This window comes from Aliiroseovarius crassostreae, assembly GCF_025137635.1.
In the GTDB taxonomy this organism is placed as follows: domain Bacteria; phylum Pseudomonadota; class Alphaproteobacteria; order Rhodobacterales; family Rhodobacteraceae; genus Aliiroseovarius; species Aliiroseovarius crassostreae.
This window is the reverse complement of record NZ_CP080772.1, coordinates 1,823,361-1,879,425: the sequence shown is the minus strand read 5'-3', so window position 1 is coordinate 1,879,425 and position 56,065 is coordinate 1,823,361. Positions and strand designations below refer to the sequence as shown.

Annotated in this window: 54 protein-coding genes (1 of these 54 running past the window's edge); 27 read left to right on the top strand and 27 right to left on the bottom strand. The window is 60.0% G+C overall.

The window, feature by feature from the left end; all coding sequences use genetic code 11:
• The first annotated feature begins 33 nt into the window (after positions 1–33).
• The 5 genes from rpiA (at position 34) to K3J57_RS08905 (ending at position 4,955) form a co-directional block, all read left to right on the top strand.
• Entirely contained in the window at positions 34–816 is a 783-nt protein-coding gene (rpiA, locus tag K3J57_RS08925; protein ID WP_173486568.1) for a ribose-5-phosphate isomerase RpiA, read from the top strand.
• A 244-nt stretch (positions 817–1,060) separates the two neighbouring features.
• Positions 1,061–2,437 (top strand): glutathione-disulfide reductase, encoded by a 1,377-nt coding sequence (gor, locus tag K3J57_RS08920; protein WP_259790858.1) that lies wholly within the window; start codon positions 1,061–1,063, stop codon positions 2,435–2,437.
• A gap of 330 nt (positions 2,438–2,767) precedes the next feature.
• Positions 2,768–3,898 carry an FtsH protease activity modulator HflK gene (hflK, locus tag K3J57_RS08915; RefSeq protein WP_259795453.1) on the top strand — a complete coding sequence of 377 codons (1,131 nt, stop codon included), beginning with the start codon at positions 2,768–2,770 and terminating at the stop codon, positions 3,896–3,898.
• Positions 3,899–3,912: 14 nt separating this feature from the next.
• Positions 3,913–4,770 (top strand): protease modulator HflC, encoded by an 858-nt coding sequence (hflC, locus tag K3J57_RS08910; RefSeq protein ID WP_375542838.1) that lies wholly within the window; start codon positions 3,913–3,915, stop codon positions 4,768–4,770.
• On the top strand, positions 4,767–4,955 hold the full coding sequence (locus K3J57_RS08905; protein WP_055189436.1) for a DUF2065 domain-containing protein: 189 nt from the start codon (positions 4,767–4,769) through the stop codon (positions 4,953–4,955). Before hflC ends, K3J57_RS08905 begins: the two co-directional genes overlap by 4 nt.
• A gap of 216 nt (positions 4,956–5,171) precedes the next feature.
• Here K3J57_RS08905 and K3J57_RS08900 read toward each other — a convergent pair whose 3' ends face one another.
• The gene (locus K3J57_RS08900) at positions 5,172–6,167 is read right to left on the bottom strand and encodes a hypothetical protein (protein ID WP_259795451.1); all 996 of its coding nucleotides are present in this window, start codon (positions 6,165–6,167) and stop codon (positions 5,172–5,174) included.
• A 382-nt stretch (positions 6,168–6,549) separates the two neighbouring features.
• Between K3J57_RS08900 and K3J57_RS08895 the strand changes: the two genes are divergently transcribed.
• Complete coding sequence (locus K3J57_RS08895) at positions 6,550–7,992, top strand: Do family serine endopeptidase (protein WP_259797756.1); 1,443 nt, start codon at positions 6,550–6,552, stop codon at positions 7,990–7,992.
• Between the two features lie 91 nt (positions 7,993–8,083).
• Here the strand turns inward: K3J57_RS08895 and K3J57_RS08890 are convergent, their stop codons facing one another.
• The 3 genes from K3J57_RS08890 to K3J57_RS08880 all read right to left on the bottom strand — a co-directional run bounded on the left by K3J57_RS08890 (position 8,084) and on the right by K3J57_RS08880 (position 10,810).
• Positions 8,084–8,719 (bottom strand): methyltransferase family protein, encoded by a 636-nt coding sequence (locus tag K3J57_RS08890; protein ID WP_259795450.1) that lies wholly within the window; start codon positions 8,717–8,719, stop codon positions 8,084–8,086.
• 285 nt (positions 8,720–9,004) lie between these two features.
• Positions 9,005–9,202 carry a DUF1127 domain-containing protein gene (locus tag K3J57_RS08885; protein WP_173486561.1) on the bottom strand — a complete coding sequence of 66 codons (198 nt, stop codon included), beginning with the start codon at positions 9,200–9,202 and terminating at the stop codon, positions 9,005–9,007.
• A 288-nt stretch (positions 9,203–9,490) separates the two neighbouring features.
• Positions 9,491–10,810 (bottom strand): FAD-dependent oxidoreductase, encoded by a 1,320-nt coding sequence (locus K3J57_RS08880; protein WP_259795449.1) that lies wholly within the window; start codon positions 10,808–10,810, stop codon positions 9,491–9,493.
• 271 nt (positions 10,811–11,081) lie between these two features.
• Between K3J57_RS08880 and ruvC the strand changes: the two genes are divergently transcribed.
• The 15 genes from ruvC (at position 11,082) to K3J57_RS08805 (ending at position 24,679) form a co-directional block, all read left to right on the top strand.
• Entirely contained in the window at positions 11,082–11,588 is a 507-nt protein-coding gene (ruvC, locus tag K3J57_RS08875) for a crossover junction endodeoxyribonuclease RuvC (RefSeq protein ID WP_259775472.1), read from the top strand.
• Positions 11,585–12,268, top strand: coding sequence for a Holliday junction branch migration protein RuvA (gene ruvA, locus K3J57_RS08870; protein ID WP_259783721.1), 684 nt, complete (start codon positions 11,585–11,587; stop codon positions 12,266–12,268). The genes ruvC and ruvA overlap by 4 nt, the downstream gene beginning before the upstream one ends.
• Before the next feature lie 17 nt (positions 12,269–12,285).
• Complete coding sequence (gene ruvB / locus K3J57_RS08865; RefSeq protein ID WP_259775470.1) at positions 12,286–13,332, top strand: Holliday junction branch migration DNA helicase RuvB; 1,047 nt, start codon at positions 12,286–12,288, stop codon at positions 13,330–13,332.
• 125 nt (positions 13,333–13,457) lie between these two features.
• Complete coding sequence (locus tag K3J57_RS08860; RefSeq protein WP_259775469.1) at positions 13,458–14,123, top strand: type 2 periplasmic-binding domain-containing protein; 666 nt, start codon at positions 13,458–13,460, stop codon at positions 14,121–14,123.
• Positions 14,123–14,659 (top strand): RNA 2',3'-cyclic phosphodiesterase, encoded by a 537-nt coding sequence (gene thpR, locus K3J57_RS08855; protein WP_259790844.1) that lies wholly within the window; start codon positions 14,123–14,125, stop codon positions 14,657–14,659. The genes K3J57_RS08860 and thpR overlap by 1 nt, the downstream gene beginning before the upstream one ends.
• 29 nt (positions 14,660–14,688) lie before the next feature.
• Complete coding sequence (gene ybgC / locus K3J57_RS08850) at positions 14,689–15,069, top strand: tol-pal system-associated acyl-CoA thioesterase (protein ID WP_259790841.1); 381 nt, start codon at positions 14,689–14,691, stop codon at positions 15,067–15,069.
• A gap of 111 nt (positions 15,070–15,180) precedes the next feature.
• Entirely contained in the window at positions 15,181–15,876 is a 696-nt protein-coding gene (tolQ, locus tag K3J57_RS08845) for a protein TolQ (RefSeq protein WP_173486553.1), read from the top strand.
• A gap of 1 nt (position 15,877) precedes the next feature.
• Entirely contained in the window at positions 15,878–16,357 is a 480-nt protein-coding gene (gene tolR / locus K3J57_RS08840; RefSeq protein ID WP_055189415.1) for a protein TolR, read from the top strand.
• A 6-nt stretch (positions 16,358–16,363) separates the two neighbouring features.
• A complete protein-coding gene (gene tolA / locus K3J57_RS08835) occupies positions 16,364–17,443 on the top strand; it encodes a cell envelope integrity protein TolA (protein WP_259790838.1) in 1,080 nt (359 codons plus the stop codon).
• 26 nt (positions 17,444–17,469) lie between these two features.
• Positions 17,470–18,789, top strand: coding sequence for a Tol-Pal system beta propeller repeat protein TolB (gene tolB, locus K3J57_RS08830; protein WP_375542837.1), 1,320 nt, complete (start codon positions 17,470–17,472; stop codon positions 18,787–18,789).
• A 142-nt stretch (positions 18,790–18,931) separates the two neighbouring features.
• Positions 18,932–19,435, top strand: a complete 504-nt coding sequence (gene pal / locus K3J57_RS08825; protein WP_259790833.1) for a peptidoglycan-associated lipoprotein Pal — start codon at positions 18,932–18,934, stop codon at positions 19,433–19,435.
• 192 nt (positions 19,436–19,627) lie between these two features.
• Positions 19,628–20,452: a tol-pal system protein YbgF gene (ybgF, locus tag K3J57_RS08820; protein WP_259790830.1), complete on the top strand. Its 825-nt coding sequence runs from the start codon at positions 19,628–19,630 to the stop codon at positions 20,450–20,452.
• Between the two features lie 15 nt (positions 20,453–20,467).
• Positions 20,468–21,790, top strand: a complete 1,323-nt coding sequence (tilS, locus tag K3J57_RS08815) for a tRNA lysidine(34) synthetase TilS (protein WP_259795447.1) — start codon at positions 20,468–20,470, stop codon at positions 21,788–21,790.
• A gap of 76 nt (positions 21,791–21,866) precedes the next feature.
• Positions 21,867–23,783, top strand: a complete 1,917-nt coding sequence (gene ftsH, locus K3J57_RS08810; RefSeq protein ID WP_259795445.1) for an ATP-dependent zinc metalloprotease FtsH — start codon at positions 21,867–21,869, stop codon at positions 23,781–23,783.
• A 200-nt stretch (positions 23,784–23,983) separates the two neighbouring features.
• Positions 23,984–24,679 (top strand): hypothetical protein, encoded by a 696-nt coding sequence (locus tag K3J57_RS08805; RefSeq protein ID WP_259790821.1) that lies wholly within the window; start codon positions 23,984–23,986, stop codon positions 24,677–24,679.
• Between the two features lie 132 nt (positions 24,680–24,811).
• Here K3J57_RS08805 and K3J57_RS08800 read toward each other — a convergent pair whose 3' ends face one another.
• Positions 24,812–25,870 carry a fatty acid desaturase gene (locus K3J57_RS08800; RefSeq protein ID WP_259790819.1) on the bottom strand — a complete coding sequence of 353 codons (1,059 nt, stop codon included), beginning with the start codon at positions 25,868–25,870 and terminating at the stop codon, positions 24,812–24,814.
• A 405-nt stretch (positions 25,871–26,275) separates the two neighbouring features.
• On the opposite strand from K3J57_RS08800, the gene K3J57_RS08795 reads away from it, so the two are divergent.
• From K3J57_RS08795 to folD, 3 genes are all read left to right on the top strand, one after another.
• Positions 26,276–27,952, top strand: coding sequence for a formate--tetrahydrofolate ligase (locus K3J57_RS08795; protein ID WP_259783675.1), 1,677 nt, complete (start codon positions 26,276–26,278; stop codon positions 27,950–27,952).
• A gap of 92 nt (positions 27,953–28,044) precedes the next feature.
• Positions 28,045–28,926: a bifunctional 5,10-methylenetetrahydrofolate dehydrogenase/5,10-methenyltetrahydrofolate cyclohydrolase gene (locus K3J57_RS08790; protein WP_173486543.1), complete on the top strand. Its 882-nt coding sequence runs from the start codon at positions 28,045–28,047 to the stop codon at positions 28,924–28,926.
• A 12-nt stretch (positions 28,927–28,938) separates the two neighbouring features.
• Positions 28,939–29,829, top strand: a complete 891-nt coding sequence (folD, locus tag K3J57_RS08785; RefSeq protein WP_259774246.1) for a bifunctional methylenetetrahydrofolate dehydrogenase/methenyltetrahydrofolate cyclohydrolase FolD — start codon at positions 28,939–28,941, stop codon at positions 29,827–29,829.
• 744 nt (positions 29,830–30,573) lie between these two features.
• Here the strand turns inward: folD and K3J57_RS08780 are convergent.
• The 5 genes from K3J57_RS08780 to K3J57_RS08760 form a co-directional block, all read right to left on the bottom strand.
• Complete coding sequence (locus K3J57_RS08780) at positions 30,574–31,368, bottom strand: crotonase/enoyl-CoA hydratase family protein (protein ID WP_259795444.1); 795 nt, start codon at positions 31,366–31,368, stop codon at positions 30,574–30,576.
• A gap of 51 nt (positions 31,369–31,419) precedes the next feature.
• Complete coding sequence (locus K3J57_RS08775) at positions 31,420–31,860, bottom strand: PaaI family thioesterase (protein WP_259795443.1); 441 nt, start codon at positions 31,858–31,860, stop codon at positions 31,420–31,422.
• Positions 31,861–31,958: 98 nt separating this feature from the next.
• Complete coding sequence (gene pdeM / locus K3J57_RS08770) at positions 31,959–32,621, bottom strand: ligase-associated DNA damage response endonuclease PdeM (protein WP_311196517.1); 663 nt, start codon at positions 32,619–32,621, stop codon at positions 31,959–31,961.
• A 34-nt stretch (positions 32,622–32,655) separates the two neighbouring features.
• On the bottom strand, positions 32,656–35,061 hold the full coding sequence (locus K3J57_RS08765; protein ID WP_259795442.1) for a ligase-associated DNA damage response DEXH box helicase: 2,406 nt from the start codon (positions 35,059–35,061) through the stop codon (positions 32,656–32,658).
• 77 nt (positions 35,062–35,138) lie between these two features.
• The gene (locus tag K3J57_RS08760) at positions 35,139–36,452 is read right to left on the bottom strand and encodes a DUF8689 domain-containing protein (RefSeq protein ID WP_259775452.1); all 1,314 of its coding nucleotides are present in this window, start codon (positions 36,450–36,452) and stop codon (positions 35,139–35,141) included.
• A gap of 126 nt (positions 36,453–36,578) precedes the next feature.
• On the opposite strand from K3J57_RS08760, the gene K3J57_RS08755 reads away from it, so the two are divergent.
• Positions 36,579–38,222, top strand: a complete 1,644-nt coding sequence (locus K3J57_RS08755) for a hypothetical protein (RefSeq protein ID WP_259790806.1) — start codon at positions 36,579–36,581, stop codon at positions 38,220–38,222.
• Between the two features lie 67 nt (positions 38,223–38,289).
• Here K3J57_RS08755 and K3J57_RS08750 read toward each other — a convergent pair whose 3' ends face one another.
• From K3J57_RS08750 to K3J57_RS08690, 13 genes are all read right to left on the bottom strand, one after another.
• The gene (locus K3J57_RS08750; RefSeq protein WP_259790803.1) at positions 38,290–38,799 is read right to left on the bottom strand and encodes an A24 family peptidase; all 510 of its coding nucleotides are present in this window, start codon (positions 38,797–38,799) and stop codon (positions 38,290–38,292) included.
• Positions 38,792–39,655, bottom strand: a complete 864-nt coding sequence (locus tag K3J57_RS08745) for a tetratricopeptide repeat protein (protein ID WP_173486536.1) — start codon at positions 39,653–39,655, stop codon at positions 38,792–38,794. Before K3J57_RS08745 ends, K3J57_RS08750 begins: the two co-directional genes overlap by 8 nt.
• Before the next feature lie 50 nt (positions 39,656–39,705).
• Positions 39,706–40,242, bottom strand: coding sequence for a tetratricopeptide repeat protein (locus tag K3J57_RS08740; protein ID WP_259774850.1), 537 nt, complete (start codon positions 40,240–40,242; stop codon positions 39,706–39,708).
• A gap of 72 nt (positions 40,243–40,314) precedes the next feature.
• Positions 40,315–41,289: a type II secretion system F family protein gene (locus K3J57_RS08735; protein WP_259783654.1), complete on the bottom strand. Its 975-nt coding sequence runs from the start codon at positions 41,287–41,289 to the stop codon at positions 40,315–40,317.
• 4 nt (positions 41,290–41,293) lie between these two features.
• Entirely contained in the window at positions 41,294–42,262 is a 969-nt protein-coding gene (locus K3J57_RS08730; protein WP_259790801.1) for a type II secretion system F family protein, read from the bottom strand.
• A gap of 11 nt (positions 42,263–42,273) precedes the next feature.
• A complete protein-coding gene (locus tag K3J57_RS08725; protein ID WP_173486533.1) occupies positions 42,274–43,731 on the bottom strand; it encodes a TadA family conjugal transfer-associated ATPase in 1,458 nt (485 codons plus the stop codon).
• Between the two features lie 12 nt (positions 43,732–43,743).
• A complete protein-coding gene (locus tag K3J57_RS08720; protein WP_259783653.1) occupies positions 43,744–44,985 on the bottom strand; it encodes a CpaE/TadZ family protein in 1,242 nt (413 codons plus the stop codon).
• Positions 44,986–45,469: 484 nt separating this feature from the next.
• Positions 45,470–46,135 (bottom strand): OmpA family protein, encoded by a 666-nt coding sequence (locus tag K3J57_RS08715; protein WP_055189364.1) that lies wholly within the window; start codon positions 46,133–46,135, stop codon positions 45,470–45,472.
• 3 nt (positions 46,136–46,138) lie between these two features.
• Complete coding sequence (locus K3J57_RS08710; protein ID WP_259783652.1) at positions 46,139–47,554, bottom strand: type II and III secretion system protein family protein; 1,416 nt, start codon at positions 47,552–47,554, stop codon at positions 46,139–46,141.
• A 434-nt stretch (positions 47,555–47,988) separates the two neighbouring features.
• Complete coding sequence (gene cpaB, locus K3J57_RS08705) at positions 47,989–48,843, bottom strand: Flp pilus assembly protein CpaB (protein WP_259783651.1); 855 nt, start codon at positions 48,841–48,843, stop codon at positions 47,989–47,991.
• Between the two features lie 248 nt (positions 48,844–49,091).
• Entirely contained in the window at positions 49,092–49,289 is a 198-nt protein-coding gene (locus K3J57_RS08700) for a Flp family type IVb pilin (protein WP_055189359.1), read from the bottom strand.
• 68 nt (positions 49,290–49,357) lie between these two features.
• Entirely contained in the window at positions 49,358–49,555 is a 198-nt protein-coding gene (locus K3J57_RS08695) for a Flp family type IVb pilin (protein WP_055189359.1), read from the bottom strand.
• Between the two features lie 68 nt (positions 49,556–49,623).
• Positions 49,624–49,821 (bottom strand): Flp family type IVb pilin, encoded by a 198-nt coding sequence (locus K3J57_RS08690; RefSeq protein ID WP_055189359.1) that lies wholly within the window; start codon positions 49,819–49,821, stop codon positions 49,624–49,626.
• Between the two features lie 405 nt (positions 49,822–50,226).
• Here K3J57_RS08690 and K3J57_RS08685 point away from each other — a divergent pair, with 405 nt between their 5' ends.
• Together K3J57_RS08685 and K3J57_RS08680 are read left to right on the top strand one after the other, a co-directional pair.
• Positions 50,227–51,111, top strand: a complete 885-nt coding sequence (locus tag K3J57_RS08685; RefSeq protein ID WP_259795440.1) for a lytic transglycosylase domain-containing protein — start codon at positions 50,227–50,229, stop codon at positions 51,109–51,111.
• Position 51,112: 1 nt separating this feature from the next.
• On the top strand, positions 51,113–52,546 hold the full coding sequence (locus tag K3J57_RS08680; RefSeq protein ID WP_259790795.1) for a UbiA family prenyltransferase: 1,434 nt from the start codon (positions 51,113–51,115) through the stop codon (positions 52,544–52,546).
• Between the two features lie 270 nt (positions 52,547–52,816).
• Here the strand turns inward: K3J57_RS08680 and K3J57_RS08675 are convergent, their stop codons facing one another.
• The 4 genes from K3J57_RS08675 to K3J57_RS08660 form a co-directional block, all read right to left on the bottom strand.
• On the bottom strand, positions 52,817–53,560 hold the full coding sequence (locus tag K3J57_RS08675) for an SDR family NAD(P)-dependent oxidoreductase (RefSeq protein ID WP_173486526.1): 744 nt from the start codon (positions 53,558–53,560) through the stop codon (positions 52,817–52,819).
• Positions 53,560–54,867: an FAD-binding oxidoreductase gene (locus K3J57_RS08670; protein ID WP_259795439.1), complete on the bottom strand. Its 1,308-nt coding sequence runs from the start codon at positions 54,865–54,867 to the stop codon at positions 53,560–53,562. The genes K3J57_RS08675 and K3J57_RS08670 overlap by 1 nt, the downstream gene beginning before the upstream one ends.
• Positions 54,864–55,880, bottom strand: a complete 1,017-nt coding sequence (locus K3J57_RS08665; RefSeq protein WP_259795438.1) for a lysylphosphatidylglycerol synthase transmembrane domain-containing protein — start codon at positions 55,878–55,880, stop codon at positions 54,864–54,866. Before K3J57_RS08665 ends, K3J57_RS08670 begins: the two co-directional genes overlap by 4 nt.
• 79 nt (positions 55,881–55,959) lie before the next feature.
• On the bottom strand, positions 55,960–56,065 hold the final stretch of the coding sequence (locus K3J57_RS08660) for a class I SAM-dependent methyltransferase (RefSeq protein WP_259795435.1). It continues 623 nt past the right edge of the window; 106 of the gene's 729 nt are visible here — the last part of the coding sequence; its start codon lies beyond the right edge, outside the window — the gene reads right to left on this strand; it ends in the stop codon at positions 55,960–55,962.

Sequence of the window (56,065 nt, the reverse complement as noted above, 5' to 3'; positions counted from 1 at the left end):
CGCCAAAACAGTGTCTTAAAGGGAGGGGGCGCCATGTCCGGCGAATTGTCACCCATCGATACCGCCAAGTTCGTCGCCGCCAAACGTGCGGTGGAATTTGTCGAGGACGGGATGCGCGTAGGCCTTGGAACGGGGTCAACCGCCGCCTGGATGGTGCGCTGCCTTGGGGAGCTTGTGCGCGAAGAAGGCCTGCGCGTGACCGGTGTTCCCACCTCGGTGCGCACCGCAGAGCTTGCGCGGGCGCAGGGCATTCCGGTGGCGGGTCTGGATGAGGTCAAATGGCTGGACCTGACCATTGACGGCACCGATGAATTTGACGCGGATCTTTGTTTGATCAAAGGGGGCGGCGGGGCGCATCTGCTTGAAAAGATTGTCGCAACCGCGTCAGACCGCATGGTGGTGATTGCCGACCCGTCAAAATCGGTTGAGCAACTTGGCGCCTTTCCCCTGCCTTTGGAAGTGGTTCCGTTCGGCTGGCAGACGTCGAAAAACCTGGTCGAAGAAATGCTGATCTCCATGGATGTGCTGGGCCAGACCACCACGCTGCGCATGAACGGGGACCAGCCCTTTCTTTCGGATGAGGGCAATTACATTCTTGACCTGCATCTGAAACGCATCGGTGATCCGCGCAAATTGTCGATGGTGCTGAACCAGATCCCCGGCGTGGTGGAGAACGGCCTGTTCATCGACATCTGCGACGTGGTTGTCGTGGGGCATGGCGATGGCCGGGTTGAGGTGATCGACATCAATGAAGGCACGTTTGAGGAAGACCGGATCGAGTTTGTCGAAACAGACAATATCTTTAAAGATTTGTGACCTTATCTTTAAAGATTTGTGACCTTCCCAAGGGGAAAGTTTAAACTTTCGAACAGCAAAAACGCCGAAGTTTAAACTTTTCCAGCCTGCGGTGGCTCTCTTTATGTCGCGCCCGCCGGACTGTCGGACCCGTGCGCTGATCGCGGCTTTGTGACCGCTTGTTGAAAAATCGCACGTTCCCACTCTGGAAACCTTTCCACCTTACCCCTAGGTTCTCGGCAACTGGATTTCGGAAGGGACGACCATGAACACCACTGCGAGCGAATTTGACTATGACCTGTTTGTCATCGGTGGCGGGTCCGGCGGCGTGCGCGCGGGCCGGGTGGCGGCAGAAGGCGGCGCGAAAGTGGCGCTGGCGGAAGAGTTCCGCATGGGCGGCACCTGCGTCATCCGCGGCTGCGTGCCGAAAAAGCTGATGGTGTTTGCTTCTCACTATGGCCCGGCGGCAGATGAGGCCGCGAAATATGGCTGGCGCGGCAATGCGGCAGGTGTGTTTGACTGGGGGCAGTTTCAGCCGATGTTGCATGCGGAACTGGATCGCCTTGAGGGGATCTATCAGCGCAACCTGGGCAATTCCGGCGCGGACATCTTCAACGCACGCGCGGTGGTGAAGGATGCCCATACGGTGGCGCTGTCCACGGGGGAAACCTTCACCGCAAAGCATATCCTGGTGGCCACGGGCGGGCGCCCCTTCCTGCCTGATACGCCCGGGGCACAGGATCTTGGCATTACCTCAAACGAGGTCTTCAACCTCGACACTTTCCCAAAGCGCATCCTGATTGTTGGCGGGGGCTATATCGCTACGGAATTTGCGTGTATTTTCAACGGTCTCGGCGCGCATGTGGCGCAATGGTATCGCGGTGCCCAGATCCTGCGTGGCTTTGATGACGAGGTGCGCGGATTTCTGGCGGAACATATCGCTGCGCGCGGGGTGGACCTGCATGTGGGGCTGGAAGTGGAACGGATGGAGCGCCGTGACGGGGCCATCTGGGTCAAGGGCACCGATGGGCGTGAAGAAATGTTCGATCAGGTGATGTTCGCAACCGGCCGTGTGCCCAATACTGACGGGCTGGGCCTTGCCGAGGCCGGGGTTGAGCTGGGTCGTGGCGGGGAAGTGGTTGTTGATCAATACAGCCAGACCTCGGTCCCGTCGATTTACGCCGTGGGGGATGTGACCAACCGGATCACCCTGACGCCGGTGGCCATCCGCGAGGCGATGGCTTTTGTGGAAACCGTGTTCAATGGCAACCCGACCAGCCCGGATCACGAGAATGTCGCCTCTGCCGTGTTTACCCAGCCGGAATATGGCACGGTGGGCATGAGCGAGGAAGAGGCCCGTGCCGCCGAAAAAATCGACGTCTACACGGCTGCGTTCCGCCCAATGCAGTCCAGCTTTATCGGCTCCGACGAACGTGTGCTGTTCAAACTGGTGGTCAGCCAGGCCAGCCAGAAAGTGCTGGGGGTTCATATCGTCGGACCGGGTGCGGGCGAGATGATCCAGCTGGCAGCGGTGGCGGTGAAAATGGGGGCCACCAAGGCAGATTTCGACCGTACCGTGGCGGTGCACCCGACCATGTCGGAAGAGATTGTGTTGATGAAAACACCCAACCGGCGCGACTGAGTTTCGCCGTTGAAAGTAGAAGAGGACGCGCGCTTTTGGGGGCGCGCGTTTCATTTACAGCGTTTCGACGTTTCCCTGCTTCAAGTGAGAGTTGAAACGCTTTAGGGCTTGTGCTCCGGGACAGGGGCACTGTTTTCATAGAAAACTAGAAAACTAGAAAACTAGAAAACTAGAAAACTAGAAAACTAGAAAACTAGTTTTCTGGTTTTTTTGAAAATCCCCCCCGAAGGCCTGAAAATCCCGCGCAAGAGAGGGGCTTTCCCTTGAAAAATCGCTCCCGAAAGGCCAGTTATTGCTCTGATGCTTTGACCAGATAAGGACAATAACCACATGGCCAGCGATAATGGCGGCCCCTGGGGCGGCGGTGGAAACCGCGGCGGTTCGGGTGGCGACAAACAGGGCGGCAATCAGGGGGGCAATCGTCCCCAGCGCCCCGGGGACCAACCGATCCCCGAAATCGACGAGTTGATGAAGAAGGGGCAAGAGCAGCTGCGTGTTCTAATGGGCGGCCGTTCTGATGGACGCCGTGGTGGTTCGGGATCTGGCACTGGTGGGCCGGGGATCGGTCGCGGCACGCTGATACTGGGGGCTTTGGCCGCTGCCGGTGTCTGGGTGTTTGCCAGCTTCTATCGCGTTGATACCTCGGAACAATCGGTCGAACAGCTGTTTGGTGCACGTTACGGGGTGGGTCAGGAAGGTCTGAACTTTGCCCCCTGGCCGGTGGTGACCAAGGAAATCTATCCGGTGACCCGTGAAAACATCATCAATATTGGCGAGGGCAATTCCGGCCTGATGCTGACCGGGGATGAAAATATCGTCGATATTGATTTCCAGGTGGTCTGGAATATTTCGGATATCGAGGCGTTCGTCTACAACCTCGCAGCCCCCGAAGACACCATTCGCGCCGTGTCGGAATCGGCCATGCGCGAGATTATCGCCCGCTCCCAGCTGGCGCCGATTCTGACTTCGGACCGTGGGGTCATTCAGCAGGAACTGCAGGATCTGATCCAGCAGACCCTGGATGGCTATGAGGCCGGGGTGAACATCGTGCGCGTGAACTTCGACCGTGCTGACCCGCCGCGCGAAGTGATCGACAGCTTCCGGGAAGTTCAGGCCGCTGAGCAAACCCGCGACACGTTGCAGAAACAGGCTGACGCCTATGCCAACCGTGTGGTGGCAGCCGCACGTGGTGAGGCCGCGCAGCTTTTGGAAGAGGCCGAAGGGTATCGTGCCAAAGTCGTGAACGAGGCCGAAGGGGAAGCCGCCCGTTTCATCGCCGTGTATGAGGAATATGCCAAGGCACAGGATGTGACGCGCAAACGCCTTTACCTCGAAACCCTCGAAAAGGTCATGGGATCGGTGAACAAGGTGATCATTGACACCCCGGTTGGCGGGGAAGGGGGCGTTGTGCCCTATCTGCCGCTCAATGAGCTGAACAAATCCAGCGGAGGGTCGAACTGATGCGCAAGACACAAATGTTGATTGGTGTTGTTGTCGTGGCTGTCGTGGCCGCGCTGCAGGCCATTTATATCGTGGATGAGCGCGAAACCGTTCTGAAACTTCGCTTTGGTGAGGTGAAGGAAGAGGTGCGCGATCCGGGGCTTTATTTCAAAGTGCCGCTGATCGATGAAATCGTGAAATATGATGACCGGATCCTGCCGCTTGATACGCGCAAGCTTGAGGTGACGCCGGCAGATGGGCGTCGTCTGGAAGTGGATGCCTTTGCCCGCTGGCGCATCATTGACGCCAAGGAATTCCGTCGTTCCGTTGGGGCCGGTGGGATTGCCGGCGCTGCCTCTCGTCTGGAACGCATTCTGAACGCTGAACTGCGCGCCGTTCTGGGGAAGGTGAAATCTGGCGTGGTTCTGTCGGCTGACCGGGTCGTGCTGATGAACCAGATCCGCGATCGTGCCCGCAGCCAATCGGTTGACCTCGGGATCGAAGTGATTGACGTGCGGATCAAAAGCGCCGACCTGCCAAAGCAGAACCTTGAGGCAACGTTTGAACGGATGCGGGCGGAACGTCAGCGTCTTGCCGCGGACGAGATTGCCCGTGGTAATGAAGCCGCCCAGCGTTTGCGCGCAACGGCAGATCGGACCGTGGTGGAAACCACGTCTGAGGCTCGTAAGAACGCACAGATTATTCGCGGTGAGGCGGATGCCCGACGCAATGCCATTCTGGCAGACGCCCTAGGGCGGGATGAGGAATTCTATGCGTTCCTGCGCTCGCTTCAGGCCTATGAAGCCTCGCTGAGCGGTGAAAACTCCTCGCTTGTCATTTCGCCGGATAGCGAATTTTTCGACTATCTGAAATCGGATGAGGGTCGAAAGTGAGCTTTGTGCTCTTAGGCTTCGGGCTTGTGCTCGTGATTGAGGGGCTGGTGTTCGCACTGGCCCCTTCGCGTCTTGATGAGTTGGTCCAGGCAATCAATGCATTGACCCGTGACCAGCGCCGGGCCATCGGGCTGGGCGCGGTTGGTCTTGGGGCGGTGATGGTGTGGTTGTCTCAGGGGGGATGAGTTTGGGGCGGGACCCTTATCGAGCCACGTCCCGGTGCACCGGTTGTGCGGCGCTGCGTCTGTATCTGCCGTCCTGAATGCCGTGATGAGCTCATGACACCGCCACAGTTTCGGGCAGGCTGTTCACCCTCGGAACATCGGAACAAGAGAGGTTGCCACAGCCTGCGGTCAGCCGCATGTCCCGTTTCAGCGCCATCTCAAAAGCAGCAACTCGCATTAGTCCTCCGGTTGGTCGTCTGGCAATTTGGGCGCAGCGGATGATGCCGTCGGCATTGGTGTGAAAACGGGCGGCGTGACAGAGGCGTTCAGCAGAGTTTCGAGCAGTTCTGGCGACAGCGGATCAGAGAAAAAACCGGCGGCCAGCCCGTGGTGATGGTTCAGTATCAGAAAGGCGAGACGATGTGGCCCGACCATGATCTGACAATGGCCATTGCCACGTCTTTCCGCAAGCAAGGCAACGATCCGGTCATATGCGCCTGAGTTGACAGGCTCAATCTGGGCACCGATTTCATCCAGGGCAACAATGGAGACATCCACAACATCCAGACCGAATTCTACAGCGGCGTGAATGCGACATTCATGCTGGTTGAATAGGCCGGTTGGGGAGGCAGGGGGCGGCGTGGATATTGGTTCTGATACGGGGTGCAGGGGCTCATCCTCCGTGCGATAGGTGCGGATAATCCAATGGGCAAACCAGATTGCCCCGATGATGATCGGCACCAGGAAGGTCACAAGGAAAAGGCCCGCAAGCGATTGTTCTAAAACCGTTAAGTCAGAGACACCCCGTTCCATAAAGCGTTTCAGGCGGTTTTTCATCGTGCCGTCCGCCTGTCCTGCCAATGCAGCCCCCTTGCCACCGCTCACGCTGGCATTGCAGGAAAATCGCATCCCCGCGATCAGGACACCCACACGGCTGCGCAGCGTTGCCGGGTCCGAAAACCGGCCCGTAGTGGACGCTTCCTGTGTGGCGATGACCATCCAGTCAAATGCGGGTTTCCAACTGCCAAGTCCCAGATCATCCTCTCGGGCGGAGATGACGGATTGCGCATGGCTGAGTTCGCGGCGAAGCTGGCGCTGTTCCAATGACGATAGCACCGCATCTTTTGCCGCATATCTGCTGACCGTGTCGATCAGTTTATTGACTTCATCGGGGACACCGCACCGGTCGTCGGCAGCCAGCAATGCCGCCGGTGGGAAAATGCTGAGTATCAAGGCAAACAGAAGCTGGCGGCACAGGCGTATGCAGGTGCCGTTGCAGGAAAGATAAGCTGTGTTCGCTACCTTCAAATCATTGCCTCAACCGGTCTGTTGGGGCAATTTTGGCGGGCAAACCCTAATATCAGGTTGAGACTTCGGCGAAATGTCAGCCAAATCCGGCCTATCGCGTGAATGTGCATGGGGATCACAAGCAGGTGAACGTGCCCGTCATTTCCTTGTGCAAGTTTGCGTTGCACATTTTCGTTCCTATCTAGAGACTGTCCCCAAAGGGATCGCGCGCAAGCAGGGTCCCAATCAGTGATTGAAAACGAGGAGAGATGATTTGAGAGCGCAGGCAATTCCAATTACACGCCATCGTCCCGCACAGGGCATGATGATGTTCGTGGCACTGGTGATGAGCGCGGCGATTGTGCTGGTGTCCGGTCTTCGGACCGAGGCGCGCGGTGCGCCCGATAGCTTTGCGGATCTGGCCGAGCAGGTCAGCCCGGCGGTGGTGAATATCACCACCTCTACGATCATCGAAAGCCGTGCCGGCCAGCAGCCAATGGTGCCCGAAGGCAGCCCGTTTGAGGATTTCTTCCGTGATTTCCTCGATCGGGACCGTGACCGCAACGGACCGGGGGGCAATGGTGCCCCGCATCCGCGGCGCAGCCAGGCGCTGGGGTCGGGCTTCGTGATTTCCGAAGACGGTTTCATCGTGACCAACAACCATGTCATCGAAGGTGCGGACGAGATCATGATCGAGTTCTTTGGCGGTGAAAAAGAGCTCCCCGCCAAGGTGATCGGCACCGATCCGAACACCGACATTGCGCTGCTCAAGGTCGAAAGTGATGAACCGCTGGATTTCGTGAAATTCGGTGACAGTGACGTGATGCGTGTGGGTGACTGGGTGATGGCCGTGGGCAACCCGCTGGGGCAGGGCTTTTCTGTCTCCGCCGGCATCATTTCGGCGCGCAACCGTGGCCTTGGCGGCGTCTATGACGATTACATCCAGACTGACGCGGCGATCAACCGGGGCAACTCGGGTGGACCGCTGTTTAGCATGGATGGGGAAGTGGTCGGCGTGAATACGGCGATCCTCAGCCCCAATGGCGGCTCGATCGGGATCGGCTTCTCCATGTCCTCCAATGTGGTTGAGAAAGTGATCGGCCAGTTGCAGGAGTTTGGCGAGACCCGTCGTGGCTGGCTTGGTGTGCGCATTCAGGACATCACCGAGGATATGTTGGAAGGGCTGGACCTGAGCTCGACCAACGGCGTGCTGGTCAATGACGTGCCGGATGGTCCCTCGAAAGAGGCAGGCATTCAGCCGGGCGACGTGATCTTGTCGTTTGACGGGATTGATGTGGCCAACACCCGTGAACTGGTCAAGATCGTGGGCGATGCGCCGGTGGGCAAGGCAGTGCGCGTTGTTGTAAAACGTGGTGGCCAGACCGAAACGTTGAAGGTGACGCTTGGCCGTCGGGAAGAGGCCGTGGCCTCAAATGACGGCAGCCAGACACCGGGACAGACAAGCCCCGCCGAAAAGTCGCTGCTTGGCATGACGCTGGCGGAACTGAATGACACGCTTCGTGAAGAGCTGGGCCTTAATCCCGGCGCCTCCGGTCTTGTCGTGGTTGATGTGGATGAAAGCTCGGAAGCCTTTGAAAAAGGTCTGCGCCGGGGCGATGTGATCGCTGAGGCCGGACAGACCGAGGTCACCAGCCTGAGCGGGTTCGAGGCCATGATCGAGGATGGTCGTGACGCCGGACGCAAATCCATGCTGCTGCTGGTCCGCCGCAATGGCGAGCCGCGTTTCTTGGCATTGTCGCTGGAGGAATAACCGCCGCATTTTCCGAACGCGTTTCGGACAATCCGATCAAAGACACAAAGCCCCGCCGAGAACTCGGCGGGGTTTTTCTGTTGTGCCCGGCTTACCCCGATGTCTTACCTGTTCCAGCCCCCTTCCGGGCCCGTCCAACCCAGCGCGGGGTGCGGGCGCGGAAGGCTTTGAACGCATCGCCATGATGGGCCAGAAGTGCTGCCTCTTCCGAGCGGATCTGGATCTGCGCGGACCCGACAAACAGCAACACGGCAAGGCCCCCCGGAAAGGACGGAAGCGCCAGGGCGACCCCGGCCAACAGCATCGCCTGACCAAGAAAGGTGGGGTTGCGCGAAAAAGTGTAAAGCCCGTCCGAGACCAGCGCGCCGGTTGCCTCGGACAGCACCCCGACCCGCCAGGAGGCGCCCATCGCCATCTGAGCGGCAAAGGCCAGCATGGCCCCGCCCACCGCGATCAGATGCCCGGGCACGGCCGCCGCGCCAAGACCGGGCCACCAGAGCGGGTCGATATTGGCCACGTCAGGCGCGATCAGATAAAGGGGAGGTGCGACCAGCGCGAGCCCAAAACTTGCCCGAAACCCGATTGCGGCAAGGCGATCCAGCCCGCGCGCCTTGCCAAACAGCCAGATTGACCGCCCCGCGGATCTGGCGGCCAGCGCCGAGCCTGCAAAAAAGGCCAGCAGATACAGGGCGAGCACCAGCAGGCTCGCGGTTTGAATGGCAGACATGACGGCGCTCCTCTTCCTCAACCTGAGATGGACCGCATGGCGGCGCATTTCAACGGGGGGAGCGGAGAAAAGAAAAACCCGCAGGCAGGCTGCGGGTTTTCTTGAGTGGTGGGGCATCTTTGGGAGAGAGAGGATGCCGCCTGGAAACCACTAAAGCGTTTCGACTTATTGTTGGGTCTCAATAATAAGTCGAAACGCCCATGCCAATTCGGCGTTTCGTGCGTTTCGAGATCATGCTGTTTCGCAACCTGATCTCGAAACGTTTTATGATCGGGATCGCAACGCTCAGATCGCGTCGATATCCGCTCGGGTCAGACCGATATCCGCCAGTTCGCGGTCGGTCAGTTTCGACAGCGCAATACGGGTCGAGCGCGCGTCATTCCAAGCGGTTACAGCGGCAACGGCACGCTGAACTGCGATGGACAGACGGCCCCCGAAGGAAGAACCAGCGTGGTTCAACAGGGTGGGTTCGAAGACAGCCATTGTTCATGTCCTTAGATCAAGAAAACGAAGGGCGAGCACCATTGCTCACTCAGCGCCACTTAGGGGCGTTGTCCGGCCCGAGCAAGGCCGCAAATTGCATGTCCCCTATGCGTTTTTTGCAACGGGTCGCATTCGTATTTCACGAGGTCGAAAATGGTCTGGAAATGAGAGTGGCCGTGGCGGAATTAACTGATTTTTAGCAAAAAACTTTGGCTGTTGCGGCGTGCCGTCCCCAATGAGCGCCAAAGGATCCTGTCGCAAATGCCGCTTTTGCGACTCACTTGCCGGTCAGATCCTTGCTTCCCTGACCTTGCCCCCCAGTCCTCGTCGCCCCAGCCCCCGCACGCCCTGTGCTGTCAGTTCTGCGACCAGCGCCGCGTGATCCACCGCCTGCACCGGACCGGCCCCCGCCAGCGCCGCCGCCGTGCCACAGGCCTGCCCCATGGCCATGCATTGCGGCATCCCCCGCACCGAGGCAAAGGCGGTTGGATCTGCCGACAGGATCCGACCGGCAAACATCAGGTTCTCGATCTCTTTCGGCACAAGGGTGCGGAACGGGATGGTATAATACTCTCCCTCCCCGACAATCGCATCATGGGTCATGCTCACGTCCGCCCGCATCACGTCATCAATCGGGTTGTCACAGGCCACGATGCCATCTGCAAATTTGACGCCCGCCGCAAGATCCGCCCCTGTCAGCCGGTATTGGCCCTCCAGCTTGCGGGTTTCGCGCACCCCCACGGTTGGGCCAAGCGACATCATCCGCGCCTGTTCAAAGCCCGGGATATCCCGGCGCAGGAAGGCAGCCATCTGCAGACAGCGTCGCCGCCCTTCCTGCGTGGCGCGGTTTACGGCGGCTGGGTCGGTGCCATCGACGCCCCGGATCACCACCGAGTTACAGAACACGCTGTCGGGGTGAAATCCCCGCATCAGGTAAAGCTTGCCCAGGTCCGGATGCAGCCGCCCCTCGGCGATGCCCTTTGCCGCCTGCCGGGTGAAATAGGGGTCCGGGTCGGCAAACACCCGGTCCAGATCCGCCCCCACCATCATGAAGGTGAGCGTGACCCCCATCATGTTGCCCTGCGTGTCACCCAGCTCATATGGCACCCCCGCTTTTGCCGAAATATCGCCATCCCCCGAACAATCGATCACCATGCGGGGATGGATCTTGTAGGGGCCATGGCGATCGAAACACTCAACCGTGCGGATCCGCTTGCCCTGCATCACAGGTCTGAAGGCTGTCGCCCCGAGGTGAAGCGCGACGCCCGCCTCTTCGAGCATGTCGAACATGGTGGTGATGGCGATGTCATGGTCATATTGGATCTCTGCGCCGAAATTCTCCAAGGTGCAGGGGCGTTTTTCTGCCGCCGGCGGGTCCAGGGCCATCAGATTTCCGGCCAGTTCCTCCATGATCCCGCCGATTGAGATGTCGCAGGGATAGGCCGCCCCCCAGGGCATTCCGGGGCAAAATGCCATGACGCCACCAATTTTCTGGCTGGCTTCGAGCAGGAGGGTGCTCTGCCCCTGCCTTGCGGCGGCAAGGGCGGCGCCGAACCCGGCCGTGCCTCCGCCGATTACCAGAACATCCACCTGTGTGTCGCTGCGCATCTGTCGCCCCCTTTGCACCCTGCCTTTCCGATAAAACGGCTCTGTGGCGGCGATGTAAACCGCAGGGGCGACAGGCGGGTCGTTTTTGGCCGGTCATTTTGGCGGGTCGTTTCTGGCGGGTTGTTTTTGGCGCGTGCGGCGCGGACCTGCCGGGAGAGGCGGATTGTTCTGGCGCATGTTCTCGTTTCGTGCTAATTCGGAAGCAGCGGAAAAACCGCAACGCGACGGCAATGACAACAACCGCAACGACAACAAAGAGCAGGACTTCAGGATGCGCGTCATAGGAATTGACCCGGGGCTTCGCAACCTTGGCTGGGGGGTGATTGACACCGAAGGCGTGAAGATGCGCCATGTGGCAAATGGGATCTGCCATTCGAGCGGCACCGATCTTGGCCCACGGCTCCTGTCGCTGTTTGATCAGCTTTGCGATGTTTTCCAGATGCATCAACCGGACACGGCCGCGGTTGAGCATACTTTCGTCAACAAGGATGCGGTTGGCACGCTGAAACTCGGGCAGGCGCGCGGGATTGCCATGCTGGTGCCGGCCCGGTTCGGTCTGCAGATCGGGGAATACGCGCCGAACGCGGTGAAAAAGGCCGTGGTCGGGGTGGGGCATGCCGACAAACAACAGGTAGAACATATGGTCAGGATGCAGCTTCCGGGGGTGAAGCTGGCAGGGGCGGATGCCTCTGACGCGCTGGCCATTGCCATCTGCCATGCCTTTCACGCACAAAGCGCGGGAAGGCTTTCGGACGTATTGAAAAGGGCAAGTGCATGATTGGTAAAATTTCCGGGGTGCTGGAATATCGCGCTGAAGACCATGTTCTGATTGATGTGCGCGGCGTGGGCTATCTGGTCTATGTCTCGGATCGCACCATGTCCGCCTTGCCCGGCCCGGGGGAGGCGGTGGCGCTGTATACCGAGTTGCTGGTGCGTGAGGATATCTTGCAGCTTTTCGGCTTTACCTCGCTTCTTGAAAAGGAATGGCACCGGCTGTTGATCTCGGTGCAGGGGATTGGCGCCAAGGCGTCGATGGCGATCCTGTCGGCCTTGGGCCCGGACGGGGTCAGCCGCGCAATTGCGCTGGGCGACTGGAATGCGGTGAAAGCGGCAAAGGGTGTTGGCCCGAAAACCGCTCAGCGTGTCGTGAATGAACTCAAAGACAAGGCCGCGTCGGTCATGGCAATGGCCGGGCAGGGCGGATCGCTCTCTGAGGTTATGGACGCGGTAGAAGATGAGGTGATTGAGGCCGCCGCGCCCAAACCCCGCAAAACCACACCGAAAGCCCCGCCCGCCAATGCAGCCGCGCAAAGCGAGGCGCTCTCGGCACTGGGCAATCTGGGCTATGGCCCGGGTGATGCGGCCTCCGCCGTGGCGCAGGCGATGGGGGACACCCCGCAGGCAGATACCGCAACGCTTATCCGCGCGGCGCTGAAACTGCTGGCGCCGAAGGGCTGATCAGGTAGAACAGACATATGACAGACCCGGATCCCACCCTGCGCGCCGCCCCACGCCCCGAAGATCGCGTGATCGAACAGGACCGCGCCTTGCGGCCCGAACGGCTGACTGATTTCATCGGTCAGGCCGAGGCCCGCGCCAATCTGCGCATTTTCATCGAAAGCGCGCGGCGTCGTGGGGAGGCCATGGACCATGTCCTGTTTCACGGCCCCCCCGGTCTGGGCAAAACCACTCTGGCGCAGATCATGGCGCGAGAGCTTGGGGTGAATTTTCGCATGACAAGCGGTCCTGTGCTGGCAAAAGCGGGGGATCTGGCGGCGATCCTGACCAATCTCGAAACCAATGACGTGTTGTTCATTGACGAAATCCACCGGCTGAACCCGGTTGTCGAAGAGGTGCTTTACCCGGCGATGGAGGATTTCGAGCTGGATCTGGTGATCGGGGAAGGCCCCGCGGCGCGCACGGTGCGGATTGAATTGCAGCCCTTCACGCTGGTGGGGGCAACCACGCGGCTGGGCCTGCTGACCACCCCTTTGCGCGACCGGTTTGGCATCCCGACACGACTGCAGTTCTACTCCGTGGATGAGCTGCATGAGATCGTGACCCGCAATGCCATCAAGCTGGGCACACCGGCTGATGATGACGGTGCGCGCGAGATTGCCAAACGCGCCCGTGGCACGCCGAGGATTGCCGGGCGGCTTTTGCGCCGCGTGGTGGATTTTGCCGTGGTCGAAGGCGATGGGCGCATCACGCGCGAAATTGCCGATGGGGCCCTTACGCGGCTCGGGGTTGACCATCTGGGGCTGGATGGCGCCGACCGGCGGTATCTTGGCCTGATGGCAGAGCATTACGGCGGCGGCCCGGTGGGGATCGAAACCCTTGCTGCGGCGCTGTCTGAAAGCCGTGATGCGCTGGAAGAGGTGATTGAGCCCTATCTTTTGCAGCAGGGCCTGATCCAACGCACCCCGCGCGGGCGGATGCTGGGTCAAAAAGCGTGGCGTCACCTTGGGCTGGATGTGCCCGAGGTGGTGGAGAAGACGCAGACCGACCTCTTTGGAAAGTGACGTTCGTGTGATTTGATTTTCTTGCCTCCGGCGGAGGTATTTGGAGCAAGAAAAAAGACAATTGCGATTGCCCCCTTCGGCGCGAGAAATTATGGCTTTTGGGGACAAGAGGAGAGGGCCGCGCCATGACACCCGATGAGATTCAGAGCTATTTCACCAACAAGAACGGGGCCTATGCTTTTGCCCGCTGGGGGCGGCCGATTGTGCCCGTGGTGTTCGGGGTTGAGGAAGAGACGCTTCAGGTTGTGAAAGGTGCGGTTGAGGCGGTGGTGGCGCTGGCCGGTCACAAGATGGCCGAGACCGACCCCGAGCTGGGCGCGAACCTGATGCTGTTTTTCTTTCGTGACTGGGATGAGCTGCTGGGCGTGCCCAATCTGGAAAAGATGGTGCCGGATCTTGAGCCGCTGGTGGCGCGCCTGAAAGGGGCCGGGGCCAGCCAGTATCGCGCGTTTCGGTTTGACGATCAGGGCGCCATTCAAGCCTGTTTTGTCTTTGTCTGTATGGCGGGTGAGATGGGCCAGCAGCCAGCCGAGACGATTGCCCTGACCCAGGCCGTGCAGGCGGTGATCTTGTGGGGAGAGAACGCGTTTGCCACCCGCAGCCCGCTGGCGGTGATGCCTGAGACCGGTCAGGTGATCCTGCGCCCGGAAGTGGCGGGGATCATTGCCGCAAGCTATGATCCGGTGATGCCGGTGGCCCAGACGGATGCGAGCCATGCATTGCGCCTTTATGCAAGATTGCAGGCCACCCCCGCAGCTCCTGCCGCCGCCGGAGATGATACCAGACACTGATGCGCAGCTTTATCGCCTGTCCTTTGCCCGAAACGGTGCGCGCCGCCCTTGTGGAACTGGCGGGGCGGGTAAAGGTCGGGCGGGCGGTGCCTGAGGACAATCTGCACCTGACACTGGCGTTTCTGGATGAGCAGCCGGTGGAGCAGCTTGAGGCCCTGCATGGGGAGCTGGAGGCCATCCTGTCCCCTCCGATCCATCTTGTCCTGCACGGGTTGGAGCCGATGGGGGGCAAGACGCCAAGCGTTCTGGCCATTCGTGCCGACGGGGCAGAGGCATTGCGTGCGCAGGTGATGTCGGCCACGCGGGCAGCGGGGATCACGCTGCCACATCGCAGGTATCGTGGGCATATCACCATCGCCCGTCTGCCGCGCAGGCCCCTGCCGGAAGATCAGGTGGCGTTGGGGCGGGCGCTGGAGGCCTTTGGCGATCTGGAGCTGCCCCCGCTGACACTTGACCGATTTGCATTGTTTCGCTCCGACCTGCACCCGGATGGGGCGCGTCACGAAATGCTGGCGGAATACAAGCTTGCGGTTTAAGTTGCGGCGCAAAGCAGTAAGAGGCCCCGATGCACCAGTTTCCGATCCGCGTTTATTACGAAGACACCGATATGGCGGGTATTGTCTACTACGCCAATTACCTGCGCTATATCGAGCGGGCGCGCTCGGACTGGGTGCGTGAGATTGGCGTGGATCAGAACGCGATGCGTGACGAAGGTGTGGTCTTTGCGGTGCGCCGGGTTGAGGCGGATTACCTTGGATCGGCACGGTTTGACGATGAACTGGTGGTGGAAACCGCGATCAGCGCCGTGACCGGTGCGCGGCTGGTGCTGGATCAGAAGGTCAAGCGGGGGGAGGAGGTGCTGTTCGAGGCGCAGGTCACCATTGTCTGTCTCGCGGATGGGCATCCGACCCGCCTACCGGCAAATTTTCGCCAGAGGGTCAACTGAGGCTGCGAAATCCTGCCAGATGACGCGGTTTTGATAGCTTTCCCCGTGCCTTTGCGCTAATTTGGCGGCAAAACAGCCCCAAAGAGGGCGATGTGAGGCAGAGACAGAGCTATGGAAACCGAAACGCTTGCAGCGGCTGCGGAGATTGATTTCTCCTTTCTGGCCCTATTCCTTCGTGCAACCCTGACCGTGAAACTGGTGATGATCCTGCTGATTGTCGCCTCCTTCTGGTCCTGGGCCATCATCGTGACCAAACTGATTGCTTACCGGAAATCACGGGCCGAGGCGGCGGAGTTTGACCGCATGTTCTGGTCGGGAGAGCCGCTGGACGAGTTGTTCGAACAGGTGGGGGCTGCGCCCAACGCCGCACCGGAAAAAGTGTTTGCCGCCGGCATGATCGAATGGCGCCGCTCGCATCGTTCTGACGGGGGGCTGATTGCCGGGGCGCAGTCCCGCATCGACCGCTCGATGGATGTGGCGATCGCGAAGGAAGGTGAAAAACTGAATCAGGGGCTGAGCTTCCTCGCCACCACCGCATCGACCGCGCCGTTTATCGGGCTGTTTGGCACGGTCTGGGGCATCATGAACGCCTTTATCGAAATCGCCCAGCAACAGAACACCAACCTGGCCGTTGTGGCGCCGGGCATCGCCGAGGCGCTGCTGGCCACGGGGCTGGGCCTTCTGGCTGCGATCCCGGCTGCGGTCTTCTACAACAAGCTGTCGGTGGACAGTGACAATATCCTCGCAGGTTACGAGGCATTTGCAGACGAGTTCGCCACCATCCTCAGCCGTCAGTTGGACAGCTGATATGGGGGCCGCTGTAAATCAGGGCGGCGCTGATCGCCGCGCCCGCCGGGGCCGCCGCCGGGGCAAACATCGCCGGATGATGGCCGAGATCAACATCACGCCTTTCGTGGATGTGATGCTGGTGCTCTTGATCATCTTCATGGTGGCCGCACCGCTGATGGTGGTGGGGGTGCCGGTGGAATTGCCGAAAACCGCCGCCACGGCCTTGCCCGCGGTGGAGGAAGAGCCGCTGACCGTGACCATTGACGCAGACGGTCGGGTGATGCTGCAAAAGACCGAGATTGCCCGGGAGGACCTGATTGGCAAGCTGCGTGCCGTGGCCGCAGAACGGTCTGATGACAAGGTTTTCCTGCGCGCAGATGGCGCGGTGAACTGGTCCGAGATTGCCACCGTGATGGGCGCTTTGAACGCTGCGGGCTTTACCAGCATCGGCATGGTGACCGATGGGGGTGGACCGACCCTGGATGGGCAGGGAGGCTGATCCCTCATGCGCATCGGGCTTTATATTTCGGGGGCAGGCCATGTGCTCCTGATCCTGTGGCTCTTGTTCGGATCGCTGATTGGCTGGCGGGACGACGAGGTGAAGCTGCGCGTGTCTGATGTGTCGTTCATTTCCGAGGACGAGTTCGCGGCGATGACGGCGCCAAGGCCCGAAGCGGCTGTGGCGGACACGCCGCCTGCACCTGCGCCGGAACCTGAACCGACCCCAGAACCCGAACCTGAGCCCGCTCCTGCGCCGGAACCGGCGCCTCAGCCTCGTCCAGAACCAACCCCGGAACCGACCCCGGAACCGGAGCCAGAGCCAACCCCGGAGCCAGCCCCGGAACCGGAGCCGATCCCTGACCCCGTGCCGGAACCGCCTGCACCGGAACCTGCCTTGCAGGATGCCCCGCGCGTGGCCCCGACACCGGCGCCCAAACCCGCGCCGGAGGCCGAGGTGGCACCCGAGCGGGTTGACGCGCCCAGCCCGCAGGAAGACGCAGATGCGACGCCCACACCAGAGGTTGTCCCAACCGCCCCGCAGGAGGCGACAACCGAAATCGTGACCGAGGCGAAGACCGCCGCGCCCACCAGCTCGGCCCGCCCGCGCGTGCGTCCGCAGAACCTGGACAAACCAACGCCGCCAAAACCGCCCCAGCCGGAACCACAAGCGCCCGCCAGCTCCGCAGCCAACGCGGTGGCCAGCGCCGTGAATGACGCCATTGCTGGCGGAGAGCGTGACACGCCCCAACAGGACGCGCCCGAAGGCCCGCCACTGACCCGTGGCGAAAAAGAGGGGCTTCGTCTGGCGGTGAAACAATGCTGGAATATCGGGTCCTCTTCGTCGGATGCCCTGCGCACCACGGTGGTGGTGATGGTGGATATGGACCGCGATGGAAAACCCAAGGCTGTGCGCCTTGCCAGTTGGGACGGACCCAGCCAATCCGCCGCTGATATCGCATATCAGGCGGCCCGCAGGGCAGTTCTGATCTGTGGCCGGTCCGGGTTTGACCTGCCGCAGGAAAAATATGGCCAATGGCGCCAGATCGAGATGACCTTCAACCCGGACAAGATGAGGATCAAATGAGACAGAAACATCGTATTGCAAAGCTGATGTCTGCGGCCATTCTGGCCGGGTTGAGTGCACTGGGCGGGCCCGTGGGCATCGGGGCGGCAAACGCGGAACCTCTGCGCATTGTTATTGATGACGGGATCATCGAACCCCTGCCTTTCGCGGCACCCGGCTTTCAGGCCGAAAACGCGGGGGCTGGGGAGTATGCAGCCAATATCTCGCGTCTGGTGGCAGCGGATCTTTCGGGAACCGGGCTGTTTCGGGAAATCCCCGCCTCGGCGCATATTTCGCGCATCACCAGTTTTGCAAGCCCGGTGGCCTATGAGGATTGGCGCGCGATCAATGCGCAGGCGCTGATCACCGGGGCCGTCAGCGAAAGCGGTGGCAACCTGACCGTCAAGTTCCGGGTCTTCGACGTGTTCTCGGGCCAGCCGCTGGGGGAAGGGTTGCAACTTGGCGGCCCGGTCAGTTCGTGGCGACGTATTGCCCATAAGGTGGCGGATACGGTCTATTCGCGCATCACCGGTGAAAGCGGGTATTTCGACAGCCGCGTGGTGTTCGTGGCTGAAAGCGGGCCAAAGAACGCCCGGCGCAAGCGGCTGGGCGTGATGGATTATGACGGAGCGAATGTGCAATACCTGACCGACAGTTCGTCTCTGGTGCTTGCCCCACGCTTTTCGCCCGCCGGCGACAAGGTGCTTTATACCAGCTATGAGACCGGTTTTCCGCAGGTGAATGTGCTGGATGTGAACTCGGTCTCGCGGCGGGTTCTGTCCTCGAAAGAGGGGACGATGACCTTTGCGCCGCGTTTCTCACCCGATGGGACGCGTGTGGTCTATTCGCTGTCTGCCGGGGGCAATACCGATCTTTACGTGATGAATGTGAACGGGGGGGGCGAGCGGCGTCTGACCTCGGCGCCCTCAATCGAAACTGCGCCGAGCTATTCGCCGGATGGCCAGTATATCGTGTTTGAAAGCGACCGGTCGGGGACCCAGCAGCTTTATATCATGCCCGCCGCCGGGGGGGAGGCCAAGCGGATTTCCTTTGGCCCGGGCCGTTACGGGACCCCGGTCTGGTCGCCGCGTGGAGATATGATCGCCTTTACCAAGCAAAACTCCGGCCGGTTCCACATTGGTGTGATGCGCACAGATGGCAGCGAAGAGCGTCTGCTGACCGCATCCTTCCTGGATGAGGGGCCGACCTGGGCCCCCAATGGGCGGGTGATCATGTTTACCCGCGAAAGCCAGGGGGCAGGGGGGGCCCCGGCGCTTTACTCGGTCGATATTTCCGGGCGGAACCTGCGTCGGGTGGTCACGGATGGCCCCGCGTCGGATCCGGCCTGGTCGCCGCTTTTGAAATAGAGGTGGAGATGGGCAGGGCTTGGCCGGTGACGCTGGGGCAGGTTTCCCCTTTTGCCCCGGATCTGCTAGGCTTATCGCCAAACGCGAGCAAAAAAATTTATCACCGGACGTGGACACGTCGGACAGGATACAGGAACACATCATGAAAACTATGACACTGACCGCAATTGTGATTGGCGCGCTGGCCTTGGCGGGCTGTTCGAAAAGCCCGGCTGCTGTGGATGGCTATGGGGCTGGGGCGAACCAGATTGTGCCGGGCAGCGCCTCGGACCCGCGTTCCGCGGCCTATTTCCAGCAGACCATCGGGGATCGCGTTTTGTTTGCGGTGGATCAGTCCTCGATCAGCCCGGAAGGGGTGGATGTGCTGATGAAGCAGGCGGCGTGGCTGTCGGAAAACCCGGCCTTTACCGCAGTGATCGAGGGGCATGCGGATGAGCAGGGCACGCGAGCTCATAATATTGCGCTTGGCGCGCGGCGGGCGGCTGCGGTGCAGAACTTCCTGATTGATAGCGGGGTTGCACCCAATCGCCTGAAAACTGTGAGCTATGGCAAGGAGCGTCCGATCGAGATCTGTTCAGACGAGACCTGTTATGCCAAGAACCGCCGCGCGGTGACGGTGCTGGCGGCAGGTGGCCTGACCAGCTGAGATCAGCCCCGGTTGGTGTCAGCATCTTGACATTGGCCGGGGGAGAGCTTTGGTTTTCTGAGAAAACTAGAAAACTAGAAAACTAGAAAACTAGAAAACTAGAAAACTAGAAAACTAGAAAACTAGAAAACTAGAAAACTAGAAAACTAGAAAACTAGGAAACTAGTTTTGCAAAGAGAAAAGGTGGTTCAGATGCGAGCACAATTGATGGCAGCGACGCTTGCCCTGCTGGGCGGTCTCTCGGTGTTGCCTGCCGTGGCGCAGGACAGGGCGCAGTCCCTCGCTGATGTGCGTCAGGAACTGTCGCTTCTGTATGTCGAGGTTCAGTCGCTCAAGACCGAGCTTTCCACCACCGGTGCCCCGAATGTGGCCCCCGCTTTTGGATCCCCCTCGCAACGCCTGTCCACCATCGAAGGTGAAATGGCGCGGCTCACCGATAAGATCGAACAGCTGGAATTCAGGATCAACCAGATCGTGAAAGACGGCACCAACCGGATCTCCAATCTTGAGTTTCGCCTGGTGGAACTCGAAGGGGGCGATATCAGCCAGTTGGGCGAAACCACCACGCTGGGTGGCGATCTGCCTGCGCCGGTTGCGGTGGCCCCCCCGCCGCCTGCGGGCGGTGAGCAGCTTGCGATCGGAGAGCAGGCCGATTTCGATGCGGCCTCTGCGGCGCTTGAGGCGGAACAGTTTGACGAGGCCGCCGCCCTGTTTGCCACTTTCCTTGATACCTATCCCGCCGGACCGCTGGCCGCGCAGGCCCAGTTCCAACGGGGCGAGGCGCTGACCGGGGCGGGGGATGTGAAAAACGCGGCCCGCGCCTATCTGAATGCCTTTTCCGGGGCCCCGAACGGGGCCCACGCCCCGGATGCGCTGTTTCGGCTTGGCCAATCTCTGGGCCGGTTGGGGCAGGTGACCGAGGCCTGCGTGACGCTTTCGGAAGTGGGCAACCGCTTCCCCGGCAATCCGACCGTGTCAGATGCCGAGGCAGAACGGGCGGCCTTGGGCTGCCAGTGATTTGGGCTGCCAGTGATGATGTCAGCGATGAACAGGCGGGTTGCAGATTTTCTTACCTCTCGAAACGGGCCGGATGGCCCGTTTTTGCATCTTGGCGTGGCGGTTTCCGGCGGCAGTGACAGCACGGCCCTTCTTCTGTTGTGCCATGACTGGGCGCGGCTGACCGGGGCCGCGATCACCGCATTTACCGTGGATCACGCGTTGCGTGATGGCTCTGCCGATGAAGCGGTGGCGGTGGCAAGGCTGTGTCAGCGGCTCGGCGTCGATCATGAGATCCTGATCTGGCGGGGCTTGGATGGGCAGGGCTCGGATAGGCAGGGCTGGGATAGGCAGGGCTCGGATGGACGGGGCTGGGATGGGCGGGGGAACCTGCAGGATGCGGCCCGGCAGGCACGCTATCACCTTCTGTCCAAAGCCGCACGCAAGGCGGGCTGTGCGGCCGTGGCCCTGGGGCACACCAAAGAGGATCAGGCGGAAACCTTCCTGATGCGTCTGGCGCGCGGGTCCGGCGTGGATGGGCTGGCGGCGATGCGCGACGACTGGAGCGCGGATGGAATGCGTTGGCTGCGGCCCCTCCTGTCCGACCGGCGGGCCGCGTTGCGGGAAATGCTTGAAGCGCGCGGGGTTTCGTGGAGCGATGATCCCTCCAATGACAATCCGCGGTTTGACCGGGTGAAAATGCGCCATGCGATGCGGGACCTTGCCGAGTTGGGGCTGGATGTGGACCGGCTTGTGGCCACCGCGCAGGGGATGACACGGGCGCGGTCCGCCCTGACCCGGATGGCGCATGATGCGGCCAGTTCCCTCTGCCGGGTTGAAGCGGGGGATGTGGTGTTTGATACCGAGCCGTTTCGCAAATTGCCGGAAGAGATCCGCCTGCGACTGTTGGCAGAGGCCATCCGGTTTGTGTCTTCAACCCCTTACCGGCCACGGCTGGAGGCGCTGTTGCGCTCTCAGGAGGCCGCATGGGAGCGACAGAAAACCACGCTTCAGGGCTGCCTGATCCATCCGCACCGCTCTGGCCTGCGGATCACGCGCGAACTGGCGGCAATCGCGGATCATTCTGTGGCGCCGGGGCAGCTTTGGGATGGGCGCTGGCGGTTGGCCTCGGATCAGGGCGGAGAGATTCGTGCCTTGGGGGAGGGGATTTCACAGGTCAAACACTGGCGGGAGGCAGGCCTGCCGCGCCCCACAGTGATGGCAAGCCCGGCGCTGTGGTCAAATTCCCGTGTGATTGCCGTGCCATTGCTGGATAAACCCGGTGTGGCGGGCGCGAATTGCCGCATTCTGACCGCCCCAAGCTTGACGGATTTCCTTGCATCCGTTTTATCGCATTGAACATGGCGACTTCCGCCCTATTTTAAGGTAAGACGCTCTCTGACCATCGTGTCACGGAAATCAAAGGAGATCCCTCTTGGGCAATGCGAGAAATTTCGCCTTCTGGATTGTGCTGTTCCTGCTGATCCTGACCCTGTTCAACCTGTTTTCAAACGGGCAGACCTCGATGTCGTCATCGAAGGTCAGCTATACAGAGTTTGTTGCCGCACTGGAGGGGGGACAGGTGCAGTCCGCCACGATTGATGGCGAGGAGCTGACCTACCAATCCTCGGATGGAAAAATGTTTTCCACTGTTCTGCCCGCCGATTCCGATGTGTCGGACAAGCTGCTGGCGAAAAACGTGGACATCAAGGTTGAGCCGCAGCGCCAATCGGGGTTCATGAGCCTTCTGACCCTGCTCCTGCCGGTGCTGCTGCTGATCGGGTTCTGGTTCTTCATGATGAACCGGATGCAGGGCGGTGGCAAAGGCGGCGCGATGGGCTTTGGCAAATCCAAGGCCAAGATGCTGACCGAACGCGAAGGTCGTGTGACCTTTGACGATGTGGCCGGCATTGACGAAGCCAAGGAAGAGCTGGAAGAGATTGTCGAGTTCCTGCGCAACCCGCAGAAGTTTTCACGCCTTGGCGGCACGATCCCCAAAGGCGCGCTGCTGGTGGGCCCTCCGGGCACTGGTAAAACGCTTCTGGCCCGCGCCATCGCGGGCGAAGCAGGCGTGCCCTTCTTCACCATTTCCGGGTCGGATTTCGTGGAAATGTTCGTGGGCGTCGGTGCGTCGCGCGTCCGTGACATGTTTGAACAGGCCAAGAAAAACGCGCCTTGCATCGTGTTCATCGACGAGATCGACGCCGTGGGCCGTCATCGTGGCGCCGGTTATGGTGGCGGCAATGATGAACGTGAACAGACGCTCAACCAGCTGCTGGTTGAGATGGACGGGTTTGAAGCCAATGAAGGCGTGATCATTCTGGCGGCAACCAACCGTCGTGACGTTCTGGACCCGGCGCTCTTGCGTCCCGGCCGTTTCGACCGTCAGGTCACCGTGCCGAACCCCGACATCAAGGGCCGTGAGAAGATCCTCGGCGTGCATGCCCGCAAAGTGCCGCTGGGCCCGGATGCGGACATGCGCATCATTGCGCGCGGCACCCCCGGTTTTTCGGGCGCGGATCTGGCCAACCTTGTGAATGAGGCCGCGCTGATGGCCGCCCGTGTGGGGCGCCGTTTCGTCACCATGGAAGATTTCGAAAACGCGAAAGACAAGGTGATGATGGGGGCCGAGCGCCGTTCAATGGTGCTGACGGATGACCAGAAGGAAAAGACCGCTTATCACGAAGCGGGTCACGCTGTGGTTGGCCTCAAGCTGCCGCAATGTGATCCGGTCTATAAGGCGACCATTATCCCGCGCGGCGGTGCGCTGGGCATGGTTGTGTCCCTGCCCGAGATCGACCGCCTGAACTGGCACAAGTCGGAATGCGAAGAAAAGCTGGCCATGACCATGGCGGGCAAGGCGGCCGAGATCATCAAATATGGTGAAGAGAACGTCTCGAACGGCCCTGCTGGCGACATCCAGCAGGCATCGGGGCTGGCGCGCGCCATGGTGATGCGCTGGGGCATGTCCGACAAGGTCGGCAATATCGACTATGCCGAAGCGGCTGAGGGCTATTCGGGCAATACCGCCGGTTTCTCGGTTTCGGCCCATACCAAAGAGCTGATCGAGGATGAGGTGAAACGGTTTATCCAGAACGGCTATGACACCGCGTTCAGGATCCTCACTGAACATAAAGAGGAGTGGGACCGTCTGGCGCAGGGCCTGCTTGAATACGAAACCCTGACGGGGGCGGAAATTCAGCGCGTGATGGATGGTCAGCCGCCGCAGGCCGGCGATGATGAGGCCGACACCCCGGATGATGGCGCCGCCTCGGTCACGGCCATTCCGAAAACCAAGCCGCGGGCAAAGCCCAGTGCCGGTGGGGATGCGGAACCGGAACCCACCGCGTAAGCCACAACTAAGATAGAAAACACCGCCCCGAGGGAAACCTTGGGGCGGTTTTCATTTGTCCGGTCCTCTCACGAAAGCGACATGCCGCCGATCCGGGGAAAAGAGATTTCAATACAGGGTGTTGCCTGTAGCAATGTGGGTGCGCCGTGCAGCCCTTGAGAGAGAAGGCCTGCCTTGGAGAGATGGGTTAGGAGTAAACGATGGACGATCACGGGTTTTTCAAATTCATCTGGCGGTTCAATGCGCTGGCGCTTGCCGGCATATTGGTTCTGGTGGCGGGGGTTTTTGCCTGGGAAGCTGTGCTCAGGGATGTGCTGCGCGACCGCAGCGCGCGGGAGGTGATCAATATTGATCCGGAGGATACGACCCTCGTTGAAACCCGTGTGATCCGTGTGAACGGGCCGGTGGCCGGGCAGGGGCTGTTCCGGGTAAGCCTGATGGCCGAACAGGGATATGACAGCGGCTATGCCTCAAAAGATACTTATGATTCGGTTTTGAACGCGGGGTTCTATGATCCGTCGACGGGCGTGACCCGTTGGGTCTTTTCCGGCAATGAGCAGCTGATCACCGATGTCGAAGGGCTCTATGGTGAAACGCCGGGTGGGGCGCGTGAGAAGGACCGGCCCGTACGGGGATATCTGCTGACATTTGTGGATCAGGACAGCTCGGGCGACAGGCGCCTGTCACATTCCGACCGGAAATCGGTGATGGCGCTTGGCCCGGACGGGCAGGGCGGCACGGTGATCTTGTCTGACCTGACGGCGGCCCCGCAGATCTGGGGATTGGAAGGGGGCGCGGTTGTGCTGTTTTACGAAAAGGACGGCGCGCGTTTCTCGGCCCAATATGATCCCGACACAGGCATGCTTGGTCCTGTTACAGAGATTCTTCATCCCTGAGGGGATGCGCTTTGCAGATGGGGTGGGCGATAGTTTGGATTGGGAGGTTGGATTGGGGCAGGGTCTCAGCTCCCCGCCCTCTCTGTGCCTGTCCCGTCCAGCCCGCCTGACGGGCTGGAGGAGATCTTGATCTTACAGCGCCCGCGCCTGTGCAAATGAAAGAAGGCGCTTGCTGTTCTCATCCCAAAGGTGCAGCCGCGCATTGGCAAAGCTTTCGCGGATCGTCATCGTATAGGCTTCTTCGGTAAGCTCTGCATGATCGCGCAGCACATCGGGCAGGCGGTAGAACGGGATGCGGCTGTAAAGGTGATGCACGTGGTGGATGCCGATATTGGCGCTGAACCATTGCAGCAGTTTCGGCAGGCGGTAATAGGACGAGCCATGCAGGGCGGCTTCGTGCAGGTTCCAGTTCTCGTTCATATCCCATTGGGTGGTTTCGAACTGGTGCTGCACGTAAAACAGCCACACGCCAGCGGTGGCCGCGACCAGCGTGGTGGGAACAAAGATCAACAGAAGCGGCATCAGCCCGCCAAACCAGTAGATCGCGCCAAGTGCTGCGATGATCGCGAGGTTGGTCAGCATCGCACTGATCCAGTAGCGAGCGCTGTTCATCAGCCCGATTGGCAGGCGGTTCTGCAGATAAAAGAGATAGCTGGGGCCAAGGCCGAACAGGGTCACCGGGTGGCGGTAAAGGCGGTAATGCAGCCGCCCCCAGCGCGACAGCGCGTTATATTCCGCCACGGTCAGAGTATGGACATCCCCCATCCCGCGCTTATCCAGATTGCCGGCGGTTGAGTGGTGCACGGAATGGGTGCGCCGCCACACGTCATAAGGGGTGAGGGTCAGAACCCCCAGCCCGCGGCCGATCCAGTCGCTAAGCTGTCGATTCTTGTAATAGGCCCCGTGGCCACAATCATGCTGGATCGCAAAAAGCCGCAGCAGGAAGGCCGCATTCAAAACAGACAGCGCAAATGCCAGCACATAGCTGACGGACAGTGCCCACCAGGCCAGCGCCCAGAGGGCGAGGAATGGCAGGAGGCTGATGGCAAGCTCGATGCTGCTGCGCAGGGTGTTCGGATCGCGGTATTCCGCCAGGGTCGAAACCCATTCACGCGCCGAGCGTGTACCGGGTTGCGTTTCTGTTTTTGCCTGTGTTTTTGCCTGTGTTCGGGGGGAACTGTTTGCTGCCATCTGCCTGTCATGTCCTGTCTGTGCTCGGTTCGGATAGACTATTCACAGCCTCTTGCAAAGCAAATGCGGTCGAAAAGCGGATATCGGCCCTCCGTGGGGATGAAAGATGCCGCCCAGGCAGAGAGTTTGCCATCTTGGGGCAGGTCAGGGTGGGGGGAAACCCTACAAGTCAGGTTTTCCCATGAAAGGCGTAGCTTTCCTGAGAGTTGCGCGCTTCATGCGGCGATGCAGCGGAGAAATTGCTGCGATTGCGAGGGGGACCCATGGGCAATGTTGAATACCATCGCATCCCATTTCGACGAATTTGGCGGGCATTATGTCGCAATCCATCCTATGCGCTTTCCATTCCCCCGATATGCAAGGTGCAGACAAAATTCGCACCCCATTTACCAAGGGAACCAGCAGATGGCTTACAAAACCGACATCGAAATCGCCCGCGAGGCAAAGAAACGTCCGATCAAGGAGATCGGCGAAAAGATCGGCATCGCTTATGAGCACCTGATGCCCTATGGCCACGACAAGGCCAAAGTTTCGCAGGAGTTCATCAACTCGGTTCAGGACCGTGAAGACGGCAAGCTGATCCTGGTGACCGCGATCAACCCGACCCCGGCCGGTGAAGGTAAAACCACCACCACCGTTGGTCTGGGCGATGGCCTGAACCGCATCGGTAAGAACGCGATGATCTGTATCCGCGAAGCTTCCCTTGGGCCGAACTTCGGCATGAAAGGTGGGGCTGCAGGTGGCGGTTACGCGCAAGTTGTGCCGATGGAAGAGATGAACCTGCATTTCACCGGTGACTTCCACGCCATCACCTCGGCCCACTCGCTTCTGTCGGCCATGATCGACAACCACATCTACTGGGGCAACGAGCTGGAAATCGACGAACGCCGTGTGGCATGGCGCCGTGTGGTTGACATGAACGACCGCGCGCTGCGTGACATCGTTGTGTCGCTGGGTGGCGTGTCGAACGGTTTCCCGCGTCAGGGCGGCTTTGACATCACCGTGGCGTCGGAAGTTATGGCGATCCTCTGCCTCGCCAACGATCTGGAAGACCTGCAAAAGCGTCTGGGCGACATCATCGTGGCCTATACCCGCGAACGCACCCCGATCTACTGCCGTGACATCGGTGCCGATGGTGCAATGACCGTTCTTCTGAAAGACGCGATGCAGCCGAACCTGGTGCAGACGCTGGAAAACAACCCGGCCTTCGTGCATGGCGGCCCGTTCGCCAACATCGCGCATGGCTGTAACTCGGTGATTGCCACCAAGACCGCACTGAAACTGACCGACTATGTTGTGACCGAAGCCGGTTTCGGTGCTGACCTTGGCGCCGAGAAGTTCATGAACATCAAATGCCGCAAGGCAGGGATTGCCCCGTCGGTTGTGGTTCTGGTTGCCACCGTGCGGGCGATGAAAATGAACGGCGGTGTGGCCAAGGCTGATCTGGGTACAGAAAACGTCGAAGCCGTGGAAAACGGTTGCGCCAACCTGGGCCGTCACATCGAGAACCTCAAGTCGTTCGGCGTGCCGGTTGTGGTTGCCATCAACCACTTCGTCACCGACACCGATGCCGAAGTGCAGGCCGTGAAGGATTACGTTGAAGGCCACGGTTCTGAGGCGATCCTGTCGCGTCACTGGGAACTGGGGTCGGAAGGCTCGGAAGAGCTGGCGCGCCGCGTGGCTGAAATTGCCGACGCTGATGTTGCCAGCTTTGCCCCGATCTACCCCGATGACATGTCGCTCTTCGACAAGATCGACACCATCGCCAAGCGCATCTACCGCGCGGACGAGGTGCTGGCCGACAAGAAGATCCGGGATCAGCTGAAAGCCTGGGAAGATGCCGGTTATGGCAACCTGCCGGTCTGCATGGCGAAAACCCAGTACAGCTTCTCGACCGATCCGAACCTGCGCGGTGCGCCCACCGGCCACTCGGTTCCGGTGCGCGAAGTGCGCCTGTCGGCAGGGGCTGGGTTCATCGTGGTTGTCTGCGGTGAGATCATGACCATGCCGGGGCTGCCCCGCACCCCGGCCGCGATGAGCATCGGCCTCAACGCGGAAGGCGAAATCGAGGGTCTTTTCTAAGGCACTTGACCAAGGGGGGCGACACGCCCCCCTTTCCTTATCAAAAACCTGTCTGAGTGATTCTGTCACATCCAGACAAAGGACCAAGATACATGAGCGCAACAATCATTGACGGCAAGTCCATTGCCGCAAACATCCGTGATGAGGTGGCCACGAAGGCCGCAGAGCTGGCTGCAAAAGGCTGGCAACCGAAACTCGTATCGCTCTCCGTGGGGGACGTGGCCGCAGCAGAGCTTTATGTGCGCAACCAGCAACGCACGGCGGAAAGTGCGGGGGTTGAGTTTGAGGCACGCAACTATCCGGCGGAGACCTCGCTCGAACAGCTGACCGGCATCATTCAGGGTCTGAACGCGGACCCGCGCGTAAACGGCATTATTATCCAGCGCCCGCTGCCGGATCACATCCCGGTCAAGACCTTCCAGAAACTGGTCCACCCGCTGAAAGACGTGGAAGGGATGCACCCGGCCTCGATCGGTAACATCGTTTATAACGATCTGGCCCTTGGGCCCTGTACCGCCGTGGCGGCCGTGGAAATCCTGAAAACCCTGCCGATTGATATCGAGGGTCTGAACGTGACCGTGATTGGTCACTCGGAAATCGTTGGCAAACCGATTGCCTTCCTTTTGATGGGGCTGGGGGCGACCGTGACTGTCTGTCACCACATGACCCGCTCGGTTGCGATGCATTCGCGCGCCGCAGATGCGGTGTTCGTGGCCGTGGGCAAACCCGGCCTGGTGACGGGGGAGATGCTGAAACCGGGCTGCGCGGTGATTGATATCGGCATCAACCGCGTGGATGGCAAAACCGTGGGGGATGCGGATATGGAAAGCTGCAAGGAGGTGGCCGGCTGGATCACCCCTGTGCCGGGCGGTGTTGGCCCGGTGACGGTTGCGATGCTGATGTCCAACGCGGTACATGCCACCGAAATGCAAATGAATCACTACCGGGATGCCTATGCCCGGACGGACTATTAAGGGAGAGCGGGAATGAGTGCTCAGATCATCGACGGCAAAGCCTTTGCGGCTGGTGTGCGTGAAAAAGTGGCCGCCCATGTGGCGCGTCTGAAAGAAGAGAACGGCATCACCCCGGGTCTGGCCGTTGTGCTGGTGGGCGAAGATCCCGCGTCGCAGGTCTATGTCCGCTCGAAGGGCAAGCAGACTGTCGAAGTGGGCATGAACTCCTATGAGCACAAGCTCGACGCCGACACTTCGGAAGAGGATCTGCTGGCGCTGATCGACAAGCTGAACAACGACCCTGCCGTGCATGGCATTCTGGTTCAGCTGCCGCTGCCCGGTCACCTGAACGAGGACCTTGTGATCAACTCGATCGATCCGGCCAAGGATGTGGACGGGTTCCACATCTCGAATGTGGGCCTGCTGGGCACCGGTCAGAAGTCGATGGTGCCCTGCACGCCGCTGGGCTGTTTGATGATGCTGCGCGACCACCACGGATCGCTGTCCGGTCTGAACGCCGTTGTGATTGGCCGCTCGAACATCGTGGGCAAGCCGATGGCGCAACTCTTGCTGGGCGACAGCTGCACCGTCACCATCGCGCATTCGCGCACCAAAGACCTGCCGGATGTTGTCCGTCGCGCCGACATCGTGGTTGCCGCCGTGGGCCGCCCGGAAATGGTGCCCGGCGACTGGATCCGCGAAGGCGCCACCGTGATCGACGTGGGCATCAACCGGATCGAGCGTGACGGCAAGAACAAGCTGGTCGGCGACGTGGACTTTGAAAGCGCGTCCAAAGTGGCAGGGGCGATCACCCCGGTGCCCGGTGGCGTCGGCCCGATGACCATCGCCTGCCTGCTGGCCAACACCCTGACTGCCTGCTGCCGCGCCAACAGCCTGGCCGAACCCGAGGGGCTGACGGCGTAAGCCTGAGGTTTGAGAGAATTGAGGCGGCGTCAGGGGAACCTGGCGCCGTTTTTGTTTGGAATGATAAATAGTGAGCAAAGCAACTTTATAACTACCCGTTGCCAATGCTCATTCTCACCAAAGAGCCTATGCACAAAGCGCATCATATTAATGAGTATACCGCTTGGGTTTTCTACTTAATGACCTTTATGACGCCTTCAGCTTCCAGCGCAGCGACTGCTAGAAATCGTATCATTGACAGCCCATTGGGGAGTATTGAAATACGGTCGTGTGTATCGATTGTGAAAAATGGGCGAACAGGGACTGTGTCCCCCTGCCAATTAATCATCACAGTGGCATTGGCTACATCGGCTTCAAATGTTCGTACCTGCTGTCCATTGGGAGAAGTAGATGGTTCTGCTATACCTCCATTGTGAACAATTTTATTTCGAAGAAGGCGCATAGCTTCTAGGCATCTCACCAGATCTGCATGATACGTAAAAGCTGTTGATGTGTTCCAGAATTTCTCGGAACCCGCGACTTCATTTATGTAGATGTACACGGAAACAAGGTAGAGGTTTGCGAAGTGTTGTTGCCAGTACTCCAAGTATCCTTCCGGTGCGTTTCCAACACTATATTCACGGTTAGGGCTAGAAAACATTAATGTCTCTAGTTCTCTGATATGTGAAACATGGTGTTTGCTGTTTTCTGAGAATGGGATGACGCTATCCTCCTAGGTTGAAACTCGTTGATCAGACAAGCCCCTCAATCCTTAAACTCCGCCTTCCGTTTCTGCATCCCTGCCATCACCGCCTCCATCTGATTTGGCGTGCCCATCAGACCCTCTTGCGCTTTGCTTTCCGCAATCAGCGTCTCGCGGGTGTCCATCAACTCGGTGTCGCGGATCAGGGCTTTGGCGGCGCGGATGGCGTCGGGGGATTTTGAAGCGATCTCGGTGGCGATGGCGTGGGCGCGCTCCAGCGGCGTGTCTGAGATTTCGGTCACAAAACCCCAGTCGAGTGCTGCGGGGGCCTCGAATTGTTCGGCCGAATAGGTCAGCTTGCGGATCACGTCGCCCCGCGCCAAGCGGCGCATCAGAACCATGCCGCCCATGTCGGGGATGATGCCCCAGCGGCCCTCCATGATCGAAAACCGCGCATCAGGCGCAGCAATGCGCATGTCCGCGCCCAGCATGATCTGGAACGCGCCGCCGAACGCATAGCCATGCACCGCGGCGATCACCGGTTGGGGCATCTCGGCCCAGACCATGCTGGCGGCTTGGAACAGGTTCGAGTTGTTGTGCGTGCGTTCCAGAAACACGCCGCCCTGCATCGCGTATTGCGCAATTTGCGGCATGGCGTTCAGGTCGAGACCTGCGGAAAACGCGGGCCCGTCGCCGGTCAGCACCACTGCGCGGATGTCCTTGCGCGCGGCCAAACTCTCGCCTGCATCCACGATGGCGCGGATCATGTCCAGATCCAGCGCATTGCGCTTGTCTGCGCGGGTCAGGGTGACGGTGGCAATTTGATTGGCTTCGGTGATGGTAACGCGGTCTGACATATTGGGCTCCCTTTGGGGCATCATGGACAATGAGAAAGACGGAGCAAGGGATCACGTCGCGGCAGGGGTGGCCGAAATCGGCACCGGCACCATTGTGCCCAACAGGGCCGCAACCAGTTTGCGCTGCGTGCCGGTGATGCCCCAGACCTTGGCTTCGACCGTGATCAGCCGACGCCCGGCCCGCAGAACCTGCCCTTGGGCGACCAGCCGATCCGCCTTGGCAGGGGACAGGAGGTTGATCTTGATCTCGGCGGTCAGCACATCGTGATCCGGTGGCATCAGCGTCATTGCCGCATAGCCCGCGGCGGTGTCGCCAAGGCCGAACGTCAGGGCCGCGTGGCCAAACCCGTGCTGCTGGCGGTTGCCCTCCAGGATCGGGGCGGACAGGTGGCAGCTCCCGTCGTCGAGGTGATCCAGACTGGCCCCGAAACTTTTCATCATGTTCTGGGCGGCGAAGCTTTGCTGGATTTGGGTGGTGCGTTCGGGGGGCATGTCGGGCTCTCCTGATCCGGCAAGGCTAACACGCCGCCGGGTGCCCCCAACCGAAACGTGGCGTCATACGGATTGCGATCCGCCCCGATGAGGGAGGCTCAACGCGGCATCGGGATTGCACGGGGTGGTTGGCCGAGCAAAACAGCGAGGGCGCGGGGGGAGAGCAATCTGCGAAAAACCGGGTTCTGACTGAACAGTCCGCCGGTAAACGTGCCGAAGGCGGGAAGGATCAGCCGCCTCTCATCAATCAGCATCGCCGGGCGCGACAGCGCGCTTCCCCCCAGGTTCAGACGCGCCTTTGGATGGTAATGCCCTGATATTTCATGTCTTTCCTTGGGGTCTGCGATATGGCGGAAGGTCAGGTTGGCGCAGCGATATTGGGCTAGGTGAGTGCCCCCCAATGCCAGCGGCCCCGGATCGTGGTTGCCCTCGATCCAGATCCATTCCCGCCCGGACATCAATTTTGACAGCCAGCGGATATGCTGCTCTCGCAGGTTATCGGCCGCTTGCAAATCGTCGAAACTGTCGCCCAGACAGATTACCTTTTGGGCTTTTGTCAGCGCAATATCATGCTCCAGTCGCAACAAACCATCGTCGGTTTCATAAGGCGGCAAAAGATGTCCGCCGCGCCGGGCAAGGCGTTCAGATTTGCCCAGATGCAGGTCGCTCAGACACAGCAGGTTTTGCTCTGCCCACCACAGGGACCCGGAAGGGAGGAGCGTCAGGGCATTGTTTGCAAAGGTGAAATCATACCCACCCAGATCAGACATGTGCTCTGTCCCCCCCGTCACCCTGTCACCCCTGCAATCCCGCCTCTGCCATCAACCGTTCCGCTTCGGCTTTCAGCAAGGCGTCTTGCCCGGCACCTTCCACGGGAACCCGCCCGATTTCAAGAAAAAGAGGGGCGGCAAAAGGGGTCACACGGGGGGCGGTGACGTGATCAATCCGCCCCCGGCTGCGGGCAAGCATCTGCTCAATCCGGCCAAAATCGATCAGGCCGCGCATCGCTTCTTCACGCGTCAGGGTCAGCAGCAGGTGGTTGGGATCATATTTGCGCAATGCGTCGTAGAGGATGTCGGTGGAAAAGGTTGCCTGCCGGCCGGACTTGCGCTGCCCCGGATGATTGCGCGTGATCAGGCCGGAAATGGTTGCGGCGGTTTTGAAGCTGCGTTTCATCAGGGCGTTGTCCGCCAGCCACCGGTCGACCCCGTTTTGCAGATCGGCCAACTCCAACAGCTGGGCCGGGTGTTCAAGGGGATCAACTGACCAGATCAGGGTGGCGTAGTCGGTGGCCACAAAACCCAAAGGGCCCAACCCCATCAGCTCCATCTGGCGGGTGATCAGCAGCCCAAGGGTCTGCTGGGCGTTCTTGCCGGCAAAGCCATAGAAACAGGCATGCGCCCGCCCGCCATGGGGAAAGGTTTCAACCAGCAAACGACCGGGTTCGGGTAGGCGGCTGACCGATTTCTGCAAGGCGATCCAATCGCGCGTATGGGGCGGCAGGCCCGACTGATCCCCGCCATTCAGCACTGCGAGGATGCGGTTGGACAATTGCAGGGAGGTTGCAAATTTCGTGCCGGAAAACACCGCAAGGCGCGGTTTGCGCCCGGTATCGCGGCTGACCTGCACCACCATTTCGCGCAAGCTCTCGAACCGAACGATCTGGCCTGCGATCAGGAAAGTGTCACCGGGGGTGAGGGAGGCTGCAAAGCTCTCTTCGACCTCTCCGAGCGGCTTGCCACGCTGGCCACGCATTTTGACCTTCAGCGTGTCGGTGTCGATGATTGTGCCAAGGTTCATGCGGATCAGCTGGGCCGCGCGTGGGTCGCGCAGGCCCCACCGCCCGTCAGGGTGCTGCTTGAGCCGCTGCCAGCGATCATAGGCCCGAAGCGCGTAGCCGCCCGTGGCGACAAAATCGAGACAGGCGTCGAACTCGGTCCGGGTCAGCGCCGCATAGGCGCCCGCCTGGGTGATTTCTGCAAACAGATCATCGGCGGCGAAGGGGGTGCTGCAGGCGGTGATCAGAATGTGCTGGCACAGGACGTCCCGTGGTCCGGGGCCGCGGGGGGTGCCATCCAGATCATGATCGAGCACCGCCTGAATGGCGGCTTCGCATTCGATCACCTCCCAGCGGTTGGCGGGCAGGATCAGGGCCTTGGACGGGGTGTTATACTGGTGCCCGGCGCGACCGATCCGCTGCACAAGGCGCTTGACGTTTTTGGGCGCGCCGACCTGAATGACCAGATCCACATCGCCCCAATCCAGCCCCAGATCCAGCGAACCGGTGCAGACCACGGCGCGAAGCTGCCCGGCCACCATTGCGGCCTCGACCTTCTCGCGCTGGCGGCGATCAAGCGAGCCGTGATGGATGCCAATCGGCAGTGCCTCGCTGTTGGCCAGCCAGAGATGGTGAAAGAAGATTTCGGCCTGGGCGCGGGTATTGTGGAAAATCAGCGTGGTTTTATGGGCTTTGACCTGGGCCAGCACCTCGGGGATGGCATAGCGGCCACCGCCCCCGGACCAGGGGGGCGCCAGGTTGGTGGTGAGCATTCCTATCTGCGGATCGGGGCCTGGATCTGCCTCCAGAAGGGTGCATTTTTCCGGGTGCGGGGCGAAATAGCGACCCAAGGCAGGCGGGTCATCCACCGTGGCTGACAGGCCCACACGGGTCAGCCCGGGGCACATGGACTGAAGCCGGGTCAGGAGCAGCATCAGCTGATCACCGCGTTTGCTTTCGGCCAGGGCGTGCAATTCGTCCACCACCACGCGTTTGAGGCCGCGAAACATGCGGGGGGCATCTTCGTATGACAGCAGCAGGGCAAGGCTTTCCGGCGTGGTGAGCAGAATATGCGGTGGGTCGGCGCGCTGGGCTTTCTTGCGGGTTTGGGAGGTGTCGCCAGACCGGTCATCGACCCGGATGGGCAGGCCCATCTCAGCAATGGGGCGGGTCAGGTTGCGACGCATATCCGCCGCAAGTGCTTTCAGCGGCGAAATGTAAAGCGTGTGCAATCCATCGCGCGGGTTTTGCGCCAGATCCACCAATGTGGGCAGAAATCCCGCCAATGTCTTGCCGCCTCCAGTGGGGGCGATCAAAAGCGTGGCCGCGTGGCTGGTGCGCTCAAGCATGGCCCGCTGATGCGCATGTGGCGCCCAGCCGCGCGCGGCAAACCAGTCACAAAACAGGGGGGGCAGGTGGGGCATCCGGTCACGATAGACGCGGGAACGGGGTTAGGCCAGAGGGGGAGCCCCCCTGACCTTTGATGTTTCGAATGGCGGGATCAGTGAATGATCTCGCGGTCGCTGACGAACATGTTTTCCCAGGCGCGGTCGATCAGCTCCGGGGACATCTGATAGGGGATGCCCTCGAATTCACAGATCGAAATCATCTGGTCGATCAGGAAAACCGGTTGGTAATTGGCATACACATTGTCGATGGTCGGGTATTTTTCCCGCAGCAGATAGACCAGCGCCTCTTCGTTCAGCGGCATCTTTTTCTTGCGCGCCACAAGCGCAAAGATCTTGAGGAACCCTTCCTGGTCCGGTCCGTCGATGATGATCTTGTAAAAGATCCGCCGCAGGGCCGCCTTGTCGAAGATTTCATTCGGGTGGAAGTTGGTCGAGAAAATGACCAGCGTGTCGAACGGCACCTCGAACTTCTCACCCGATTGCAGGGCCAGAATATCCTTGTTCTCTTCAAGCGGCACAATCCAGCGGTTGATCAGCGCCTGCGGTGGTTCGGACTGGCGACCAAGGTCGTCGACGATGAACACGCCGCCTGAGGACTTCAATTGCAAAGGTGCGGTATAGGTGCGCGCGGTGGGGTTGTATTTCAGATCCAGCATGTCGAGGGTGAGTTCCCCCCCGGTGATCACGGTCGGCCGGTCGCACAGCACATAGCGGCGATCAAATTTCGAGGAGGACCGCCGCAGGCTGTTGGGGTCATCCAGGTGATCTTCGGCCGCAGTATGCACAATCGGGTCGTAGACGGTGATGATCTGCCCCGAATAGACAATCGCGCGCGGCACATAGATCTTGTCCCCCAGGGCGTCGCGGATCCCGTTGGAAATCGAGGATTTCCCGTTGCCCGGCGGGCCATACATCAGGATCGAACGGCCTGACCCCACTGCGGGGCCAAGCTGGTCCAGCAGGTTGGGCGGCAGGATCAGGTGCCCCATGGCTGAGGTCAGTTGTTCGCGGGTCATCTGGATGTTGCGGATCGACTGGCGTTTCACCTGCTCGGCATAGACCTCCATCGGCACCGGCATGGCGCCGTAATATTCCGACTGGGCCAGCGCATCCAGCGCCCGTGCCTTGCCGGCATCGGACAGGCGATAGCCCATTTCCGAGCTTTGCGCACCGGCATGCATCGTGCCCATGGCCTGGATCAGCGATTGCTCGCGACAGATATCAATCAGTTCCTGCACCACGCGGCCGGGCAGGGCGAGGGTGCGTTCCAGATCGCTGACGCGTTCCAGGTTGGTGCGGAACATGGTCTTGAGCAGGACGTCCCGCATCATCACCATGGTCAGCCCGGTCTCCTCCAGCCTGCGCAGAGGAGGGGGTGCAATCATTTCGTTTGCGTGAATATTCATGCCTGTCGTCCTCACCCAAATCTTGCGATTCTTGCTCTTTTCCGCCAGAAACAAGGCCAAAATCACAATGAACACACGCCCGATAAAGGGCGCTTCATCATTTGGTACAGGGGAAAGAGGGCAGGCATGAGCAAAGAAAAAGGCATCATTTTGGCAGCGGTGCAAATCGCACTTTTTGCCCTTTTTTCCGGGGTGTTACTGGCAAAGGGGGGGCTTTTTGTCGGGCAGCATGAAGGGGATACGCTGCATCTGTTGCAGATCCTGACACGGATGAGCGCAGGGCAGGTGCCGCATCTGGATTTCGTGACCCCGATCGGGGCAATGGCATTTCTGCCGATTGTGCTGTTTTCCAAGATGGGCATCGGCTTTGGTCACAGTTTTCTCTATGGTCAGGTGCTGGTCGGGGCGGCGTTCCTGCCGGCCATCTGGTGGGTGTCGATGACGCGACTGGCGGGGATCTGGCGCCATGTCTTTGCCATTGCGATGATCGTGCTGTGCCTTGGGTTGATCCATGGCGAGGCAGACCAGTTGCTCTCCGTATCGATGCATTACAACCGGTGGGCTTGGGTGGCGGCCTTTGTGGCGATCCTGACCGCGCTTCTGCCCAGTCGATTTGCCGACAGCCCGGTGCTGGATGGCATTCTGATTGGCGCGGCTTTCGTGGTCATGGCGATGATCAAGGTCACCTATTTCGCAGCCTTTTTCCCACCGGTTCTGGTGGCGCTGTTGACCCGTGGGGCGGGGCGGACCGTCCTGTGGGCGCTGGTTATGGGGCTTGTTGGTGTTGGGCTGATCACGCTTTACGCGGGCACACCGGTTTACTGGCTGCTTTATCTAGCCGATCTTCTGAATGTTGCGGGCAGTGAGTTCCGCTCCTCCCCGGGCCTGCCTTTGGGCAAGGTGATCAGTGCCCCTGCCTACCTGCCCGGCACGGCGCTTGCGCTGGTGGCGGTGATCTTGCTGCGTCAGGCCGGGCGGATGCGTGAGGGGCTGGTGCTTCTTTTGCTTCTGCCGGGCTTTGTCTATGTGACCTATCAGAATTATGGAAATGATCCGCAATGGATCGGGCTTGTCGGGCTTTTGCTGATCTCTCTTCTGCCGGCGCAACCGGTGACCAACGCGCTTGGCTGGGACCTTGGCCGGGGAATGGTGATTGCGGCGAGCTGCGCCTTTGTGCTGGCGACGCCGTCATTTCTCAATATCGCGCAAAGCCCGTTTCGCCACCTGATGACGGATGTGGAAGATTTCGTGCCGTTCCTGCCGGATGTGGCCCAAAGCGAGGATCTGCAGGCCAGACGGGTGCGGGCCAACCTGATCAATGTCTCCCGGCCATTTGACGGGCCGGATACCATTTTTGCGGCGTCCTATCTGGCCGAGGACCGGGAGGATGAAAAGCTGGAGTTCAAGGGCGAAGAGTTCCCCTCCTGCGTGCTGGAAAGCGGCATGATGGCGTGGTTCCGGGGGGTGGCGGATGATCTGAACGCGGCGGGCCTGGTGCAGGGCAAGTCCATTTTCGTCGCGGATATCCTTGCCAGCTATTGGTTGTTCGGGGCCGGAGAGCCGCTGCAGCGCGGGGCGCCGTGGTATTATGGCGGGCTGACGGGGATTGAAAACGCGGATCTGCTGCTTGTGCCGAGCTGCCCCCAGTCAGGGGAACTGCGCAAGCTGGTTCTGGAAGAAATCAGCGAGACGGAATGGGTGCAGGATGTGACGGAACTTCGCCGCACGGGGAACTATGTTCTTTATCAGCTTCCAGATTTAAAGAGTTGAAATAAATAAAAAACCCGCCGGATCACGGCGGGTTTTCGGGGTCCATATTTTATGGTCCAGATTGAGGTCACATCCCGGTTGAGGCGCTGAGGGCGAGGTGAAGGGTCAGGCTGGCCCCCAGACATAATCCCATCGGAAAATCCTTGCGTTTCCAGCTTTCCCAATCGGGCGTTTTGCGACGCACCGCCGGGATCGCTCGGGCCAGACGGTGCAGGGCAAACCCGACCAGCAGCGTGGCGCTGAACAGGAACAGGAAATCGGCAACGTCCGGCAGGGCGATGAACGGCGCCATTGCGGCTGCAAATTTGGCATCCCCTGCACCAAATGCGCCGGCAAGATTGAACACAAAGCCCAGAACCAGAACCACCAGAAGATGCAGGTAACGCCAGGCATAATCCTCAAGCGGCAGGGCGATCAGACCAACCACTGCATAAACCGCCAACAAGGCGATGACAGCCTTGTTGGGGATTTTCATCCGCTTCAGATCACTGACCGCTGCCCAGACGCAGATCGGTGCCGCGAAGGGCAGGAACCACAGGGCGGCGCTGGCGCCTTGCGCCATGGTCAGGTCAGCCATTGGAGACGTTGTTTTCCAGTGCTTCCAACGCCCGCACGGCAGCCTCGAAATGCTGCGGGTGGGTGTTGATTGCGTCTTCCAAAAGCCCCTTGCCGATGGTGATATCCCCCTGTTTGATCGCCGACAGCGCCAGCGTGTGCAACAGCTGCGCCCGCTCGGCCTGGGTGGTTTTCAGGATCGGGAGGTCATATTTGCGCTGCGCCCCCCGGGCCAGAACAAGATTGTTCTTGGCCGTGAACAGGGTGGGGTCAAAACTCAGGGCTTCGGCAAACAGTTTCTCGGCGCCTTTGTAATCGGCACGGGTCAGTTTCGAATAGCCCCAGTTGTTCAGGACCGAGGAAGGTTTGGTCGACAGGCCCACGGCGGTTTCATAGAAACTGTCGGCTTTTTTCCATTCCTTCTTGCTGTCGGCGACCATGGCCTCAAGCCGATAGCGTTTATAGGTCTCGAATGTGGGGGGCACCTTGTCGAGCTCAATCTCGGCGCGTCCCCAGTTGCCAGAGCGGATCAGCGCATCGGCCAGCCCGACACGGTCCTCATCGGTGGCCCCGGGCAGGGACATCACGGTCTCCCATGCTGCGACCGCACGGGCGGGTTGTTTGGCACGGATCAGTGATTTGGCCAGCCCGCGCTGCAGGTCAACCCGTTTGGGTTGGCCTTTGGTGGCGCGCAGAAAGTAGGCCACGGCCTCTTCGGGGTCGCCCACGGTCAGCATGATGTCATTGAGGTTGCTTTCGTCGATGACATTCACATCGGCCAGCGCCCGTTCCACATCTTCCGAGGTGCCGGGTTTCTGACAGGCGGTCAGCGCAAGGGCGCTGCCCAGACACAAGGTCATAAGGATAGAATGGCGCATGTCTGCGTCCTCTGCTGCTCAATTTCACTCGCGCATGGCCCTTATGAGCTCTAGAGCGTCGACAGCAGAAGATAGTTCCCTTGCCCCCGACGCATCAGCGCGAAGTTGTTTTCATTAACCGGATCATAATCCGGGTTTTTCAATCTGGCGAGGGCCAGACGCAAATTCTCGCGAATATCGGCAGATTGGCCACTATCCAGCCCGAAAGCGATGCGGAAAATACGCGCGGCTTCGGGGATTTCGCCTTTTTCCATCAGCACCACGCCCAGGTTGTTCCAGGCCGGGACAAAGTTTTCGTCCTTTTTGACGGCCTGGCGCAGCAGGGTTTCTGCCTGCCCCAGGCGACCAAGCTTGAGGTTGGCTGAGCCGACCGCAGAGAGCACATCGACGGTCAGCCCATGATCCGCCGCCGACCGCAGATAGGCCTTGAGGGCGAGTTCATATTCTTCCGCAGCCATCAGCCGGTGCCCGACCAACAGGCCATCCACGCTTGTCTCCCCCCGTTTCAGGCCGCTGGGGGCATAGGGATTGCCATCGGTGCGGGTGGCGCCAAGCGAAGACCCCTGACAGCCGGCAAGTGCGGCCATCAGGGGCAGGATCACGATGAAGGGGTGGAAACGGGTCACCCTGAACTCCTTGCGGGCACCAGACCGCTGGGGTCAGAACCCGGTGTTCTGAAGGGTCTGGGCGATACTGTAAATCGACGGCCCAAGCAGAATGATCAGCAGGGGCGGCACGGTCAGCATCATTGTGGCAAGTGTCATCTTGGTGGGCAAGGTATTTGCCTTTTCTTCGGCCCGCATCACGCGTTTGTCCCGCATTTCGGCAGAAAAGACACGCAGGGCTTCGGCGATTGAGGTGCCGAACGTGGCAGATTGGATCAGCACGGTCACAAAGCTTCCCACATCCTGCACACCGCATCGCTCCGACATGTCGCGCAGAACCTGCACGCGGTCTTTACCGGCCTTGACCTCATAGCTGACGATCTCGAACTCGTCCGCCAATGAGGGGTAGCCTGCGCGAATTTCCTGTGACACGCGGATGATGGATTGATCAAGCGACTGGCCAGCCTCGACGCAGACAAGCATCATGTCCAGGGCGTCGGGAAAGCCGTTTGTGATCTCTTCCTTGCGCGAATCCACCCGGCGGGTGATCCAGTATTTGGGTAGCATATAGCCCGCGATGCCGGGGCCCAGGATCCACAAGACCTTGGCGGTTGAGCTGAGCTGGATCGTCGGGTTTTGGGATTTCAGGAACACGATCAGAACGCCGAACAGCAGCAGGCCAATCCCCAGGGCAAACTGCGCAAAGTGATAGGTGCGCACTGCGTCTTTCCCGGAATAACCGGCCTGCAACAGGCGCAGCTGGATCGCCGAATATTCTTCTTCGTTCTGCGGTTCGAGGAAGGCCGAATATTTCTCGAGCTTGTCATTGCCGCCCTGCACCCGAAGGGCCTTTCGGTCATTTTGCGGGAGGTTGCGCTGACCTTTGCGCAGCTTGTCGAGCGGGTCTTCCTTTTTTTGGAACAGGATCGGCACGGCGACCAGCATCAGCACAAAGCCCAGCCCGCCCACCGCCATCAGCGGTCCCATCGGGCCAAGCTTGTCGATCAGGATTTGGTTCAGAAGGTCCATGAGCTTACACCTTGATGTTCACAAGCATCTTCATCACGAAGATATTGGCGACGAGGAACGCAGCCACGATCAGCGCGGCGGGGATGAAATAGACGGTCTCTTTCACCTCGTCATAATAATTCGGCTGGATCACCTGCAGCATGATCAGGGCCACGATCGGGAAACCGGACAGGAACATGCCCGACCATTTGCTTTCTGCGGTGATGGCTTTGACCCGGCGAAACAGTTTGAACCGCGAGCGGATCACCTTGGCCAGACCGTCCAGGATCTCGGCCAGGTTGCCGCCTGATTGCTGCTGGATCGATACGGCCACCGCGAGGAAGCGCAAATCCTGCATGTCGAGGCGTTCTGCCATGGCCTTGAGGCTTTCACCCACATCGCGCCCATAAGAGCTTTCATCCGCGATCATCCCGATTTCGGTGCCCAGCGGATCGGGCACTTCCTTGGCGACGATCTGGATGGCCGATGTGAACGGGTGGCCGACGCGCAAGGAACGCACCATCAGCTCCACCGCATCGGGCAGCTGTTCTTCCAGCATCGCCATGCGTTTCTTGGCTTTCTGGTCGACCCAGAGATAGACGCCCCCAACCCCCATGGCAATCGACACGACCAGACGCACGGCAGGGGCGGCCTCGGTGCCCACGGTCAGGCCAACAAAGGCCATCGCGGACAGGGCGCCCATCACCATGATCAGTTGTGACGGTGAAAAGGCAATGGCCGCTTTCTGGGCCTTCAGCGCGAGGATTGAAAACAGCGGAAAGCCCCTGGCTTTCATGTGCTGGGTCATTTCCTTGCGCAGCTGTTCCAGCACCTCTTCGCGCCGTGCGCCCTTGTCGAGCAGGTCCAGACGGCGGTTCACCCGGCTGTTCAGGCTGATGGATTTGCCAAAAACCGCCAGATAGATACTTTCGACCAGCAAGATCACCGCGCCGAAGATCAGGCCATATATCAGAAGCTCTGGTGAAATGGACATGGGATCCTCCGTTAGATGATCGGTTCGAAAATGGTTGAGGGCAGGTCATAGCCCCACTGGCGGAAACGGTCCGAGAAATGTGACCGCACGCCGGTGGCGTTGAAGCGGCCGATGATCTTGCCATCGGGTTCAAGGCCAAGGCGCTCATAACGGAACACCTCCTGCATCGAGATCACTTCCCCTTCCATGCCGGTGATTTCGGTGATCGAAACCATGCGGCGCGACCCGTCCTGCAGGCGTGAGGCCTGCACAATCAGATGCACAGCGGATGCGATCTGTGAGCGCACCGCTTTCAGCGGCATTTCGATCCCGGCCATCGCCACCATGTTTTCAAGGCGCGAAATCCCGTCCCGCGCCGAGTTGGCGTGGATTGTGGTCATGGATCCGTCATGGCCGGTGTTCATGGCCTGCAACATGTCGATCACCTCTTCACCGCGGGTCTCCCCCACGATGATCCGATCCGGGCGCATCCGCAGGGCGTTTTTCAGACAGTCGCGCTGGCTGACCGCGCCTTTGCCCTCGACATTGGCCGGGCGGCTTTCCATCCGGCCCACATGGGTCTGTTGCAGCTGAAGTTCCGCCGTATCCTCGATCGTCAGGATCCGTTCCGAGTTGTCGATGAACGAAGACAGCGCGTTGAGGGTTGTGGTCTTACCAGAGCCGGTCCCGCCCGAGACGATGATGTTCAGGCGGCAGGCCACGGCGGCCTGAAGATAGGCGGCCATCTCTTCCGAAAACGCCCCGAAATTCACCAGCTCGTCAATGCCCAGCTTGTCCTTTTTGAATTTCCGGATCGACACGAGTGAGCCATCCACCGCAATCGGCGGCACCATGGCGTTGAAACGCGACCCGTCCGCCAGACGGGCGTCCACATGGGGGTTTGACTCGTCCACACGACGCCCCACCGCCGACACGATCTTGTCGATGATCCGCATCAGGTGCCGCTCATCTTTAAAGGTGATGTCGGTCAGTTCCAGCTTGCCGGCACGTTCCACGAAAATCTGCTGCGGTCCGTTGACCAGGATATCGTTGACGCTGTCATCTTTCAGCAGAGTTTCCAGCGGGCCAAGCCCGGTCACCTCGTCATAAAGTTCCTGGTTCAGGCTCATCCGTTCGTCACGGTTCAGAACCACGGCCTTGTCTTGCAGGAATTCCGAGGTGATCGCGGTGATTTCTTCCCGCAGTTCTTTTTCGGAGGCGGTTTCCAGAGCCGAAAGGTTCAGACTGTCCAGAAGCTCTTTGTGCAGCTCGACCTTGAGCTCGGACAGGCGCTCCTTGCGCTTGCGTTCCTTGTCCAGCGGCGCTGCGCGGGCGGCGACTTTCTGTTCGGTCGGGCGGCGCTGCACGCGGGGCTGTTCCGGTGTCGCCGCAGCAGGGACGTCACTTTTTCCCCCGGCCAGTGCCTGAAGATTGGGCGTCCCCTGCGGCTGGGATGGGCGCGGGCTTTGTTTCTTGTAACGGGAAAACATCCTGACCTCCGATTATTGTGCGACGGCTTCGCTGAGGTTGATTTCATGCAGCGATTTGGCCAGTTTCTGGATTTCCCTGCGCAACGCGTTTTTCGGGGCGGCATCAGCCAGAGGCACGCCGTGATCCCCGGCCTGTGCCACCGGTTTCAACCCGTCAGGCATTTGAAGTTCGATCGAAATATCAAGGCTTTCCGCCAGCCGCTTGACCCGGGATTTGCCGGAAAGATCGGTGAATTTCGGCGCCCTGTTCAGCACATGGCGCAGTTTGGCAACCGGCAGGTCTTCGGATTTCAGCGCCTTGATCATACGCAGCGCATTCTGCGCCGAGCGCATGTCCAGTTCGAGCGTGGTGAAATAGACTTCCGCCTCCTGCAGCACGGTTTCGGTCCATTGCACCACCGTCGACGGCATGTCGATCACCACGTAATCGAAATTGCAGCGCGCCATTTCAATCAGTCGTTCCACATCTTCGTTCGAGATCAGGTCCAGCGGCAGAATGTCATTTGGGGCGGTCAGAACCTTGAGGTTGTCCTGATAGCTCAGAAGCGCCTGCATGAAACTGTCGCGGTCCATGGCCTCCGTGTCGGACAGAAGCTCGTATACGGCGTCGCGGCGGGGCAGGTCCAGAAAGGTCGAGACCGATCCGAATTGCAGGTCAAGATCCAGCAGGCAGACCTGGGGCGCGCGGTCCTTGTCCACCTGTGTCAGTTCCCATGCCAGATTGGTGGCAAGCGTCGTGGCCCCGGTGCCGCCGGCCAGGCCATGCACCGCAAACAGCACACCATCCCGGTCGCCCTTGGGCTTCACCGCTGCGGTTGCATCACCGGGGGCAGGCATTGCGGGGGGCGGACGGCGTAGCCGTTCGATCACGTCATGCAACGATCCTTCGGGAAGCGGGTAGGGGACAAATTCGGCCGCCCCAAGTTTCAGGAGCTGGTGCAGGGCGATCGGGCTGACCTCCTCTGCGATCACAACAACCTTGATGCCTTTTTCCACGGCCGATTTCACCGTGTGGGCCACCTTAACCAGGTTTTCCTCGTCGCCATCATCGATGGCGAGGGCAACAAACTCCAGCGTGTCCGCTTCGGGCTGACCGAAAAAGGCCACGGCGTCGTCAATGGAAAGATCTCCCCAGGCTTCACCCAGCTCGGTTTCCATATCTTCAATCAGCAGGTCGAAATTCTGCACATCCCTCGAAATCGTACAGGCGACGATCGGCGCGGCGTCCGCTTGTATCGCTACGTTCCCACTCATGCGTTCATTCCTTCTCATTCACCCCGGATGCACGGCCTCTTACGGGCCTGTCGGATAATCATCCGGATCACGCGCGACTCGTATTGAGTGCGCACTGCTCCAATTCTCAGAAGTTGTGGCAGGCAAAAGGGGCAAGATTGGGGCCAAAAGATCGTAATTATTCGTCATTTCAGGACGATCAGCGCGCTTGTGTCGGGCTGTTTCGAATTCAGTAACAAGAGAAAATTGGGTGATTTCCTGAAAAGATCTTTAGATCTTAAGGGTTTATCCGGTGCCTTTTGGGTCTTTAGAACCCGTCAACTGTTTTCGACCCTTTGGACCGGGTTTGATTTCAAGCGGAGACAGCGGGAACCCGAAACGGGATAGGAAATGTCCCTGTTGCAGGGGGGCGGGGGCAGGGTTTGTCTCGGGGTTTACCCGGACGGTTCCAACCAAAAGGGCGCGGTTTGCACCGCGCCCTTTCCTGATCACAAGAGTGATGCGTTTATTGTGTGGCGCTGCCATCCAGACCCGCGCGTGTCAGGGCCGGTTCGCTATAGGCGCTCTGAACATATTCGCGGAAGATGATTTCGGCGTATTTTCCGTTCATCACCGTGGGGTGGCGGCCGACAAAGCCCGACACTTCGGTCAGGGCACGGCGGTTGGCCCGTTCGCGGCCAGGCACGTCGATCAGAGGTTTGGTTTCGCCATAGCTGACCACTGCTTCCAGACGCGAGCGGCTGATGCCATGGGCAACAAGGGCGTTGACCACGGTATTGGCACGGCGCATTCCCAGACGTTTGTTATAGGCTTCGGATCCGACCTTGTCGGTATATCCGAAGACGCGGAACCGGACCTCGGGGAATTGTTTGATCCAGTCGGCCTGACGGGCAATGATTGCCAGCGCCTGCTGATCAAGCTGGGCGCTGTTGAAGGCAAAGTTCACGGTATCGGGCACTTCCTGAGCAAAGCGGTTGGCCATGCCAATCACATACTGGATATCGCCATTCTGAACGCCGGTATTGTGCACGGTCGCGGAGCCGAAATAGCCCTCATTCAGGAAAGACCCGGCTTCACCGAAAAACACGCCACGCTGTCCGTCCCCACAGGCCCCAAGCAGGGTCAGCAGGGCGGTTGTGGCCAGAAGGGGTTTGATCATCACGGTTTTCATGGATCAATTGTCCTCCATCACATAGCCGTAGGAGCCGGAGAAATCCTGTTTTGCCACTTCTCCCGCAGCCCCTTTGGTGGGACGGTTCGGGGAGGCGGTTTTGCCAAAGAGGAACAGCTCTTGCTCGGACGGGGGTTTGATCCGGTCGGTTGGCAGCGCCAGCGCGTCGCCCCGTGTGGGGGTGACCAGATGGGCGGTGACGATGACCACAAGTTCAGACTGGCGGCGTTCATATTCGGCCGAGCGGAACAGCGATCCAAGCACCGGAATATCGCCCAGCCAGGGCACCTGTCCCGACAGGTCGCGGAAATCATCTTCGATCAGGCCGGCAATGGCAAAGCTTTCACCATCGCGCAGCTCAACCACGGTGGAGGTTTCGCGGCGGCGGAAGGCGTTCACGTTGAAGCCGCCATTGTTGAAGCTCACCGTGCTGTCCAGACCGGACACTGCGGCCTTAAGATCCAGATTGATCACGTCATCGGCTAGAACGCGCGGGGTAAAGGTCATCTCAATGCCGAACGGTTTATAGTCGATCGAGATGCCATTGTCGCCGTTGGCCACAGGCACCGGATATTCCCCACCCGCTAGGAAACTGGCTTCCTGCCCGGAGAGTGCGGTCAGGTTCGGTTCGGACAGGGTGCGGACAACCCCTTTGCTTTCAAGGGCTTCCAGAAGAATACCAATTTCAAAGGCACCCGCGTTGAAGCCAAGGGCAAAGGCGCCCTCGGTGCCGCTGCTGGGGGTGATCGTGGAATTGCCCAGATCATTGGCCCCATCCAGCCAGGTGCCGGTTTCGCTGACTACACCCAGGTTGGTGCCGCCTTTGATGGCAAGCGACCCGGACAGGGCCTTGCGCACGGAACGCTGCATTTCGGCAAAGCGGACTTTCAGCATCACCTGCTGGGTGCCGCCAACGGTCATCAAGTTGGAGACCCGGTCTGGTGCATAACGGCTGGCAAGATCCAGGGCGCGGTCCATGCGCCCGATCGAGCTGACCGTGCCGGACAGGACAATCCCGTCATTGGCAGTTCGCACTTCAATCGGCTCGCCGGGCAGGATCTGACGCAGGCGCTCCTTGAATTCGGCGATGTCGGGGGCCACGTGGATCTCGACATTGGTGATCAGCCGACCGTCGCCGCCCAGAAGGGTCAACGTGGTGCGACCAGGCGCCTTGCCAAGCACGTAAATGGTGCGATCCGACAGGGTCGAAAAATCAGCGATGCCGGGGTTTGCGATCGAGAGCTCAGCGAAGGGCACCTCGCTTTCCACAACCACCGCACGGTTCATCGGGACGTTCAGTGCCGAAGAGGCAGCCCCTTTCATGACCCTCAGAGTTTCCGCAGAAACACCTGTGGGAATGCTTGTAAATCCGATTGCGACTCCCAAAAGGGCCGCTTTCATCCATCTATCAATTTTCATGTGATCCTGCCTTTTCGATCACGCCTCGGTTTCGGGCTTTGGTTATCTTCAATCCGCGTTGCCTGTCAGAACGAAATCTCATGCTGTTACACGGTTCCGTTCGCGGCTGAAGGTCCGGTTGGTCCGGTGTATTTCGCCCACTTGTCCGCGAGCATGCGACAGTTTTTGTTTTTTTGCAAGAATCATTAAAGCGTTTCGACTTTAACCTGAGACAGGGAAACGGCGAAACGCGACAAGAGATATCAATGTCGTGGGCGTTTCGGAACAAACATGTATGTCAAGTTTATCCCGAAACGCTTTTGTTAGGCCGCAAGAATGCATGTTGTGCCACCGCAACAAAACGGGGCCGGTCCGGCCCCGTCTGATCTTGTTTCGTAACGCTTCCGATCGCCTGCTCGTCATCGTCGCAGGGGGCAGTTTGTGATCGGTGCCGCTTATTGTGTCGGGCAGGGGATGGGCACTTCGACAAACTCGCTGCCACGTCGTGTGCGGATCGAGCAGGATTTTTCAGCAACCGGCTGCGGTGCTTTTTCCTCGGTCAACCCCAAAAGCTCTCGCTGGCCGATCTCGACGGTGCCCGAGACGGTTTTGTCCTGCAGGCCGACAAGAGAAAGAGAAAGTTTGCCTGTCGATTGTGCCTGGGCGAGGGCCGCAACCTGGCGGGGCGTGGCCTGAACCGTGACGGTGCGGGCAATCGTCGGAGAGGCGCGATCGCTGTCAGCCATCTGGTCAATTGCAATCAACTGGATCGAGGCTTCGATCAGCTTGGTGACATTGCGCGATCCCCCTTCAGAGCTTGGCATCTGGCCGCTCCAATATACGTCCACGCGGTCGCCCGGACGCAGGAAACCCGACACGCCGGATGATACATCCACCCGAATGGCAAAGGCGCGCATTCCCGATGCAAGGCGCGACCGCACCCCGGCATCCTGCCCCGGGTCTGTCAGCTTCACCATCATCAGGGCTTCATCTTTTTCCATCGCACGTGTGACGGTCCGATAGGGGGTTTGTTCGGTTGGGAACAATTCTTCCAGGCTGGTGAAAGTGCCTTCCGGGATCGCATCTTCCGGCCATCTGACGGCGCGCACGTCTTCCTGGGTGATCCGCTGACCATATGTCAGGGGTTTGTCGGAGACGAAAACCTCAACCGTTGGCACAATGGCCGCCGCCGCCGCGCGTTCCGCGTCAAGCTGGGCTTGATAGGCGCTGATATAGTCGCGGGCAAGGTAAACCGCGAAGCCGGCCAGGGCCACGCCGAGGACCAATACCAATCCGAATACGGCTCGCATGTAATTTCCTTTCACAACTTTGGAACGGTTTGACCGGCCGATCTGGGCGGCTGGGAACGAATACGCCAACAACCTGCCGGATGATTAGGGCAATATTGTGGACAGATCGTGAATAATAGCCGGATTAACCGTTAATATTTCAACAATCCCCGTAAAGCGAGGCACAGTTTACTTAAAACGGGAAAAGCCGCACCAAAGAAAGGGCGCGGCTGATCCAAATTTCACATCTGGCTGTGCCAGAGCGACCATTACTTGGTCAGGAGCTTGACGCTCATGGTGTTGATTTTGCTCGACACTTTGGTGGCCAGTGCGTCGGTGCTGGAGGAGACCGAAGTCAGCACGGCCACGCCGAGGCCCACGATAGCAGCGGTCAGAACGACCCAGTCCACGGTCACGGCGCCATCTTCGTCAGCTTTGAAGCGGTTGATCAGGTTGAAGAGTTTCATTGCGATAATCCTTGATAAGAGAGTTTTGGAAGGGGCCGTTGGGGGTCCTCAGGCCCGAAATCCAGAGATTACTTGGTCAGGAGCTTGACGCTCATGGTGTTGATTTTGCTCGACACTTTGGTGGCCAGTGCGTCGGTGCTGGAGGAGACCGAAGTCAGCACGGCCACGCCGAGGCCCACGATAGCAGCGGTCAGAACGACCCAGTCCACGGTCACGGCGCCATCTTCGTCAGCTTTGAAGCGGTTGATCAGGTTGAAGAGTTTCATTGCGATAATCCTTGATAAGAGAGTTTTGGAAGGGGCCGTTGGGGGTCCTCAGGCCCGAAATCCAGAGATTACTTGGTCAGGAGCTTGACGCTCATGGTGTTGATTTTGCTCGACACTTTGGTGGCCAGTGCGTCGGTGCTGGAGGAGACCGAAGTCAGCACGGCCACGCCGAGGCCCACGATAGCAGCGGTCAGAACGACCCAGTCCACGGTCACGGCGCCATCTTCGTCAGCTTTGAAGCGGTTGATCAGGTTGAAGAGTTTCATAGGTTGTCCCTCCGAAAGGTAGGTTGTTCAGTGTTACTTTCGAACCGGCCCTGTGATCCCCTGATCTTGTGTGATCCTTGGTGGGTGACCCTTTGCGCCGCTCGGCATGGCTAGTAATAAGCCTTCGGATTGGGGCAAGAGTTGGGCAGGTTTCGTTCGTTTTTGAGGATCTTAATTTTTTCCGGCGGCGATACTGTAAGTGGCTGAAAGTAAACAAAATAAAAATGAGAAAAATTAACATTTCTGATTTTTGCCGCGCGAATTGCTTGAATTTTGCATCAAATAGAAAGGAAATTCTGGATAATTTCTTTAGGATTTGGCACAAAACAAGACAAGAAATCAGGGAAAACCCTGACCAAACCTCGTCCGGACCACGGGCGGTCACATAAGGCGGCAAGAGCAGTGTTGCATCCTACCCATGATATTCCGCGACGCGGGATCAGGGTCACCCTGTTGGCGGTGACCTTGTCCGTATTGCCCCTGTCTTTTCATGGGGGGGCTGTTCAGGCAGAGAGCACGCCGCCGCCTTTTCCGGAGTTTACGTTCAAACGAGAAACCGTCCCAACCGGTTCCGGCAAACGGATCCGGGTGCAGATTGATCCCGCTGAACAGGCACGCCGTCTTGCCCCTGCCAACACACAGCCTCAGGCCGCGACCTCTGACGCCGACGTGTCGACGGAGGGCGCGCTTTCGGCGCATGGGTATGAGTGGTTCTGGGCAGAAGTGTCGCCAAAACGGGATCATGGGGGGGCTGCCAATCTGCAGCAGGCGCTTGCGGTGTTGGAGCGGCAGGCGGGGCAGGGGGCCCTGACCGGGCCGCGTCTTGAGGATTTGCAGAAGATTGCGACCGCCCATGGCGTTGATATTCTGAAAGCCACGATCGGCACCCATGTCTCTCCGGCCTGGGTGCTGGCCCTGATCTCGGTGGAAAGTGCCGGGCGCGCGGATGCGGTCAGCTCTGCCGGCGCACAGGGAATCATGCAGCTGATCCCGGCGACCGCCGCCCGCTTTGGTGTCGAAGAGCCGGGCAACCCGGAGGAGAATATCAAGGGCGGGGTGGCCTATCTGAACTGGCTGATGGAACATTTCGACGGGGACCCCATCCTGGCGATGGCCGGGTATAATGCAGGCGAAAACGCGGTGACGGCGAATGGCGGTGTGCCCCCATTTGCCGAAACCCGCGCCTATATTCCCAAAGTGCTGAGTGCGTGGCGCGTGGCGCGGGGGCTTTGCATGACCCCGCCGGACCTTCTGACCGATGGCTGTGTTTTTGCCGTGAAAGGATCCTGAGATGACCGTGAAGCCTCTTGTTCTGGACGTGGACGGAACTTTCCTGCGCACCGATCTGTTGTTTGAAGGGTTCTGGGCCGGGTTGGGGCGCGATCCGTTTGCCACGCTGCGCGCAAGTTTTGCCAATTTTACCAACCCCGCTGCGTTGAAGCAGGCGCTGGCTGAGATCGCGCCGCTGCGGATGGACCTGATGCCGGTTTCCGAACCCGTGCTGGAACTGGCCAGACAGGCCCTGGAGGAGGGGCGCGAAGTGGTGCTTGCCTCTGCCTCGCATATCTCTTTGGTCAAACCGCTGGCCGAACAGCATGGGTTGTCGGAAAGGGTGCTGGCCACGCAGGGGCATAACAACCTGAAAGGGCGCGCCAAAGCCGACGCCCTGGTGGAGCTTTTTGGCGAGGAAGGGTTTGACTATGCAGGCAATGCCTCCGTGGACAGTGCGATCTGGAAACGGGGCGATGTGGCCTATGTGGTGGGGGATGCCGGATCCGCCGAAGTGATGCGCGCTTTGGGAAAAGAGGTGCGCGAATTGCCCGGTGGCTGGACTGCACGCGCGCTGTTTAAAAGCTTCCGCCCACATCAGTGGGTCAAGAATGTGTTGCTGTTCCTGCCCTTGATTGCGGCCCATGATTTCTCTGCTCATACGATCATTCTCGCCCTTCTTGGGATCCTCAGCTTTTCCGCGGCGGCCTCGTCGATCTACCTGGTCAATGACCTGTTGGATCTGGAAGCGGATCGCCTGCATGTGAAAAAATGCAAACGCCCCTTTGCCGCCGGAACCGTGCCGATCCAGGTGGGCATGGTGGCATTTGCGGCGCTTGCCTTATTCGCATTGGTGCTGGCCGCGTTGTTGTCGACGGCCTTTCTGGGCGTGGTGGCCTTCTACATGATGCTCTCCCTGGCCTATTCGCTGAAGCTCAAGCAGATGCGGTGGGTGGATATTGCCGTGCTGGCAAGCCTTTACACCTTGCGTGTCGTGGCCGGAGCGGCAGCCACCGGGATCTATGTGTCAGGCTATCTGCTTGTCTTCATCTTCCCGGTCTTTCTGGCATTGGGGTGCGTCAAGCGCCTGACCGAGCTGACACTTGCCACCAATGATGAGCGGTTGCCGGGCCGGGGCTATGGCCGTCCGGATCGTTCCGACCTGCTGAATGTGGCCGGACTGGGGGTGGTGGCCGCCCTGCTGGCATTCTTCCTTTACTCCTTCACCGATCAGGCGCTTGGGCTTTACAAGACCCAATGGCTGATCTGGGTGGCCGAGTTGCCAATGGCGTGGTGGATGATCCGCATGGTGCGGCTCGGGTGGCTGGGCAAGATGGATTACGATCCGATTGTCTTTGCAATGCGCGACAAACGTGGCGTGGGCCTGATGCTGATCTCAATCTCGATCATGTTTTATGCAGCTGGGCTGTGGCACAGGTGGATGGGGCTGGGCTAACCCGGACCGTATCCGCAGCCCCCGCCCGCTCCCTGCAGGGCCTGCCTGTCTGCACCGATCCGCACAGATGGCCTCGCGGCACATAGTGGCTGTCTTGATGGCTTTCTTGCCTTCGGCGAGGATATTGAGAACCAGAAAATGGCAGCTCTTCCACGGCCGAAATCCCACTCGCCTCAGCCGCGCGCCCTTTTTCTTGCTGAAAATACCTCGGGGTGAGCCTCAAAGAGGCGAGGGGCAGAGCCCCTTACCCTCCTCGCTCCAAAAGCGGGGTCAGATCGACATCTTCTTGAAGATGGCCTCCGGGATATGGCGAATGATCAGCATGATATAGCGCCAGAAAAACGGTGTGTAGATCACATTGCGCTTCTTTTCGACGGCTTTCAGGATGTCCCCGGCAACCTTGTCAGGGGATGCCACCAGGAACATGCCCTCCACATCCCAGGTCATGGCCGTGTCGACGAAACCTGGTTTGACCGTGACCACGTGCCCGCCCACGCGGGTCAGGCGGTTTCTGAGGCCCGAGAGATACGTGGCAAACCCCGCCTTGGCCGCGCCGTAGACATAATTGCCAATCCGCCCCCGATCCCCGGCAACTGATCCCACACCTACCACGGTGCCAGCGCCCCGCGTTTCAATCAGCGGGGCCAGCATCTGGAGAAAGCGGGCGGGGCCAGTGAAACTGTCTGTGACTGTTCCATCGATCAAGGAAGGGTCTTCGTCGATCTGTGCCTGCGGAGGCATCGACCCCACGAAGACCGCCGCGTTGATCACGCCTGAGACATGGCTCACGCGAGAGATGATGGCCGCAAAACTCTCGGGGTCGCGGGCATCGAAATGAATGGCATCGGCGTGCAGGCCACGGGTGCGCAGATCTGTTGCGCTGCGCTCCAGATCATTCATGTCCCGCCCAGCCAGCAGCACGAATGCACCCTGATCTGCAACCTTTCGGGCAAAGGCACGTGCCATGGAGGAGGTTGCGCCGAGGATGATCCAGGTGTCGTTTGCGTCGCTCATCATGCGTTCCTCAAATCCAGTCGGCGGGTCATGTCGGTTTCCAGCCGGCGCTCCGGGTCGGCGGCATCGGCAATCTGGGCCCAGTCGCCATGCTCGGGATACATCGCCTTGATTGCGGCCCCCGTGGCCAGGGCGTCCTTGGCAAGGTAGAGCCGCCCCTTGGCCTGAACGGTCATGCGCTCAAGCTGGGCAATCAGCGTCTCGGCGCCGTCACGGGCCGGAAAATCCACCGCCAGCGTATAGCCTTCCATCGGGAAGGACAGATGCCCCGCGCGCCCCGTGCCCATGCGTTTGAGCACTGCGAGCGGAGAGGCCAGCCCGGCGTCGGCAATGCGCGCCAGCATCTCTTTCAGGATGTCGACCTGATCCAGCGGGACCACGTTCTGAAACTGGTAAAAGCCCCGTTTTCCGTAAAGCCGGTTCCAGTCATGGATCTTGTCGAGCGGGAAGAAGAAATCGTCGATACGCTTGACCGAGCTTTTGCCGGATTTGGGCACCCTGCGGAAATAGGCCGCGTTGAAGCTGCGTACAACCGGGGCAGACAGGGCCCAATGCGGGGCGTCGCGTGGAACGGATTTTGGGGATTTCGCCCGGGGCAGCAGCCCCTTGGCCAGCTCCGCCTCTTCTACGATCCCCCGACCCAGCGCCGCCCCTGTTGCGGTGGCGTCAATCCAGCCCACGCAGTAGCTGGCGGTGGAGGCATCGAGCAGGGCAATATGCTGATCCCACCCGGATGCGCGCTGTTCGGTCACCATCATCAGGTCACCGGGGCAGGGTTTCAGTTGCAGCGTCGCCTCGGCGATCACCCCGGTCTGGCCGATGCCGCCCATGGTGGCGCGGAACAGGTCAGGATTGATCTCGGGTGTGGCGACCACCCGCGTTCCGTTCTGAACCAGCGTTACCGACAGCACATGCTGACCAAAGCTGCCGGTATTATGATGGTTCTTGCCATGCACATCCTGCGCGATGCACCCGCCAATCGTGGCAAAGCCGGTGCCGGGCAGAACGGCCGGGATCCAGCCCTGAGGGGCAAACACATGGGCCAGGTCGCCAATAGTCATCCCGGCCTCAACCGTCACCTGTCCGGTCTGGGCCTCAAAGGCGATGATCCGGTTCATGCGGGTCATGTCGATGGCGCGGCCGTCCGAGTTCAGGGGGGCATCCCCGTAGGAACGGCAATTGCCAATCGCGGGGCCTCCTTCACGGCTGGCGGCCTCCAGCGTATGGGCGCGTTCCGGTCGGGCCAGTTCGCCCGCCGCTTTCAGCACACGGCCCCAGCCGCTATATTCAGTTGTTTTCCAGCTCATTGGGCGGGTCTTTCGTGACGGGTATGTTTCAGCGAATGGCGTTCTGCGAAGGGAAAGATCAGCAAGCCGATGCCGATTGCAAACCAAAGCGTGGTGACGCGGATGATGGCGGTGGCGGGCACCGAGACCTCCAGCGGGACGCCCTCCAGCGCCAAGAGAGCAATCATGGCGGCTTCTGCCCCGCCCACGCCTCCGGGCGCGCCGGTCAGCCCACCGGCCAGGGTCGAGAACACAAAGATGGCAACCGCAGCCGCAAGGCCGATGTCAGAGCCAAGCCAGACCAGAAGCAGGTGAAAGGCATAGCCTTCGGCAATCCAGCCGATCATGCCAATCAGTGCGGCGGTGGTCATCAGCAGCGGGGATGTGAATGCCGCAAGCGACGTGGCGGCCCTGCGGACCCGCACCCAGATCCGGGCAAACCGCCCGGTGATGCGGTGGCCCGTGGTGGCCAGCCAGCCAAGCAGCCTGGGGCGGGTGGCGACAAACCCCGCAATCAGCGCAAGGACCACCACCGGGGTTCCACCGGCAATGCCATGCATCGAAAATGAGAGGGCCAGCGCAAGGATCAGCGCCATGGCGGTCAGGTCCGAGGCGCGATCCACCAGCACAAGGGGGGCGGTGCGTTCAAAACTCCACCCCGTTTCACGTTTGAGCCAGCGCATACGGACCAGTTCACCGACCCGGCCCGGAGTGACCGACATGGCAAAGCCGCCCAGGAAATGACGCAGATCCTGCACCAGCCCGGTGGGCAGGCCCAGGCGCCGCGCAAACACATGCCAGCGCAAACCGCGAAAGAGGTAGTTCACGAGAGACAGCAGAAGCAGGACCCCAATCTGCCAGGCAGACAGCTTGGCAATCTGCGCCCGGGTTTCCTCCCATCCGGTTGCCGCGGCCAGGCCGAACAGCCCCAGCAGCACAAGACCAAACAGCCCTACCAATATCAGGGTGTCGCGCAGCCTGCGCGAAGGGGGCGTGCGCCCCGCAGAAACGGTATGGGTGCTGCTCATGGTCATTGCCGCTTATCTGGCAGGAGAATGCGGCGAGATTATGAAACAATAAAGGGAAAGGCGAGGGATTTTCCCGATATCTGCGTCAATACTCCGGGTCCGGTTTTTGCCATTCCATAATGACAAAATAAGCGGCTTCATCATACCGCTCCTTGATCTCGGGATCCGGGTGGGAGGAGGCTGGCTCGTCG

What these genes read in the sequence shown, in the direction of transcription:
- cpaB (WP_259783651.1), bottom strand. Translation starts at nt 48,843, where the DNA reads ATGCGAGCCGTATTCGGATTGGTATTGGTCCTCGGCGTGGCCCTGGCC.
- K3J57_RS08675 (WP_173486526.1), bottom strand. Translation starts at nt 53,560, where the DNA reads ATGAGCGACGCAAACGACACCTGGATCATCCTCGGCGCAACCTCCTCC.
- K3J57_RS08775 (WP_259795443.1), bottom strand. Translation starts at nt 31,860, where the DNA reads ATGCCCCCCGAACGCACCACCCAAATCCAGCAAAGCTTCGCCGCCCAG.
- K3J57_RS08880 (WP_259795449.1), bottom strand. Translation starts at nt 10,810, where the DNA reads ATGCGCAGCGACACACAGGTGGATGTTCTGGTAATCGGCGGAGGCACG.
- ybgF (WP_259790830.1), top strand. Translation starts at nt 19,628, where the DNA reads ATGCGAGCACAATTGATGGCAGCGACGCTTGCCCTGCTGGGCGGTCTC.
- K3J57_RS08710 (WP_259783652.1), bottom strand. Translation starts at nt 47,554, where the DNA reads ATGAAAATTGATAGATGGATGAAAGCGGCCCTTTTGGGAGTCGCAATC.
- K3J57_RS08755 (WP_259790806.1), top strand. Translation starts at nt 36,579, where the DNA reads ATGAGCAAAGAAAAAGGCATCATTTTGGCAGCGGTGCAAATCGCACTT.
- K3J57_RS08735 (WP_259783654.1), bottom strand. Translation starts at nt 41,289, where the DNA reads ATGGACCTTCTGAACCAAATCCTGATCGACAAGCTTGGCCCGATGGGA.
- thpR (WP_259790844.1), top strand. Translation starts at nt 14,123, where the DNA reads ATGCGCAGCTTTATCGCCTGTCCTTTGCCCGAAACGGTGCGCGCCGCC.
- K3J57_RS08805 (WP_259790821.1), top strand. Translation starts at nt 23,984, where the DNA reads ATGGACGATCACGGGTTTTTCAAATTCATCTGGCGGTTCAATGCGCTG.
- folD (WP_259774246.1), top strand. Translation starts at nt 28,939, where the DNA reads ATGAGTGCTCAGATCATCGACGGCAAAGCCTTTGCGGCTGGTGTGCGT.
- K3J57_RS08745 (WP_173486536.1), bottom strand. Translation starts at nt 39,655, where the DNA reads ATGCGCCATTCTATCCTTATGACCTTGTGTCTGGGCAGCGCCCTTGCG.
- K3J57_RS08695 (WP_055189359.1), bottom strand. Translation starts at nt 49,555, where the DNA reads ATGAAACTCTTCAACCTGATCAACCGCTTCAAAGCTGACGAAGATGGC.
- tolR (WP_055189415.1), top strand. Translation starts at nt 15,878, where the DNA reads ATGGGGGCCGCTGTAAATCAGGGCGGCGCTGATCGCCGCGCCCGCCGG.
- tilS (WP_259795447.1), top strand. Translation starts at nt 20,468, where the DNA reads ATGATGTCAGCGATGAACAGGCGGGTTGCAGATTTTCTTACCTCTCGA.
- K3J57_RS08720 (WP_259783653.1), bottom strand. Translation starts at nt 44,985, where the DNA reads ATGAGTGGGAACGTAGCGATACAAGCGGACGCCGCGCCGATCGTCGCC.
- K3J57_RS08885 (WP_173486561.1), bottom strand. Translation starts at nt 9,202, where the DNA reads ATGGCTGTCTTCGAACCCACCCTGTTGAACCACGCTGGTTCTTCCTTC.
- K3J57_RS08760 (WP_259775452.1), bottom strand. Translation starts at nt 36,452, where the DNA reads ATGAATATTCACGCAAACGAAATGATTGCACCCCCTCCTCTGCGCAGG.
- tolQ (WP_173486553.1), top strand. Translation starts at nt 15,181, where the DNA reads ATGGAAACCGAAACGCTTGCAGCGGCTGCGGAGATTGATTTCTCCTTT.
- ruvB (WP_259775470.1), top strand. Translation starts at nt 12,286, where the DNA reads ATGACAGACCCGGATCCCACCCTGCGCGCCGCCCCACGCCCCGAAGAT.
- hflC (WP_375542838.1), top strand. Translation starts at nt 3,913, where the DNA reads ATGTTGATTGGTGTTGTTGTCGTGGCTGTCGTGGCCGCGCTGCAGGCC.
- K3J57_RS08730 (WP_259790801.1), bottom strand. Translation starts at nt 42,262, where the DNA reads ATGTCCATTTCACCAGAGCTTCTGATATATGGCCTGATCTTCGGCGCG.
- K3J57_RS08665 (WP_259795438.1), bottom strand. Translation starts at nt 55,880, where the DNA reads ATGACCATGAGCAGCACCCATACCGTTTCTGCGGGGCGCACGCCCCCT.
- gor (WP_259790858.1), top strand. Translation starts at nt 1,061, where the DNA reads ATGAACACCACTGCGAGCGAATTTGACTATGACCTGTTTGTCATCGGT.
- tolB (WP_375542837.1), top strand. Translation starts at nt 17,470, where the DNA reads ATGTCTGCGGCCATTCTGGCCGGGTTGAGTGCACTGGGCGGGCCCGTG.
- K3J57_RS08780 (WP_259795444.1), bottom strand. Translation starts at nt 31,368, where the DNA reads ATGTCAGACCGCGTTACCATCACCGAAGCCAATCAAATTGCCACCGTC.
- K3J57_RS08800 (WP_259790819.1), bottom strand. Translation starts at nt 25,870, where the DNA reads ATGGCAGCAAACAGTTCCCCCCGAACACAGGCAAAAACACAGGCAAAA.
- K3J57_RS08670 (WP_259795439.1), bottom strand. Translation starts at nt 54,867, where the DNA reads ATGAGCTGGAAAACAACTGAATATAGCGGCTGGGGCCGTGTGCTGAAA.
- K3J57_RS08725 (WP_173486533.1), bottom strand. Translation starts at nt 43,731, where the DNA reads ATGTTTTCCCGTTACAAGAAACAAAGCCCGCGCCCATCCCAGCCGCAG.
- ruvC (WP_259775472.1), top strand. Translation starts at nt 11,082, where the DNA reads ATGCGCGTCATAGGAATTGACCCGGGGCTTCGCAACCTTGGCTGGGGG.
- K3J57_RS08895 (WP_259797756.1), top strand. Translation starts at nt 6,550, where the DNA reads ATGTTCGTGGCACTGGTGATGAGCGCGGCGATTGTGCTGGTGTCCGGT.
- ruvA (WP_259783721.1), top strand. Translation starts at nt 11,585, where the DNA reads ATGATTGGTAAAATTTCCGGGGTGCTGGAATATCGCGCTGAAGACCAT.
- hflK (WP_259795453.1), top strand. Translation starts at nt 2,768, where the DNA reads ATGGCCAGCGATAATGGCGGCCCCTGGGGCGGCGGTGGAAACCGCGGC.
- K3J57_RS08860 (WP_259775469.1), top strand. Translation starts at nt 13,458, where the DNA reads ATGACACCCGATGAGATTCAGAGCTATTTCACCAACAAGAACGGGGCC.
- K3J57_RS08795 (WP_259783675.1), top strand. Translation starts at nt 26,276, where the DNA reads ATGGCTTACAAAACCGACATCGAAATCGCCCGCGAGGCAAAGAAACGT.
- K3J57_RS08890 (WP_259795450.1), bottom strand. Translation starts at nt 8,719, where the DNA reads ATGTCTGCCATTCAAACCGCGAGCCTGCTGGTGCTCGCCCTGTATCTG.
- tolA (WP_259790838.1), top strand. Translation starts at nt 16,364, where the DNA reads ATGCGCATCGGGCTTTATATTTCGGGGGCAGGCCATGTGCTCCTGATC.
- K3J57_RS08740 (WP_259774850.1), bottom strand. Translation starts at nt 40,242, where the DNA reads ATGGCCGCACTTGCCGGCTGTCAGGGGTCTTCGCTTGGCGCCACCCGC.
- K3J57_RS08790 (WP_173486543.1), top strand. Translation starts at nt 28,045, where the DNA reads ATGAGCGCAACAATCATTGACGGCAAGTCCATTGCCGCAAACATCCGT.
- ybgC (WP_259790841.1), top strand. Translation starts at nt 14,689, where the DNA reads ATGCACCAGTTTCCGATCCGCGTTTATTACGAAGACACCGATATGGCG.
- K3J57_RS08700 (WP_055189359.1), bottom strand. Translation starts at nt 49,289, where the DNA reads ATGAAACTCTTCAACCTGATCAACCGCTTCAAAGCTGACGAAGATGGC.
- K3J57_RS08750 (WP_259790803.1), bottom strand. Translation starts at nt 38,799, where the DNA reads ATGGCTGACCTGACCATGGCGCAAGGCGCCAGCGCCGCCCTGTGGTTC.
- K3J57_RS08715 (WP_055189364.1), bottom strand. Translation starts at nt 46,135, where the DNA reads ATGAAAACCGTGATGATCAAACCCCTTCTGGCCACAACCGCCCTGCTG.
- rpiA (WP_173486568.1), top strand. Translation starts at nt 34, where the DNA reads ATGTCCGGCGAATTGTCACCCATCGATACCGCCAAGTTCGTCGCCGCC.
- K3J57_RS08680 (WP_259790795.1), top strand. Translation starts at nt 51,113, where the DNA reads ATGACCGTGAAGCCTCTTGTTCTGGACGTGGACGGAACTTTCCTGCGC.
- pal (WP_259790833.1), top strand. Translation starts at nt 18,932, where the DNA reads ATGAAAACTATGACACTGACCGCAATTGTGATTGGCGCGCTGGCCTTG.
- K3J57_RS08690 (WP_055189359.1), bottom strand. Translation starts at nt 49,821, where the DNA reads ATGAAACTCTTCAACCTGATCAACCGCTTCAAAGCTGACGAAGATGGC.
- K3J57_RS08765 (WP_259795442.1), bottom strand. Translation starts at nt 35,061, where the DNA reads ATGCCCCACCTGCCCCCCCTGTTTTGTGACTGGTTTGCCGCGCGCGGC.